Source organism: Methanosarcina sp. UBA411 (assembly GCF_002495725.1).
GTDB lineage: Archaea > Halobacteriota > Methanosarcinia > Methanosarcinales > Methanosarcinaceae > Methanosarcina.
This window is the reverse complement of sequence record NZ_DAGK01000031.1, coordinates 217,214-274,884: the sequence shown is the minus strand read 5'-3', so window position 1 is coordinate 274,884 and position 57,671 is coordinate 217,214. Positions and strand designations below refer to the sequence as shown.

The following is a 57,671-nucleotide window of genomic DNA, read 5'->3' as shown; positions in this document are numbered from 1 at the left end:
GCATGGCCCAGCGCGGAGGCTCGGTTGTAAATCATATCCGAGTTGGGAAAGATTATGGATCAATGATCCCGAAAAAAGGTGCAGATCTTCTACTAGCTCTTGAGCCGATGGAAGCAATCCGGTATCTGGATTTTCTGAAGGATGGCGGAATTATTATAGTAAATACGCATCCTATAATTCCTGTAACTGTTACTGCAGGCCTTACGAAATACCCAGAAGTCTCAGATATTATTGACGTCCTTTCTGAAAAGTACATAGTCAAAGCCTTCAATGCCAATGAGCTGGCTTTTGAAGCCGGGAATAGGCTTGCAATGAATGTTGTGATGGTTGGGGCAGTCTCGGGCTATCTACCGATCTCAAAAGAAACTTTGCTTGACAGTGTTAAAGCTCTTGTGCCACAGAAAACAATTGAAATAAATCTCAGGGCTTTTGAAGCAGGAAGGCAAAAAGTAGAGGAAAGCTAAGCCTTTCCTCTTACTCCTTTGTAGTGATAAATGCACTTCCTAAAAAATTTATATCCTTTTGATAGGTGCGCTAATTGCAAAGTCATCTTTTTGTAAATCTCTTTAACTTTCTTGATACATGCAAGCAAAATTCTAATGGATTCGTGAATCCGTTTCAGAGCTAAAATTTCCCACATATAATATAAAACGAACCTGCGATACAGATCTGCATTTTCGAAAATCCTGCTAATTAATCTGAAAGATGGAAAATATAATTTAGTAATCTTAATAAATATGTCCTAGAAGAAAACTTTTTTATACTATTGTGGTATTGTACTTTTCTAATATAACATTATTTTAATTGATTTGCAATATCTGCAAGCAGGTATCTTCATCATTTAGAAAAAGTGTTTTATCGGTAGAGGGTGTTACTATGTTACTAAGCAGTATGTCATCTAGCATGATTTCTTCAAGCGCTGCCGCTTCAAGTGCAATTTCAATGATAACAACTCCTGGACTTCCTCAGTATGGGGCTGCAGTAGTTGTTGGACTTATAGCTCTCCTTTCTCTCAAAGAGGTTCTTTCAGCATCTGAGAAATGGAACAAGTATCTTAATAACTCTTTTAATCTGGCAATTTTTCCTTTGCTTTTGAGCTTTGCGGCAATTGTCTATTTCAAGGTTAATGCTATCATCTGATTGCAACTTTACAGAGTATGATATTTACTTTTCCTTTTTGTAGAAATCGGCAGTTTTAATGCTTTTATTCTTTTCTGAGAGGTTTCCTCTCAAAAAACTTGTTTGACTTCTAATTCTAATAATTCTTCGATTGGTATTACAATTGTTCTCATTCTCAGACTTATCTTTGATTTACAGGGTCGGCAACTCTTCAGATTTGTTTGCATCTTAGATGTCTAAGTTTAAAAAAATTGACTTTGTAGAAATAATAAACTATCATGCCCTGACTCCAGAAAGTTTTGATAATACCAGAAATCAAGGCTGTAAAAGTACCTCTAATCAACTTAAGATTGATTTTTGAATATCTCAAAACCCTATCCAGCCATTCAGGTAGTAATGGGGCAGAATCCCGAAAAGGAAGACATTGATAAAGCCGTGAAGGATAGCAACAAAGGGCAGACTTCTTGTTTTGTAGAAAGCAAAGCCTATAAAAATTCCTATGAAACCTGTATATAAAACTTCGTAAAAGGTTCCGTATCCTGAATGCATGAACCCGAAAAGAATACCTGTAATTATCAATCCTTCTCTTATACCGAGCACATCTTCAAGTCTGGTCTGAAGAATTGACCTGAAAATAAGTTCTTCGGTTAAGCCTACAAAAAAGACCATTATAAAGGCGAGTTTTAGCAGGTTTCCGATGGAAAGGTCAGGGATCAGGTAGCCTGAATGGATGGTCATGTATTCTCCAAGCCCAAGCAGAAGGCCCAGCGGAATCGAAAGAATTGTATAAGCTAGGAGATTTTTTGAAGTAATCCCTATATGCTCAAAGGAGTTTCGCTGATGCATTACTATGATTGCCAGGGGTATTAAAAGAGGACCGTAGGCGAAAACGAAGGTATAAAGTGTGGTTTCAAAAAACACAGGCATAGACAGATTTACCAATCTCAGGATTGGGAGAAGCATTAGTGCCTCATAAATCCTGTATACTTTGATGTCCTTTATAACTGTATTTGAAAGAGAGAACGCAATCAAAATTCCAATATGCATCCCTATAGCAAGTTCTATTCTGCCTTCAAAGATAAGAAGTTCGGCTAGGACTATGCACACAACAGGTATTGCAGTTAAGAGCCTGATCCTTGTGATCTCATATTTTTCCTGGTTTGTTTCTTCAAGCCCTAATTTTTTCCAGATTTTATGCGGATAGAGATCTTTCGGAGGATTTTCTATCAATTCTTTCTCTTTTGAAGCCATATGTCGATACATTAAAATAATCAGAACTGCTGCCCCGATTCCTCCAAATGTGTAAAAAAGATCGACATATTGTTCTATATTCTGGAGAGCCCCTGAATTTTCATCAGATAAGACAAATTTAGAAAACCCTGGTTCTCCCGTATTGTTGGCAGGTATCAGTTTCAGAACAGGCTTCGCCTGTGAAGATGAGAAATTATTTGAATCATTACAATATGCAGGAGAAACTGTTAGTAAAGCTAAACTAAGCACTGAAATAATTATTAGAAGATTCAGTTTTTTTTGTTTTTTATGAATAATTTTTTTTTTCATAGAAATTTCTCCTTTCAGGGCTAATTTACACCTATTTGTGCAGACCTGCCTGGTATTCCACAAGTTCTTATTGTAAATAATATATAAAGTTTTATTTATAGTTCACTACTTCTTTATTCCTACAAGCCTTTTATGATATTGCTTGATCACAATCTTTTAAAATAAATTTTTTAAAATAAGTTGATTGCCCCCTTTCCAGGGGAAAGCTTGACCACAAACCTTTTGAGAAAAGGTTTGATCGAAAACTTCAATCAGCGGTGTGATTAACAGGCGTAACGCTTGTGTCACAACCTTTTAAAAATGCTTGACTTAGAAGGTAACATTGACTTAGAAGGTAACATTACAATATTTCAAAATTAGATAATTAGTTGGCGAATTTTATCTTTCTCATCTCTACACAATTTTCTATGTAAAATTTAAGCATTGAGTATCATTTATCCTTGTGGGGAATGAAAAAAGATACAGAGTTAATTATATTTTACAGAATTTTCGGTACATTATATTTTCCTTCTTTTTATTCTTCATAAGTTGCGGCAAATCTACTCAAACTTTAGGTATGTAGAAAGAATTCTTCCAGATATAATTATATATTAATGAGTATGCGCTAGAACCGTTTTAAGTTCTCCAAATATCTCTTTTGAGATTCTACTTTTATATTCTTATAAAAAGTATTTTTTTTAGACTTTTATATTTATAAATATATTTAAAAATCTTTTATTTAATTATCTCAAATATATAATAATATCATAATAAGTCTACCAATTGTATTAAATCATTATTTATTATTACTCTATTTAATTATTCATCAACTTCTTTATTTTATATAAATACTCGACTACCAAAAGTTAATATAGTATAATCTATACACAGTTATATTGTCTTTCAGCTGATTTCAAAACCTAAATTAGTATTTCTGAATTTTTAAATTCCAAGTGACTAATCAAGTTTCTTATCACGATAATGGTTCATGTAACTTTTATTGATATGAATCTAAGTATTGGTTTTGGGATGAGCTAAGTTAAATCAGATGCCTTTTAAGGCTTAATTCAAGTTTCACTCTAAATATTTCACTATGTTTAGGGGTCATCCAAATTGAACAACGAAATACCTGTGGGTAAGAGTACCCAGCACACAGCACAGAAGCAAAATCCATGTGTTCAGGGGACCTCTCCGCAAAATATCACGGTGATCCTTCCTGCCTTTAATGAAGAAGTATCCATCGGAAGTGTAGTCCTACTTACCAGATATTATGCCGATAGCGTAATCGTGGTCGATGATGGAAGCTCAGACCGGACAGCCGAGATTGCCAGGAAAGCAGGAGCCGAGGTAATTGTTCACGAAGTAAATAAAGGAAAAGGAGCTGCCCTCAAAACCGGTTTTGCAGCCGCTGACAACCTGGGTGCAGATATAATAGTTACCATGGACTCCGACGGCCAGCACAACCCTGCCGAGATCCCGAAACTTGTCGATCCCATTATTAAAGGCGAAGCAGATATGGTCAACGGTAGCCGATATTTAAATGGCCTAGATAAAAATACTCCTGCCTACCGCCGAGTCGGACAGACCATTTTGGACAGGGTTACAAATCTAAACTCTGGGCTTGAGATTACAGATTCCCAGAGTGGCTTCCGAGCTTTTGCTGCCTCAACAAAAGATATTTTCCGCTTCACAGCCCAGGGCATGGCAATAGAGAGTGAAATGCTCGCAGATGCTGGTAAATCCGGCCTCCGCATAGCTGAAGTCGAAATTGGCGTTCGATATGACGTTGACTGTTCAACTGTAAACCCGATAAAACACGGTTTTGGGGTTCTTCTAATGATTTTAAAAGATATTGAATTCAACAAGCCTCTTTACTACTTGACAGTTCCTGGAGTGATTCTTGGAATGAGCGGTTTTATTATGGGCGCTTTTTTCGTGCAGGGTTTCACTATGGGAAAAAGTTTGTATTTTGGGCCTACTATGCTCATGATTCTGTTTATTATCGTAGGGAGTTTCATGGCTTTGACAGGTCTCTTGTTGCATTCTATATCCGCAATTTTGAAGGAAACAAGGGCCGCTTAATTACTTTGTGCAGGTAACTGGCTGTTTATAAATTCGGCTTTTCAAACAGCAGAGAGATCGGGTGATTATATGACTTTCATGTGATTTCCTGAAGGAACTTTGTGATGAATTTCTATATCATAAATGTTTTCTTAAAGTTACTATAGGAGGATATGATTCCTAATCATTTCATCTTAAAGATCTCTGAAATAGTACAAAAAACAAAATCGAACTGATTTCTTAAATTTAATCTAAAATATATTATAAATCTCAGTCCTTGAGGTTACAGTATGAGGATTCTAATTATCTCACAGCATTTCCCTCCTGAAAAATCAGGCAACGCCTCGCGTATTTTCGACATGTCCAACCATCTCCAAAAACTGGGTTTAAGTGTTACTGTTCTTGCTCCACACCCCAGCTTCCCCTCTGGTTCATTTAAACGAAAATGGAGTATTTCAGAATCTCGGAAAGTAAACGGGGTAAATGTAATAAACTTACTTGCATGGCAACCCAATTGTCAGGACCCGGGGTTTATGGGGAGAATTGCCTATTACCTTACTTTCCCTCTTCATACTGTTTTATGGATATTTTTCAATCTCCGTAAATTTGATGTAATTATTACTTCTGCCCCACCGATTTTTACTGGATTTGGAGGAATTCCAGCCAAATTATTGTTCAAAAAGAAGTGGGTTATGGATGTAAGAGATCTCTGGATCAATGCTTCTATCAGTCTCGGCTTTTTGAAGAAGGGAAGCTTGTTTGAAAAAATGAGTAGAGCTTATGAGCAGATTTGCTATTCCAATGCTGATTTGATTTGTGTTACTACTGAAGAGCTTGGTCAGGATATCATGCGAACATACAAAAACATAGATGGAAGAATAATGAGAATTACACCTAATGGCGTAGATACGGACTTCTTTTATCCTATGAATCTCCCTAAGAAAAATCAGATAATTTATGCAGGTAATATTGGGCATGCTCAGGACCTTGAGGATGTAATTCTAGCAATGAAAAAAATAAATGAAGAATTCGACCTGAAGTTATTGATAGTTGGAAATGGTGATATTAAAGGATATTTGGAAAAGGTAACTGTAGAAAATGGACTCACAGATTATGTGGAGTTTCCAGGCCTGCTTCCAAGAGAGGATATCCCCAAGATAATTTCTGAATCTCTTATAGGAGTAGCTCCTCTGAAAAAGTTAAAGACGCTTGAATATGCAGTTCCAACAAAGGCTTATGAATATATGGCTTGTGGAATCCCGTTTGTAGGTTGTGGAGAAGGAGAAATTCGAAAACTTGCTGAGGTTTCAGGCGGAGGAGTAATTGCTGAAAATGATCCTAATGCAATTTCAGATGCTATACTATACTTACTAAAAAATCCAGAGAAACGTGTAGAAATGGGCAGGAAAGGACGAACTTTTGTAAATGAGCACTACAGCAGGCAGCATATCGCAGCAAATCTTAAATCAGACATAGAAAGCATCGAAGTTGAAAAAGCAATCCTTACCTTGAATGATGGTATCAGCTATGCAGGCTCTCAATGAACGGATTTATTCTTTGGCCTCAAAGATTATTCAATATGGAATCACTCCTATTGTAAAGGTTGAGGGAAACCTGGCTTACACAGTCGACCCTGTCTTCGAAATTTCCAGAAATAGAGTGAGTGCCGAATGTGTAAAAACCCTTGTCCGGATAAACGGGTTCAAAGGGAACAATTATGCAGATCTTATTCAAAAACTCCTGAACTGGGTGCTTGAAAATCAGAACTCTGACGGCTCATGGAATGAGGTACATGTCAAATACAACCATCCATCTGCTCTTATCACCTCTATTGTGGGAGAAGCACTTGTCGATGGTTACTTACTTCTAAAGGACGAACGCTTTAAAAAGGCTGCTTTGCAGGCAAAAGATTTCGTGCTAGCTAATCAGTTCTCACCTGGCTATTTCAAAAAATCTTCCATTTATGTGGCTGATCACCTGAACGTTGACGCTACTTGCGGGGCTTTTCTTGCAAAGTACGGAAAGGCGTTTTCGGACCAGCAGTGTCTTGATGCTGCCAGAATCACAGCAGAACATGTCTGCAAATATCAATTTTCAGATGGAGCTTTTCCTTACACCAACGAAATCAAAGGTAACTATCAATACTGCCTGAATATTCCCTGTATACACTATCAAGGTGTAACTCTTTATTACCTGCTTAAAATTATAGACTCTCTTCAAAGTGACTGGATTGATCCCGAGTTCAAAAAAGGAGTTGAATGGCTTGCAGCTGCCCAGCTCCCAGATGGAAAATTTGACTGGTCAAAAAGTGGCCTTATGTTTGCTTATTACTTGAGTGGAGCTTATGCTTTTGCAATCCCCTGTTTTATGTACGGGACAAAATGGAATTCTAATTATTCAGAAAATGCAGAAAAAGCTTTGGGGGTCCTCGAAGCAAATGTTAAACGTATTGTAAACCGCTGGGAAAGTGACTCGATTCTGAGCTTCCCTAGTTCAGTTTTCGCGGCTCTTAATACTGCAAATATAGGAAGTTATCCTGTAAGCCACAGGCTGTTCAGGTTTGGTTATGGAATGTACAGGCAATTTGCCAGACGCAGATTTTCAAACTCTGTTAATCCAAAACTTTTCAACATCCTTGCAAATGTAATGAACATAAACACATCCACAGTTGAACCTGATAATAATTTTCCTGACCTATTCATGACTTCGGAAGTGCTGGACTGCTTGAGTTATACTACATCCCAATGTTTAGAAACAAAAGTTAACTTTACAAAATTATGATTACTAGGAGATTCATCAATGAAGCAGGTTGTCCTGAATCTTAAAGATGGTGGTTTAACGGTTGAAGATGTTCCAATTCCTACATTAAAGGGAAGTGGCGTGCTTGTCCGAAACCACTATTCGGTTATTAGTGCTGGTACCGAGTCTGGTCTCGTGGATCTTGCCGACAAATCCTTAATAGGAAAAGCAAGGGCCAGACCAGATCTTGCAATGAAGGTTATAAATAAAGCAAAGCAGGACGGCCCGTTTTCAGCATTCCAGCAGGCAATGGGGAGGCTTGAAAAAAGAGAGCCTTTGGGTTATAGCAGTGCAGGAACTGTCATTTCCGTAAGTGAAGACATAACATCCATAAAGGTTGGAGATAGGGTTGCATGTGCAGGTGCAGGCTATGCTAATCATGCAGATGTTGCGTTTGTCCCTAAGAATCTCTGTGTAAAAGTTCCTGATAATGTTGATCTTAAAAACGCCTGCTTCACAACAGTGGGCTCGATTGCAATGCAAGGAGTCCGAAATGCTGACCTAAGAGTTGGGGAAAATGTTGTTGTTGTCGGTCTGGGCCTAATTGGCCTGATTACTGTCCAGATTCTCAAAGCCTCAGGTTGCCGAGTCTTCGGCATTGACCTTGACGCTGCTAAGGTCAAGCTTGCAAAAGAACTCGGTGTAGACATTGCCCTTCCCCGCAACACTCCCAATATAGAGGAAAGCGTCAGGCAGTTCTCCCGGGGAATTGGTGCAGATGTAACTATTATTGCAGCTGCAACGAGGTCAAACGATCCAGTTGACTTTGCCGGGAAAATAACTCGCGAGCGTGGGAAAGTCGTAATTGTAGGCCTTGTAGGCATGGATATTCCACGTGAAGAATATTATAACAAGGAAATCGAACTGCGGGTCTCTCGCTCCTATGGTCCTGGCCGTTATGATCGTACCTATGAAGAGTTCGGTAGGGACTACCCTGCCTCTTACGTCCGCTGGACTGAGAATCGCAACATGCAAGCTTTTCTAGATCTTCTCTCAATGAGGAAAATCTCCATGGAGCCTATTATTTCTCATGAGTTTCCAATAGAGCAGGCTCCGGATGCTTATGATATCATAGAACAAAGAAAACCCTATCTAGGCATAGTCTTAAGATACGATACTAATAGAGAAATTGAAGATAAAATCGTGCTCAAAGTCCCTGAGTCAAACCCTTTCCCAAGCGGAACTCCAGTCATTGGAGTTATAGGTGCAGGGATCTTTGCAACGAGCACTCTACTCCCCAACCTTTCTAAAATTAAGGATATAAAATTAAAAGGTCTGTCAGCAGCAACCGGCATCAGCTGTGAATCAGTTGCCTCAAAATATGGTTTTGAATACTGTACCTCCGATTACCATAAAATTATGGAAGATCCAGAAATTAACTGCGTGAGCATAGTAACCCGAAACAGTCTCCACGCCCTTCTAGTAATCGAAGCCCTCAAGCATGGCAAAAACGTCCTTGTTGAAAAACCCTTGGCTCTCAATGAAGAAGAACTGAAAAATGTCAAAGCCGCCTGGAAAGAATATGGTGGTCTTGTGATGGTCGGCTTCAACCGCCGCTATTCCGAACTCGGCACAAAACTCAGGGATTTCTTCAAAAAACGCTCCCAGCCCATGGTAGCTATCTACCGCGTAAACGCCGAGTCCATTCCCAAAGACCACTGGATCTACGATAAATCAGAAGGCGGCAGCCGGATTATTACTGAGTGCTGTCATTTCATTGATTTCCTACAGTACATCATAGGCTCATCTCCCATAGAAGTCTACGCCCGGAAAATCGAGCCTGAAATAAAAAGTCCTGAAGATAACGAAAATGTGTCAATCACTATCTCTTTTAAAGACGGCTCAATCGGGACTATAATATACACTACCCACGGAGATAGCTCTCTGTCCAAAGAGCGTGCTGAGTTTTTTGCTGACGGGATGGCTGGAGTCATTACAGATTTCAAGCAGCTTGAACTGGTCAAGGGCGGGAAGAAAGAGAAGATTGCAAAGAGGATGGTAACTGAGAAAGGGCATAAGAATGAGTTTGAAAAGTTCTTTGAGTTGGTGAAGAACGGGTCTCCAGAATATGATTTTGAAGCAAACGTTTTGACTACAATATCCACTTTTAAAGCGCGTGAATCCATTACAAGTAGATCGTCTGTAAAATTAAATTCCTATTGAAAAATGGTCTTATAGCTTATTATTATCATAATATGATTATTTGAGAATGGTGTTGAAAATGGAAGGGTTCTCTAATCAAAATATGGATTATATTACTCAGGTATCTAAAGATTCTGTACTTGTTCATAACTTTAATTATAAGCCGAAGGTATCCTTTTGTATTCCTACCAAAAATGAAGGAAAATATATTAAAAAATGTTTAGATTCCATTTTAGCTCAAAATTATAGCGATATAGAGATTGTTGTTGTAGATGGATATTCTACTGATGATACCGTGAAAATTGCAAAAGAATATGGCTGTAAAGTTTATTATGATCCAGTTTCTTTAGCGAATTCTAGACAAATTAGTATTGAAAAAAGTTCGGGAGAAATTTTAGCTATATGGGATGCAGATATTATCATCCCTCATGAAAACTGGTTAAAAAATGCAGTTAAATGTTTTAAGTTGTCTGAACAAGTTAGTACAGTGTGGCCACGAATTATAGCACCTTCATCCGGCCCTTGGACTCAAAAATGCAATCGTGCTCATTCGAACTTTGTATTTAAATATAGAATAAAGAGGGTTAGTGGTGTTTTCGGAGGAGGAAATGCGCTATTCAGGAGACAACATGTTTCTTCTGTCGGTAGCTTTGATACATCATACAATTTTGGCGAAGATATGATATTAGCAAAAAGATTAAAAGACGCTGGTTATGTTGTTATCGAGTACGAAGAACCTTTAATTCACGACACTATGGATTCTCTGAAGGCAATATATAAAAGATCTCTTTGGGGTGCTCAAGCCTTCAAATTGAACGGAATGGAATTTTATCAACAAAGTAAATTTGACATCTTCAAAGAACATTACTTTCTTGGACTAAAAGGTATGTTTTGTGGAATTTTTAAAGGAGACTTTTACTGGATTACATATCCGGCTATATTATTCGTAAAGTCATTGGCCTACTCAAAAAATATATTGCTTGCAAGAAGATAATTGAATTTTTCATTTTAGTCAAGTGTTAATTATTCATCAAACTTCTAATTTGTGTGTATTGAGTGGTTTGGGATTATTATGAGAATCTTATATGTTGTATCGGGGTTTGCTCCAGCATGGGGGTTAGGTGGTGTTGCACGTTCTTCATACGAAATAAGCAAAGAGATGGTAGCAAGAGGACATGATGTTACTGTTTACACAACTGACATTTTTGATTTCAAAAGAAGGATTGAGTGTCGTTTTAGGAATTTAAATGGTATAAATGTTTATTATTTTAAAACGTTATCTAATTACTTTGCAAGAAGAAAACTTAATTTCTCGCCTGAATTTGTTTATTTTTTAAATAAGAATGTCTCTAAATTTGATATAGTTCATATTCATGAGTATAGGACAATAAACTCAACTTTTGCTTCTTTTTTTTCAAAGAAATATAATGTTCCTTATGTGTTGCAGCCTAGAGGTTCTGTTCCTACAATAAGTAAAAGTATTCAAAAAAAAATATATGATTTATTTTTTGGGGATTTTGTTGTTGAAAATTGTTCGAAAATAATTGCGACTTCAAAAATAGAGTCTGATCAGTACTTTAATGTTTTTCCACGTTTAGAAAAAGAAAAAATAATCCACCTTCCTAATGGTATCAATTTTGCTGATTATTCGAGTTTACCCTTAAAAGGAACATTTAGATCTAAGTATTCCATAAGTGAGAATGAGAAGACTGTTTTATATCTTGGAAGAATCCACGAAAGAAAAGGAATTGACACCTTAGTAAAGGCACTGAACCAATTGGTCAATAAATCTCTAAATATCAAGCTCGTTATCGCTGGCCCAAATGACGGGTACCTTGAAAAACTAAATCTGTTAATTGATGAATTGAATTTTAGGAAACATGTGCTGTTACTAGGTCCTCTTTATGAAAAAGAAAAGTTCGAAGCTTACGTTGATGCAGATGTTTTTGTGTTGTCTTCAAAAGACAAGTACGAGTCTTTTGGAAATGTGGTATTGGAAGCTCTATCATGTGGCACTCCAGTTATTGTTACAGACAATTGTGGGGTGTCTGAATGGGTAAACTCGCAAATGTGTCATGTTATAAGTTCTGAAAATGATTCTCTGCAGAAAACAATATATGAAATTTTATTTGAATCTGGGTTGAATAAAAGCATAGATAAATCTGAATGTGAACTAGTTCTAAAAAAATTGAGTTGGGAAAATGTTTGCGAAATGCTAGAAATAATTTATAGCGATATCGTTTAATTCTGGGGATTAATGATGGTAGAAGTTTTAGATACAGATCTGAAATCTAAAGAATCTTTTATTCTAGTTACACCCGTTAAGAATGAAGAAGACAATTTACCAAATTTAATTGAATCTATTGTTTCTCAGCAATTGAGACCTGATGCATGGATTATCGTTGACGATCATAGTGAAGACAAATCTTCTGAAATAATAAAAGATGCAAAGGATAAATATCCATGGATATTCTCGCTCAGGTTAAATAACAACTCTGAATATAATTTAGAAGAGCATTACTCTATTGTTTGTAGGTTTGGCTTCGATTATGCTAAAAAAATTGAGCCTAATTTTAAGTATATTGGATTATCTGATGCAGATATGATCTATCCAAACAATTATTTTTTTCAGTTAATTTCTTACTTGAATAGTAACCTTGAACATGGGCTTGTTTGTGGAGATCTTTTAATACTAAACAGTGAGGATAGATGTCACAGAGTCTCTAATTCAAATATTTTTTCTTCTTCAATATCAGGAACTGGACGCGTTTGGAGAAGAAAAGCTTTCGAAGAAAGTGGAGGATATTTGATCACAAAGTCTCCAGACTCAGTCTCGAACGTTAAGTTATTATTGAAAGGTTGGAAACTTAAGAGACTTAGTGATGTAGTGTATTATCAGACACGTGAAACTGGTAACAAATTCAACATCTTTAAAGGATATTTCAACCGAGGAAAGCGTGCCTATTATCTTAACTCTAATATATTATCGGTTATTGGCACTGTACTAATAATATTGTTTGTCTCAAAAGAAAAATATGCTATAAAAAAAATTATAGGATATCTCTTTGGGTATTTTCACTCTTTTATCCACAGAGAGCAAAAGATTGATGATAAAGAAGTTAAGAAATATATTGGAAGTTACAGAAGAGTCCTGAATAACTATTTGAAGTATTTTGCTAATAGGCTTTGATATTTCGACTCTGTAGAAAACCTGTCTACATCAGATGAAAGAGGCTGAAAAAAGATAAGTATATTCAGATCTTGCGGCTCAGTTTAAATTTATGAAAATTCACTATTTCAGAGGATTTCTACAGAGCCGATATTTCTAACCTTTATCTGCATAACAATTATAGATGGTATGATAATGTTTAAACCAACAAAACACATCTTTTTAATATTATTATCTACTTGTTTCATACTAACAGCTGTGCTAAACCTTTTAGTTTTCAAAATGCATCTGCTCACTTATCAGTTTTCAATTTATGAAAATATACCGAATTTTATTTGGATTTTTGTCATTGTTAATTTATTATTTGGTGTCTTCTTAACGCTTGCTTGTTTTTTGTGGGAGGAAATTTTTAATTTTTGGAAGGCAGTGATTCTATTAATTGTACTTAATAATTTAATAGTAATCCTTCTACCCTATTTATGCGGTTACTACTCTCCAAGTTCTGGAGATCATCTCAGTCATATCGGCTATACAATACGTATTTTACAAGACGGATTTATCGCTCCCAGAGATGTTTATCCAGCTACACATATTCTAATGGGTTGCATTTCTTTAATCGCACATAATTCAATATACACTATTTCTTATTTTATCGGTTCAATTTTTTATATCTTCTTTTTAATTTTTACTTATTTATTTAGTAGATCTATTCTTCAACAAAAAGTAGCAGTATTAAGCCTATTATCAGGCACTGTTCTTTCCTGTTATTATTTCACGTATCTTTTTCCTATGGGATTTGCTTTACTCTTATTACCATTAATTTTTCTTTTATACTTTAAGCATCAAGAAAAAAAACATTATCCTGCGACTATTCTGCTACTAATGTGGATATTTTCAATAGTGCCTTTTCATCCTTTTGCATCATTCATTTACATTGGTATATTTATGCTTCTAGAGTTTGGATCCCTTTTTTTTGCTGCCAACTTGAAGAACAGAGACTTGATCAAAAATTTATATCTTTATAAGAATTTTTCGCTATCTATCTCGATTATCTTATTCATAGTAAATATGATATGGATATGGAGATTCTACTGGGTATGGGATTCCTCAGTGGAGTGTTTAGTTAGTTGGGCGAACTCTGAATTATTGGTACAATCAATGGCGAGCAGAGCATCAGAGAGCTTTGAAAAAATTAACTTCAGTTTAAGTGATATTATTACTTTGTTTATTAAAATATATGGTCAAATTTTCATTTATTTCTTGCTGTCTATCGCCGTATCTATGAAAATTTTAAAGGATAAATATTCCTATGGAAAACACTTGTTCTCTTATTCACTTACTTTTTTTATAATTAGTCTTCTGTGGATTACGGATTATATTAGACCGCTAACTTCACTAAGTAGTGGGAGGCTTATTGCGTGTGTAGTTCCTATGTTTCCTCTTCTTGTAGGGACTGCTTTGTATCGATTACTTAGTTCTAAACCCATTAGTTATACTTGTGCTAAAATAATTTCGCTAAAGTCTTTAAATGTTAACTATTTAAATTACATCTTAGTTTTTCTAATATTAAGCTTTTGTTTCATAGGTGAGGTTCTTTCATATTATCCTTCTTCCTACATATATAAATCAAACGAAGCAATTTCTTATTCTAATGCTAATGGGCTAGAGTGGGTACTCGAAAATGGAATCAGTGATAATGAAATCATTGGAGCAGGTGTTCCAACCATTTCTCGTATAGGTGATTCTATCTACGGTACACATAGAATTTATCCAAATTGGAATGGTACAATTAATGACCACTTTGGGTATAGTAGTGATATAGATATGTTGAGTAATTTATTGAATGGCTGTTATTTAATAACAGATCGTCAATACTTGTTATATTTGTATAACGTTTTATTTCCTGAGATTGGTAGGTTTAACAATAGTGATTTTATAAGATTAAATAACGATAATTCAACATCCTTAATTTATACTAATCAAAAAATTGTAATTTGGTATATCCCTAAAAAATTTTCGTCTTAAAATAATATATCATTAATAATAATTCGATGAGTTTTATGCCTAGCTTCTATATAACCCATACACCTTACCATATCCTTATATCCTGTGGATTGGCATGTTATAGCCGTGATAATATAAATTATTTAGTTATTATTCGTGACTTCCCAAATGCTGATATTTACTATGAATCTATTTTGAAGTGGAAAAATAATCCTTTTACAGATATAATTTTAATTCCGGGAATGTATAATCTCAAAAATAATAACGTAATAAGTGTGACAAGAATTTGTTATAAAAACATAAATATAATTAAATCATTTTTTGATAAGTACATATCTGCTGACTCATGTGTCTTTTTATTTAATGATCGAAGACCTGAAGGCCAAGCGATAGCGCACATAATCTCAAAAAAGAACGGATTGGTCATCTATATTGAGGATGGTCTCGAAGTATATAACGACCATAAAGCGAAAAAAACAAATACAATTTCTAAATTTTTTTTTAAAATAATATACGGTGGATGGTACAATCCAGTTCAAATTTTGGGAACTTCTAAATTTATACGTGAAATGATGGTCTTTAGACCGGAATTTATTCGACCTGAGTTGAAAAATAACGATATAATAAGAATTCCTGATGATGTTTTTAATAATATAGATGAAAACTTTACTTCTTTAATATCTAAAGGTTATGTCAATAATCTAGATGATTTAATTTTCGATTGTTTTTTGATTATTGACCATTCTGACTCTTTCAAATATCAAAGTTTAGAGAATGTTAAAGAACTATATTCGCAGTTGATTTATTTTCTCCATAAAACTTTTAAGAATATAGGAGCGAAATATCATCCTAGAGAGCAAAAGAATGATTTTTTGAATTTAGGATCAAATGAAAAAATAAATCTCTTGCCCAATTCTCTCTCTATGGAAATTTTGCTTATACTTTTTGCCAAAAAACCACCTAAATTAATTATAGGTAGTTTTTCGACAGCTATTTTAACTTGTAGTATGTTACTTGATAAAAACACTCACCTAATTTCTATTATGAAAATTCTCTGTCAAAAGGATAGTTGTACAATTAATATCTTCGAAAGAGTCGGCATAATTGTGCCTTCTTCTATGAACGAATTCAAATATGAAGTAAACTCTATCTCGAATTATTGAAGAGTTATCTCCAAACTGATTTTATTCTCAAATCAGTGAGAGTTTAAGATTACTTTATAATCAAAAATTTATTGGTAACCTTATTACTAGATTCAAAGAAGCATTTTTAATTTTTGATGCTATTCTAATGTAAGTGTTTGGAGTTATAACATATATCAACATATATCAGTGTTAAATTATTTTTAGTTTGATTATACACTAGAAAATATATCTATGTTTGGTCAGGTAAAATGAAAGAAAATAAAGCTATTTTGTTGAGAATCTTATTAGTAGGTGCCACGAACTTCTTACTAAGTTTTAGTGGAATTATCTTGTTACCAATTCTAACAAGAAACCTCTCTATTGAAGAGTATGGGTACTGGGTTCAAATTGGAGTTACAGTAACAATGGTAACAATATTAGCAACCCTAGGATTACCTTTTACACTAGTTCGTTTTTTAGCTCCTTTAAATAAACTAGAGGAAATTAGCGAAATATTTTATTCACTTTTCTTTTTAGAAATATTTATGAGTATTGCTGTTGCTTCAACATTTTTTGCCCTTTCTGATAAAATATCCATGGTATTGTTTTCTGGGAACAGTTTTCTAGCAAAAACAATGTCCTTTATCATATTCTTTGAATGTCTAAATTCTTTTCTTATTGGATATCTTAGAGCGAGGGAACAAATTAAAAGGTACTCTATGCTAAACGTCATAAGAACAATATTACAAATAATTTTTATATATTTCTTATTATCTTATGGAAAAGGAATTGTAGGCGCAGAATTAGGGTTATTAGCTAGCTCATTATTAATGTTTTTCATTATGGGTTATATGATAGTTTCCGAGATTGGATTTAAAGTTCCTAAGTTTGAAAATCTGATGGATTTTCTTAAATTTAGTATTCCTACAGTTCCGAGTAATTTATCTAATTGGATAGTCAATGCAAGTGATCGTTATGTTATTGGTTATTACTTAGGTCCTAATTCTGTGGGTTATTATTCCCCCGGCTATGCTCTCGGAAACATACTTAATTCTTTTTCTACACCTTTAAATTTTATATTACCTGCCACATTGTCCAAACATTACGATAATAATAACATAGAAGAAGTTAAAAGTATCTTAAGTTACTCTCTTAAATACTATTTAATCATTACAATTCCTTCTTTTTTTGGTTTGTCATTCTTGTCTAAATCCTTACTTAATCTCTTAACTACTCCTGATATCGCGACTGAAGGATATTTAATTACACCCTTTATCGCTTTGAGTTCTTTATTTTTAGGAGTTTACACAATATATCAAAAAATAGCAATCTTAGAGAAAAAAACAATGCTAACAGCTAGAATTTGGTTTATCGCAGCAACTCTAAATTTTTTGTTAAATATTTTATTGGTTCCACACTTTGGACTAATAAGTGCTGCCTTTACCACACTAATAGCGTTTGTTTCAAGCGTGGTTTTAATGGTATGGAAATCTTCTAAAGTATTAAGGCCTCAGTTTGGATCAAGCTTAATTATTAAGACTCTTTTCTCTTCAGCTGGAATGTCATTAGTTATTTTGCTAACAAACCCAAAAAGTCAATCCGAAATCTTCCTCACAATTTTTTATTGCTCTGCTGTTTATTTTTGTATGTTGTACTTACTAAAAACGTTTGAAAAAGAGGAAATTGAGTTTGTAAAATCTTTATGCAAATTTAGACCGTCTCCAGTTACGTGGATGGTCTTTTTGACTAAACGAAAATAATCTCAGCTCAAACCTTGATCGTTTGAGTTTTGTTTAAGGTAAAGGAAACTGGGAACACGAGTCGCATTGCAAGTATAGAGCATAAACTCTTTTTGCTTCTATCAATGGATTAAACTGTAGATAATTCCAACTTATGGGAGTAATTTTTCCATGTTATATGTTACTATCACGCTCTACACAGAGAGTGCTTTTTAACTAAGAAGATAAAAGCCAGAAGCAGACATATATAAGAAACTGTTAAGAGAATATAAGAAATTGTTACGAAATTGTCAAAAGATAATTAAGTTGTTTCCGAAAGATACTCTTTTTTACGTACCTTTCATATGTACTTTATTCTCTTTTTTAAGCGTTGCCAAATAGGTTAACATAGGTTGTCTTCTATTCAAGTAGATCCAAAAATATATGCGTGTTAAGAGAGAAACATTAATTTAGGGCCGTGAGTAGTCTTTTAGTATCTTTTTAATTTCACAACTTTGAACTTATTTAGTCTGACATCTCACTTATTCGACAAACTTCTTCAACTATAACTCTAATTTGACAGATTCTGCTAATTAATACAGTATTTTTGTATACAAAACACATTGCATTGACACATTACATTTTGGTAAAATTAATAATGCCAAAAAATCATAAGATGTGAGACAAAACCTTGAATTGTATAAAGAAAACAGGAACATCAGGCCCATTTTGACATTAGATGATATATGCTTCTGTCAAATTTGGGCTATAATCTAAATCTTATAAAGCTTTCTTTTATTTCATTCTTAATCTCATAAATATAATGGATGAATAGTCTTTTTATTCCGTTTTATTATTTTTATCCGCTTTTTTGGCAGTGTCGCGAATTTGCTGTAAATTCTAAGTTAATTTTTTGGATACTGTATGTGAAACTGACTTACTGACCGCGGATTTTTGACTTAAAAGTCTCTTAAAATTAGTAATTTTACAGAAAAATTGACACACTGTCGCTTTTTGAAGAAAATATCTTATTTCTTCAATATTCTATGTAATCTATTCATAGATTAGAAAGATAGGTCAAGGATATATGAATATAAAACTACTTACCTCCTTGAACAAGAAAGCATTCTTTTAACATGTAGGTCAGACAATCAAACTAGGATATGGTTTATATAAACTATTGGTCTACTTACTTCTCTTAAATGACAGGTAGATTCCCCGATTTCTGCGGAGCTTTATACTGCATAGGCAAATTACGTTGTATTATTTTGTATCTATACACTCAATTATATTTACTATTTTTTTTGCCTCTTCTTCTCTTTTTTCAACTACTTTTTTTATATTTTCTCTAATTTCTTTCTCGTTTACAAGAATACTTTTTGCTCTTTCTATAATTGCATTACATTCTTCTTCACTTGGAATAGCTGAAAACTCTTCTATCTCTTTATATTCTAATACTTTTTGCAAACTTTTTGTTTTATGTGAGTTAGACCCTAAAAAAATGCATGGTGTTCCTCCTAAAGAAGCAAATATTGAAGGATGATATCTACCAGAGATAAATAACTTTGATTTTGCCAATATTAATCCACCTGATAGAATCGGAACATTTACTGGTATCAATGGAGTTGTAGTAGCTTCTGAGACATTTTTTAAAAAAGAGTCTCCGCTACATGTCTGTACTAAGTATATGTTTAATCCTAGTTCTTTAACTCTTTTAACCAAGTTTATATATTGTGGAATTGCTTCTTGGGGTTTCCATGCCGCTGAAGAACTACCTCCTATACATATATATGGTAGATTAAAATTTAAATTGTTGAATAAAAAATCGTCTTCTGGATGAGGAATTATAAAATCACCATTTGAAGGTAAAGAAACATCATAAAAGTATTTTCTCCATGTGAACAAACTATCTGGAATATATTCACAATTTATCTCTTTACTCATTTCTTTTACCATTTCTAAAGAAACAGGATCCCTAACTAATACACGTTTACATTTTGATAGGGTAATTTTTGAATAATTATAAGTTTCGAGGTTTCTTCCTGTTGAAGGACAATCTGATATAACTCCATTAACATAATATACATTTTTTCTTAAATAAGTAGATAACTCTATCATAAATAGCAAAAACAGATATTGCCTTCTTGGGGGAGTAGTAAATATCGCATCTCCCTCTCCGTTTATGATTACAATATCAGAATTTTTTATTTTATAATAAATCTCGAGAAATTTATCATTATTATGCAAATTCTTTAGAAACGTTTGCAGACTTTTAGAAGGATCATGTTGTATAAAATCGTAGTATGAAGATTCTTTTAGTCTTTTAAAAACATAGTTCTTTCTTGCAGCATAAAATAAAAAACTGATAAATCTACTATTTTTCGATAATAAATTATTTTTTGATAAAGGACCTCGGACATCATCTCCATATATTATATTTTTCATTTCATAGTTCGTACTTAATGTCTGATATAGGCTAATACTTGTTCCTCTGCATCCCCAATTAACCCTATTTCTATTATCTGACACGTACAATACTTTTTTTCCCATATTTAGTCTCCATTAAGCTATTCAAAGTGATCTTTATTGTTCAGTCTATCTCAACATAATATATTTTATTGATAGGGTCCTCAAAAAATGATTCATTTTTCAAGGGTTAATAAGCCTTATCTCGTAAATTGTATGTGGTGCTAGTGCTCCCCCAGTAAAAGTACAGATGATAAAGAATTTATTTTCCATTAAAGAAATTAAATATCCTTAAATTCCATTTTAAGGTTTTCTTAGCCCTATTTTCAACATTTAATTTTGTAAAACGGAAAACGGAGTCAGTTGCCATAATTTCAAAAAAATGTAACTTGTCAAAAAATAAAGCTCTAATCCCATCCATCTATTATTTTTAAAGTTTAATCGGGTGTATTTTCCTCTAAATTGGATTTTAAGAATGTACTTTTATTAGGGGAACTCTGGTTATATATCTATTACCTAAAATAAGCATTCTGAATCCTCAGTTTACACACTGATTTTGGAGAACCCTATTTATTGAATAAAGATTTTTATCTTTTTGAAGCATATAACGTTCTTTGTGAACGCTTATATGTTTTCTTGATCTTAGCTCGCTTATTTCCTAAAAGAATTAGTAAATTTTAATCACAGCTTTGTGCATTTTTGAAAAAGACTAACAAATTCTCTTATTACACCATTTCCTCCTTCTTTCTCCAAGATATAGTCAGAAACAATTTTTACTTCATCAACAGCGTCTTTTGGACAAAAGGAAATTCCTACTTTTTCTAGTACAGATATATCGTTTATATCGTCACCAATATAAGCTACTTCTGAATAGTTCAACTGATATTTTTCCCTTAATTTTTCAAAAGCACTTAGTTTATCAATTACTCCTTGATGAACATCATCTATTTTCAGTTTTTTAGCCCTAGCTTCTATAATCTTCGTATTTTCTTTTGTAATTATTGCAGTTTTAACACCATATTCTCTTAATAACTGGATCCCCATACCATCTCTTGTATTAAATTTCTTTAATTCGTCACCGTTCTCTGAGTAATACATGCCACAATCAGTCATTACACCATCAATGTCAGTAACGAGTAATTTTATGTTCTTTAGTTTACTTTCCACGTTTTCTTCTCTTTTTTTTCTAAACTGGAGGAACTCCTCAATAATTTCCCAGTCAATAGGTTCATCAATCTCATAATATGTCTCTCCTGGCATTTCGTAATAAATTATATTTCCTGAGATCCTACATTCTGTTTCTTGTAACAATTTTTTTGAAGTAATATAAAAAGCACCGTTTTCGACCAGATAACCCTCAAAATCTTGTCTTCTGGGCCTATTTAATGGATCATAATTTAATGGTTTTACAAAGTATTCTGAAGATTTCTTCCATATGAAACGTTTTTGTTCGACTACTGATAGCAGAGAATCAGCTTTATTTCTCTCAAATGCCTTTATTGCTTCTTCTAGATCTTTCGATGTTAAAAGAGGAGATGTTGCTTGGATCAAAATTATATTTTCAAAGTCGTGGAAGTTCGCAAATTCAAGCATAACAGATTCTGTACTTGCTGTGTCAGTAGCAGTTTCAGGGCTTCGACCTATAATCTCAAATTTTTCATTTTCAAAATAACTTGCTGTATCTCTAATTCTCTTTGAATCCGTAGACAAGTATACTTTGTCAATCTTACTACAATTTACTGCAGCCTCGATTGTCCAATAAATTAATGGTTTACCGGCAATTTTTTTTATATTTTTTAAAGGTATGCTTTTGCTCCCTCCCCTTGCCGGAATAAGTGCTACATACTTTTTCAATTCAAAACCTCTTTAGTTTATTTCGTTGAACTTCTTCTATCTCAAGGATCTCTTTTTGTTTATATGTCAATGCTTTTGATACATTCTTTAAATCTCTTGCTAGTCTTCTCATACCGTCAGGCTCAAGACTCGCAGCATGATCTGTTCCTTTCCATGTTCTATCAAGTGTAAAGTGTCTTTCGAAGTACTCTGCACCATAAGCAAGAGCAGCTATATCTGCAGCAATCCCAAGGTGATGACCTGAAAAACCAATGCCTTTTACCCTTCTCTCGAATTTTTTTCTTATTCTTAATATCTCATTAAGACAAATGTCCTCAAATGGAACAGGATAACCAGAAGTGCAGCTGTATATCACAAGATCTTTTGCGCGATCTCTATCTTCAAAAAAGTTTACAATTTTCTCTTCCTCTTCATTTGTTGTCATTCCAAGAGACAAATGGATTTCTCCATCATACTCTTTGCAAAGGTGATTAAGCATATCAAATTTAAGATTGCATGCTGAAGGAATTTTTATCATCTCAGGATTTATTAACGCAATTTCCTTCGCAGATGTCATATCCCAAACAGATGTAGAATATATAACGTCCCAATCATCACACCATTTTTTTAATTGCTTGTGCTGATCAAGATTAAACTCTAGAAACTCTCTATGTTCCCCATAAGTTTTTCCATAAGAATTGTGAGGTACTGGATGTGGGGCATTGTATTCTTCAGGGGTCAGTAGTTCTTTAGGATTTCTTTTTTGGAATTTAACAATATCTACTTTGCAGAATTGGGCAGCGACTTTTATCATTTCGTGAGCAATTTCCATTTCACCTTTATGATTACAACCAATTTCAGCGATTACTTTTATATTCTTCATTTTTTCCCTACCTATTGGCATTAAAACTTGACTTTCTAATCACAGTACAAACTAAATAATTTAACATGTTCGTAAAAGTAAATCTTTCGTACTAGTTTTTCCAATAGTACTTATTGTAAATCCAGCCATTTCCCAAAGTTTCAAATTTATTACATTTCGAGTGTCTATAATTTTAAGATTTTTCAGTCTTTTACAAAATTCCTTTGGATCCATTTCCCTAAACTCGGAATGATCCGTCAACACCACAATACAATCACTCCCCTCCACAGCCTCTTCTAGTCCCAAAACCGGATAGCTCCACTCTTTCACAAATGGGTCATAAATCTTAACCTTGAACCCCTCTTTTTCTGCAAGCTTGATGAATTTTTTCGCCGGTGTAGCTCTTGTATCTGCAATGTCTCCCTTATAGGCAACCCCAAAAGCAGTAATTGTCGGATTTTCGACATGTGCAAGCATTTCTTTGACCATCTTCAACACATATTGGGGCATGGAATCATTGATTTGCCTAGACATCATGATCAAGCTGCTGTTGTTTGCATTTTCGGTCAAGAACCACGGGTCAATTGCTATGCAGTGGCCGCCTACGCCGGGGCCGGGTTTTAAAATGTTTACTCGGGGATGTTTGTTTGCGATTTCGATGGCTTTCCAGACGTCTATTCCGTAGTCGTCGGCGATCTGGGCGAATTCGTTGGCAAGGGCGATGTTGACGTCACGGAAGGTGTTTTCCATTAGCTTGATCATTTCGGCGGTTGTACTGGTTGTGAGGTGGAGGTTGCCTTTTACGAAGGAGGAGTAGAGGTCGGCTGTAAGCTGGGTGGACTCTTCATTTACGCCGCCGATCACGCGGTCGTTATAGACCATTTCGTGAAGGGTATTGCCTGGGATGGCTCGTTCCGGGCAGTGGGAGACGTAGAAGTCCTCACACATTTTGAGGGTGGACTTTTCAAGGATTTGTTTTATATTTTTTTCACAGGTATTGGGCGGGATCGTGGATTCTATGATTACGAGGTTGCCTTTTTTCAGGTGGGGGACGATCATCTCGCAGGCCGAGACCACGTATTTTAGGTCTGCCATCCGCAATTCTGTGTCAAAAGGAGTTGGAACAGCTACGAGGAAAACATCGGCTTCTTCTACGAGGGATTCTGCCCGGAAGGCTTTTTTTGCAATGGCTCCGTCAAGAAGTTCCTGAAAGCCTTTTTCTTCAAAGGGCATTTTGCCTGCTTTGAGGGTGTCAACAACACGCTTGTTTACATCAATGCCCACGACTTCATGGCCGTTGTTTGCAAAAAGAAGAGCAGTTGGAAGGCCGATGTATCCCTGGCCCAGTACGCAAATTTTTGACATGCCTTGTTCCACCTTTTAAAAATAATATTTCTACTTTTAAAATTTTGATTTTTATTTGAGGAATTTAAGGATCATAAGTTACTGGATTTCGTTTTGCCGTGTTCAATTGATCTATTCATGATCTATTCAATTACTGTAATTTTCCAATGGTCAGCTCTGCTGACTCCCCATTTCCGTATGGGTTTTCCCACTCGGGTTTTGATTCCATCATTTGCCTGGCACAGAGAATTATCTGCTCGCCGGTTCCTGCAATCAGGTTCGCGCCCACATCCACCGTTTCCGGCCTTTCGGTATTGTCCCGGAGCGTCACGCAGGGAACTTCCAAAATACAGCTTTCTTCCTGCACGCCACCACTGTCGGTTAGGATCATTCTTGCCCCGCTTTCGAGCTGTAAAAACTCTAGGTAGCCTAGAGGTTCGATCAGTCTTGTTCCTTCAGGGACTTCAAAACCGAATTCCTTGATCATTTTCACGGCCCTGGGGTGAGCCGGGAAAATTATGGGAAGGCCGAATTCTTTGTATATCTGCAAAAAGCCAGAAAGGATTCTTCCGAGGCGTTCTTTATTATCCACGTTTTCGGCCCGGTGGACTGTGGCTGCAAAATATTCTTTTTCCTTTAAACCCAGTTCTTTAAGGATGTCAGCCCTATTTTTAGAAATCTCAAGGTTCTGATAGGCTGCATCAACGACCGTATTTCCTGTAACAAAGATCTTTTCATCGGGAATTCCTTCATTTAGCAAGTGCTTTCTTGAAGTCTCGGTAGGAGCAAAGAGGTAGTCCGAAATATGATCGGCAATGATCCTGTTTGTTTCTTCGGGCATTAAACAATCAAAAGATCTTAAACCTGCTTCAACGTGCCCGATTTTGATCTGAAGTTTGGAAGCTGCAAGGGCCCCGGCAAGGACAGTATTTGTATCTCCCTGGACAAGTACAATATCCGGTCTGTCTTTAATCAGGATCTCCTCGATGGCTGCAAGCATTTTTCCGGTTTGCTCTCCATGCTTGCCAGAGCCTACATCAAGATTATATTTTGCCTGCGGGAGTTTTAACTGCTCAAAAAAGATTTTATCCATTTCGTAACTATAATGCTGGCCTGTGTGGAGAATATAATAGTTAATGCCCTGTTTTTCACATTGCCTTATAATAGGGCTCATTTTTATAATCTCAGGCCTCGTGCCGAGAATGATTGCAATCTTCATAATCTTGCCTCTCTTCGATGGAGAATCCCGCTATCTCCCTTAATTTTTATTGAACTACACTTCACAATTATTTAAATCAATTGGTTGCTTTTATTATTCATATCTTCATATTTTATAATCACATATCTCTATTATAACTCTAAATTTATATAATATTTAGAACAATTTATAACTATATTTCTAATATGGTTTTTTATATATATATTCATGTTTATATAAAGAATAAAGTTTCTATATTATATTAAAGATTACGATTTTACGTCAAATATTTCTCTTTTTTATTTATTGCTTCTCCTTGAGTTAAGGTAAGTGATTCCAAGCCTGGGAAATATAAAAAGAGTTTTTCTATATGTAAAAATATTATGTATTATATATAAAACTATAATTTTAAATTCCCTTATAGCTTTTTAAAAATTTAAGTTTTTATAATTTGGGGTAAAGATTTTCTAATATTTATATTTGCAGAGATACTTTATCCAATATTTTCTATTTAATTATATAAATCCATATTTTAATTACTATTGAGGTGAAAAATAATATAACATGTAAATTAATAATATTAATAATCAATTACTGATCTAACTTTATGTTATTTACAGTAAATTTATATAATAGTTTTTCATATTTGACTTTAAAAAATTAATATTATAAGGATTATGAAGTAGTTCTAGTGTCATTAAAATTAAAAATTTTTGACATGTATGCAGTCCATTTTACATATAATATGAGGTATTCAGGGCCTTCAAATTGAGCGACAAAATACTTTGTGGGTAAGAATACCTATCTGCATAGCCTAGGAACAAAACCATGCTTTAAGAGTACAGTTCCGTAGAATCTCACATTAATCTTCCTGCCTTTAATGAAGAGGTGCCCATTGAAAAATATAATCCCACGTGCCAGATTTTATGCCGACAATGCAAATTTGTGGTGATGATAGTCTAGTTGTTCGAGCTTTCCAGCTATAATCCCATATTAATTCAACTGGCCATCGAAATTGTTGTCGATATAATAAGTGATAGCTCGAAAGAAGCACCCCTCAACCCCATCTCCTGAGTGGTTCGTATGAGAATCCACGAATAAACCCCCCAAATTCACTTTTTGATCTGGTGATTTTATGAAATTAGTAGTAATGATCCCTGCTTACAATGAAGAAAAAACAATTGCCTCTGTTATACAAGAAATTCCCCGCGACTGTTGTGAAGAGGTTAAAGTTCTTGTTATAAACGATGGTTCTATCGACAAGACAGTACAGGAAGCTGAAAAGGCAGGCGCAGATAAAATTATCAGCTTCAAAAAGAACAAAGGGCTTGCTCCTGCTTTCAGGACAGGCCTTCAGACAGCTCTTGAAATGGGTGCAGATATAATCGTAAACACCGATGGAGATGGGCAATACAACGGAAATGAGATCCGTAAACTCATAGAGCCTATCCTTGTAGGTAGAGCTGATTTTGTCCTGGGTTCTCGTACAAATGGTCGTATCGAATATATGCCAATCGAGAAGAAAATTGGCAATAGAATCGCAACCTTCATCACCAGAATTGTTTCAGGGTTTCCTGTCTCTGATGCTCAATCTGGTTTCAGAGCCTTTACCAGGGACTGTGCTTTACGCCTGAATGTCATGGCTGATTACACCTATGTCCAGGAAACCCTTATCCAAGCCTCTCACTACGGGCTTGTGATCGAAGAAGTCCCCATCGAATTCAGAAGAAGGGATGGACATTCCCGTCTCATCTCAAGTATCTGGAAATATGCCAAGAGGGCAGGAGGGACAATTGCGAGGGGTTACCGGGATTTCCATCCCCTCTCAACCTTTTTTGGTCTAGGTCTCTTCTTTGTTTTAGCAGGTCTTATTTTTGGGAGTAAGGTACTGCTTGCATATTTAGAAACAGGAGTAGTGGCAGGAAATTTGCCTTCAGCTGTGCTAACCGTATTGCTAATACTCATTGGAGTCTCCACAATGACTCTTGGAATTATAGCTGATATCCTGAAAACCCAGAGGAAGGTTCAGGACGAGATCTTGTATAGGTTGAAAAAAATAGAATATGAAAAATAAAATTTAATTTATTTACTAAAGTTGTTGGTTTTTATGGTTGATAAAATAAATGTTGGTATTATTGGAATGGGAAAAATGGGTATTTTGCATACGGGAATACTCAATAGTTTGAATGGTGCCAATGTAAAAGGGGTTGCAGAAAAACAGGATCTTATCTTAAAACCAATAAGGCAACTATTACCGTCCATTGGCACATATAATGATTATTTGGATATGATCAAAAAGGAAGATCTTGATCTGATATATATTACAACACCAACGTCATTCCACACAAACATTGCATTAGATTGTTTAGATCATAGTATACCCTTTTTCGTTGAGAAGCCTCTGGGTATTTCAGTTGATGATTGCAGGCCTTTGATAGAATCTGTCCGGAAAAAACCTGTAATAAATATGATTGGTTATTCAAAGCGCTTTGTGGACACCTTCAAAAAAGCAAAGGAAATTATAGACAGTGGTGTTCTTGGAGAGTTGATTTATTTTAATTCTAGTATGTACGTTTCTCAGTTATTCTCAAAAGGAAAAGGCTGGAGATACAAGAAAGAAGCAAGTGGTGGAGGCGTCTTGAGCACTCTTGCTGCGCATCTTGTAGACCTTCTTGTCTGGTTTTTTGGCGATGTATCTCTTGTTGAGGGTCACACAAAATCCTATTACTCAAAGGATGTGGAGGATTTTGTTCACGCTTATCTTCTCTTTGAAGGAGGATTGGGTGGATATCTGGACACATCATGGAGCGTCAGAAATTACAGGCTTCCTGAAATAAAAATAGAGGTTCACGGTGAAAAAGGAATGCTTGTAGTTACTGATGATTACGTAAAAATATATACCGATGAAGAAGCCAGATGGAAGAACTATTATAAGCAGGACCTTTACGCAGGGGTTGACTTTGACCTTGGTGGTCCTGAGTATACCAGAGAAGATAAACATATGATAGAATCAGTAAGCCAGAAGAAAGCTACAGGGCTCGATATATTTGAAGGGTTCAAAGTTCAGAAAGTTGTGGATGGGATCTATAAATCAGCATTGACTAATTCTGCAGTAGAGAGTGATGAATTATGAATATCGACCCTATTATTCTTGGTCACAATCAGTTCATAGGCGTGGATCATTTTTCTCAGGACCGTGCGAGGGACAGAGTGCAGCTTTTCAGTGATAATGAAAAAATCCTCAATGTTGTAAGGGATTTCTATGAACTTGGCGGAACCGGAATGATGCTCTCGACACATCCCAAAACGAGGTCGATACTGGAGACCATTGGCTCGGACCCGGTTTTGTCAAAGAATATGAATATGTATCCTCTAATCCCTTATGCCCAGGGCTATGTAAGAAAGGCTAATGAAATGGGTATTGTAGGAATGCTTAAAGACATCCTTGAACCCGCCAGCACCTCTACAAAACTTAAAATTCTGTTTAAAGGCGGAATGAATGTTTTTAATCAGGACTTCTTTAACATGCTTTCCACATTCATTGACGTCGAAATGCTTCCTTTTAATGGATTTAACGTAAAAGCGGTTTTCTTACACAACATTCTGACAGACCTTGCTCTTTCCATGGATTCACAAAAGGTCTTTGAATTCTTTATTGACCATATTAAAGAAAACTATAATGCAGTCCCTGCCTTTGGGACAATGAACTTCGCAAGGCTTGTGGAAAGCTTTGACGAGTGGGGTATAGAAAGACCTCTGGTCATGACTTCCTTTAATAAAGCCGGCTTCCAGATGAATCCTTCCAGAGAGGAATGTGAAAGATGCCTGCGTGACTACGATGTGGATGTACTGGCCATGAGCACACTGGCAGCAGGATACCTAAAGCCAAAAGAGGCTTATGAGTATCTATTTTCGTTACCTAACATTAAGTCGGCAGTTGTAGGAGTATCTTCAAAGGAACACGCAGAGGAAACCTTTGGTATCATTAAAGGGTATCTTGGGGAGCGGAAAGTGTGAAAATTTTAATTGATATTGCACATCCTGCTCATGTATATCAGTTCAAGAACACCATACAGATTTTAAGGGCTAAAGGCCACGAAATACTGATTACTTCAAGAAATAAAGAGATAACACTGGACTTATTAGATAAATTCGGTATGGATTACGTGGAGGTAGGGATATATAATTATGCACCTCTTCGCAAGGGGATTGAAATGCTTAAAATAGATTATAAATTGTATCATTTGGCAAGAAGATTCAATCCCGATCTTCTTATCGGTGGAGTTGGGAATGTATATGTGGCACATGTTTCTGCACTAATAAAAAAACCGTCAATATTATTCAACGACACAGAGCACGGAACTCTTCAGAATTTACTTTCTTTTCCCTTCGCCAAGGCAATATGCGTGCCTTCCTGCTACAAAAAGAGTCTTGGGAAAAAAGAAGTCCGTTATAATGGTTATCATGAACTTGCATATTTGCATCCAAATTACTTCAAACCCAACCCTGCAGTGCTCCATGAAATCGGGTTGAGTGGAGACGATCCTTTCATTGTCTTAAGATTTGTCTCTTGGGGTGCAAGTCACGACATTGGTCACAAAGGCTTAACGCTGGAAGACAAAAGAAATGCTGTAAAAGCTCTTGAAAAATATGGTCGAGTTCTTATAACTTCTGAAACTCCTCTTCCATCAGACTTTGAAAAGTATCGAATCAAAGTTTCACCTGAAAAAGTTCACGATCTATTATATTATGCAACTCTTCTTTACGGTGAAAGTGCGACAATGGCTTCAGAATGTGCTGTTCTGGGGACGCATGCTATCTTCTGTGATTATGCAGGTAGAGGGTATACCGATGAAGAGGAAGAAAAATATGGTCTTGTTTATAACTTTAAAAATGAAACGACAATGGGTAAGGAGTCCTTAGAAAAAGCGCTTGAATTGTTGGAAAATCCAAATTTAAAAAAAGATGGGATGAGAAAGAGAAAAGTTTTGTTGAAGGATAAAATTGACGTAACAAAGTTTATTGTAGATTTCGTGGAAACGTATTATTCTTAATTTTTTCTTTGGTGGTTCAATATGTTTAACAAACTTTTATTCATAGGTGCTCATCAGCTAGGAGACATACATTTTTATCCAACATACAAGAAAGCCCTTAAATCACAATGGATGCCTTATGAAGAATTGAAAAGGGATCAAGAGTCACAGCTTCGTAAATTAATCACTTTTTCTTATCGTAATGTGCCTTATTATCATAGGCTTTTTAAAAACCTAAATCTTCAACCAGATGATATCAAAAAAATAGAGGATTTAGAGAAATTGCCAGTTTTGACTAAAGATATTATTTTAAAAAACTATGATGATTTTAAACCTGTAAATCTAAACCGTATAAGATATATCGGCCATTCAACAGGTGGATCTACAGGAACTCCTCTTAAATATAGAGTTTCCACAAAAGACAGGTTTGTTGGAGGTGCGATGATTTATCGTGGGTGGAATTATGGGGGTTATGAATTAGGGGATAAAATGATCTTTTTAGCCGGGTCAGCTCTTGAAGTAGGTACTAAACCCTATCTTGTGACTAAATCTCATGAAATTGCGAGGAATCTTAAAAAACTTTCTTCTTTTGACATGAGTGAAGTTGAAATGAAAAATTACTTTAATATCGTTAATTCTTTTAAACCTCTATTTTTTAGGGGATATGCCTCAGCTTTTAACCTTTTTGCAAAATATGTGGATGAAAACAATTTGGATATTCGAAAACCTAATGCGATTTTTTCGACTTCAGAAAAACTTTATCCACCTATGAGGGAAAATATTGAGGATGTTTTTGATTGTCCAGTCTATGATAATTATGGGCTTTTCGATGGAGGTGTCAGTGCTCACGAATGTCCTGAGCATTGTGGTCTCCATATTGATACGGAAAGAAGCATTATGGAAATAGTCGATGACGAAGGTTCGCAACTTGAGAATGGTGTAGGAAACATCTTGGCAACCTCTCTTAATAATTATGCAATGCCTTTCATCCGGTATAGTACGGGAGACATGGGAGATCTTATGGATGATTCTTGTGCTTGTGGGCGAGGTTCTAGACTTTTAAAGGAAGTCCTTGGGCGAAGTGTCGATATCTTGTTCACTCCTGAAGGTAAACAAGTTCACGGTTGGTTTTTTCTCTATATATTCTGGGAATATTGTCAAGGTATAAAAGAGTATCAAGTTGTTCAAAAATCAATTAATGATATTGTCATAAAGTTAGTTGTAGATACTGATTTTAATGAAGATCAATTAAATAACATTCAGGAAATTATTCATAATAAAAGTGAAAATTGGAATGTTGAATTTAAGTTTGTTGATAAAATTGAAAAAACACTGTCCGGAAAATCTAAATTTATTGTAAATGAGATCAATAAATGAACTTTGGGTAATAAGGGTATAGACATTCAAGGTATATAAGGCTCGAAAACACTGAATGGAAACCTTTGGAGTAATTAATGAGTAAAGAAACTTTAGTAAATGTTTGAACTGTTGATAATCTTAATTTATAATATATAATTAATAATATATGGAAAGAAATAAAAGAGGTTACGAGTGATATATTTGTATCACTCATTATAGCTGATTTTATAATACACCTAATTTAATAATAATTTTTTCCATCTAATATCTTTGCGAAGTTGTCTTAAAATATTTGGATTTCCGTGATTTGAATCTAAGCATGGTGGTATTTTGGTAAGAATACAACAAATAACAGATACACGTCGTAAAGGAATTCTATTTTACATAAGCCATTTAGCTGATCATCTTACAAAAATAGACAACGCGTCTAATACTGTAGATATAAGTAATTGGACAGAAATTAACTTTGCAAAAAAACATGATCTCTCTAATTTTCACTTTTCAAATTCAACAAGAAGAATTTTATTAACGTTGCCTTTATTTTGCTCACGAGTAAAAATAATAACTGTCCATGATGTTATTCCAAGAACCAAAAATGTCCCTCTTCCCCTAACTAAATTAGTATATCGTTATTTAAATCTATTTTCAGATGCTTTTATTGTTCATTCTGAACATGCAAAAGCATTGTTACTCCTAACTGCACCTTTTGTTCCTGATGGATCAATATACGTTATCCCACATGGCTGTTCAATTTTAGAAGAATATGACATAAATATATTGAGATCTAAGTATGGATTTTCAAAAGATGAAATTATATTCACTATGATTGGTGCTTTAAAAAAAGCTAAGGGGCAAGTAGACGTTATTAAGACATTTTCCAAGCTAAGTTTAGAAAATAGTAAATTAGTGATAATTGGGAAAGCTGTTGATAATATTTCAAAAGCTGAACTTCAAAATTTAAATGATGAAAATATTGTTTATTTAGGATTTCTAGAAGACGAAGTAATGATGGATTATATCAAACTTTCCAACGCTTTGATCAGCTATAGGTTAGAATCAGTAGGTGATAGTAGTGGTCCCGTAGCAATTGCAGTAGGGGCGGGAAAACCAATTATATGCTCAAGTGTGGGAGCTTTACCAGAAATTGTTAATGATGCTGGAATGGTCGCTAAAGACTTGAATGAGTTAAAAGAGTGTATTGTTACTTTCTGTAATAATGAGCAAGTTAGAGCAGAACTTACGTCAAATGCAGAAATTAATAGGGAAAAGTACTCTTGGGAAAACATTTCAATGAAACAATTACAATTATACTCTCAATTGTTGTAACTAGTATCTTTTGATGTCGTTTTCATCAAAATATTTTCCTTTAGTCAGACTGGTCTGTTAAATTTAAATAATTTATATTTTCATAACTCCCAAAATAATATTAGTAAATAACTATACTACTTTAAAATCGAAGGTTTCGTTCATGCATGTTTTACATATACTGCCGTATGTTCCAAAACCAGTTAGTGGTTCTTCCGTAAGGGACTATAATCTAATTAAGTATTTTTCCGAGCTCGGTGTTACGTCACAAGTCGTTTGTAGCTTAGATTGCGATCTATCGACAGAAGAGATTTCATCTTTGGAAAAAGAATTAGGATCCAAAATATACGCTACAAAATCTCCAAATCTCACTAATTTCAAGAGAGCTAGTGTTTTATTATCACATCAAATGTATCCGCGTATTTACAGATATCATACCTCTAAAAATGTTAAGTTTATCTCATCAGTTTTACAAAAAGGAAATTTTGATATTGTCAATGTAAGCAATTTAGTCGTAGCTGGTCCTGCTCTTCAAGCTATTTCAGATGTTTCCTTTGAAGGATGTAAAGTTCTGTCGATGCATGATGTTGATTATTTGAGCTTTATAAACAGGATTAAACTCTTCAATAATCCTCTTGAACGAATAGCGCGAAAGTTGATAAGTGGAAATCTAAAAACCTATGAAATAAATACAATCTCCAAATTTGAACATTTACTTGTTACTTCAAAAATTGACAAAAACATATATCTCTCGCTTGGAGTTCTCTCAGATAATAAAATAACTGTAATTCCAAACGGAGTCGACTGTGGTTCTTTCAATCTAAATGACAACTTTGATACTTTTTTGGAACATCCAAATATCTTGTTTATGGGAAGTTTAAGTTACCAACCGAATATAGATGCAGTTCAGGTCTATATCGAAGAAATGCACTCTATTGTTAAAAATGAAATCCCTAATGTTAAATTTTACATTATAGGTGGTCATTGTCCTGAGTGGATTAAAGATTATTCTAAAAAAGATCCTTCTATATGTGTACTAGGGTTTGTAGATGACGTAAAACCATATATTTACAGTGCAGATGTGTGCATTGCTCCAATTAATGCAGGCTCTGGAACTCGTTTGAAGATTCTTGAATATATGGCAATGAGCAAACCAGTAGTATCAACTACTATCGGATCTGAAGGATTGGATGTCATTAATTCTCAAAATATTTTGATAACAGACGATTGGAATGAGTTTGCTTTTAATATTGTTAATTTAATTACTAATTATAATATTGCTAGAAAAATAGGCAACTCTGGTAGAGAATTAGTCGAAGAAAAATATGATTGGAAAAAAATCGCAAAAAAACAAGTATCTATATATGAGAAATTACTAAGAGAAACTCATGAAAAATATTAAATTCAAACATTTAGTTTGCTGTGGTTTTTTACGATCTTGTTTTCTGGATAATTAAAAATAAAAATTTTAAGAAATAATGTTAATCAGAGTTATAGTAAATCGTAAATTGAGAGTTTACTTCTTGTGAAACCTCGTGGAGAGAAGCATAAAACAAATATTAAGAAATTATGAAGAAATATTAGACTAATAGGAGAGTCAAATGAGATATAATAATTTATTACAAATAACGGATTTAAAGAGTAGAGATATCTTAGTGATAATATTTTCCCTCCAACTCTCCATATGGGGACTAATTATTTTAGATGCTCTCGGATTTTCTGTTCCAGGTATCAGGCAATTTGTCGGGTTAATCTACCTTCTATTTGTACCTGGGATTCTTATTCTTCAAATTCTTAACTTTGATAAATTGAACTTTATACAGATACTGTTGTACACTGTAGGAACTAGTGTCAGCACTCTAATGTTTATCGGATTTTTTATGAATCTTTTTTATCCAGCCGTTGGAATTTCGTATCCAATCTCAATCACTCCTTTAATAGCTACCATTAGTGCAATTGTTATCATATTATGTATTTTTTATTACTTCCATAACAAAAACATAAATCCTATTAATCCAAAAATAATTCATAGGTCAGATAAACTCTTGGTCCCAAGCTTATTTTTATTTATAATCCCTATCTTAAGTATTTTAGGCACTTATTATGTAAATTATATGGAGAATAACACATTACTGATGCTGATGATCTCACTTGTTGCAGTAACCATTTTATTAATCGGTTTTGATAAATTTATTCCTAAACAACTTTATCCATTGGCGATATGGTTAATTTCGATATCTTTAATTTTACACTATACATTAATTACAAATTATACAACTGTCCACGATGGTGAGTTTGGATCAGCTAAATTAGTTCTTGAAAATCATATCTGGAAGTGGAATGAATATGGAAATTATAACTCCATATTAAGTGTCACACTCTTACCCTCAATATTTTCTATTATTTGTAATATCGATTTAACATGGATTTATAAAATAGTATTTCCTATCTTCCTTTCTTTAATTCCTCTAGGAGTATATTGTATCTCTAGGATGTACCTAGATGAAAAAATGTCCTTTTTATCTGCATGTTTTTTTTTAATAAGTTCAGAATTTTTCATCACGTTGTCAGTCCTCATAAAGCAAACCATGGCTACATTTTTTTTGATACTACTATGTATGGCTTTATTAGATAAAAAAAGTAATAAATTTTCAATATCCCTTTTGTCAATAATATTTTCAATGTCTCTGATTGTTTCTCACTATGGTACAGCTTATCTTGTTCTGGGTTCATTTATTTTCCTTTTATTTATTTTGTTTCTTACAAAAGTTATTTCATATATATTTACAAGAGAAATTATTTCATCTCGACATTATAGCATAAAAATAACAACTTTTATAAAAAATCGTTTTAAAGATGAAGCAAGTAACATATCTTTTAACTTAATTTTACTATTATCTGTGTTTTCACTTTCATGGTACCTTTATATCTCGAACTCTTCTTTTTTACATTCAATTATATCTGTATTTCATAATATCTGGAAAACTTTACTCTCCGACTTTTTTAGCCCTGAATATTCTAGAGGGGCTTATATGTTAACTAAAAACTCCATAGGCTTGAGAGCAGTCAATAAGTATTTAAGACTAGGAGTTGTCATCCTTATTATAATTGGATTTTTTAAAGAAACACTTAACAGTAAAAAACCTAAGTTTGGCATCACTTATTTTTCCATTTCCATTTATTATCTTTTACTTCTCATTGCATCTGTAGCGATTCCTTATTTTTCAGTTATGTCTCCAGGAAGATTATATATCTTAGGATTATGTTTTTTGTCGCCATTATTTGTTATAGGTGGCTTACAACGTAATTTTGAAAACAAAAGTATTAAAATCTTATATGCGTTCGTTACAATACTGATGCTATTTAATACGCAATTTCTATATGTTTTGGCACAAGACTCTCCTACTTCTCTCTCTATTGGCCAAGAATATATCAAAAAATATGGAGATGAAGATGACAAAGCAACTTTTTATTCTAATATGATAACGGAATATGATATTTTGTCCTTAGAATGGTTGTCAAAATATGGATATAAAGATAAAGGATTATTTTTTACTGCTGGGTACACTCAGGTAGGGTCTGTTTATCATAACATGGGTTTTTTTCCAAAAAATAAAATGTATGGGGAGTACATTGATTGCTATAAAGAACTACGCAACTCTGATAAGTATAAGTATATCATGTTAATTTATGCAAACGTTGTAGAAGATATTGGATTTTCCACAGAAATGAACACCACTACTTTTAGTTATTTTAATTTCAGTGAATTTAAGCCAGTTTTAGAAAAAAGGAATAAAATTTATGACAATAGTGGATCTGAAATTTTATGGAACTAATTGATTCAAATCTTGTATTAAAGGTGAACTCGGTTTCAAATTCAGTGATAAAGTATTTTGTAGCAGAATTACTGTCTTAGTATTTTTTTCTCCTTCCTACATCTTCAAGTACAGTTTCTGTAAATTCGGAGGTAAAAATGTGTAAGAGGCTGTCTTAAAATTCAAACTATTCATACAATTGGATAATGGACAACGTTAACTTTAAAATTCATACCTTAATTTTTTTCAGCAATTCAGGTATGCATTGACCTTAGATATATGTAATCTCATAGGGACTTAAGCACTCGATGTATGAAATCAAATACATTAGGCATATAGTTAAAATTTACACTTTAGACATTTAACGATTTAATTCTACCGTTTTTTCAGTTTAAATGCATAAGCTCTATCCTATTGTAGAATCAAATTTAATTTTAAGATACGCTCTAAACTATACCTCAAATATTTTTATATTATTTATCTCATCTAATAATTATAAACTTAATTTTTACCTTTTTCAGGAAAATTATTGGTTTTCGAAAAAAATACTGCGGAATGTGGGGGTGAAGTCTTCCTAAATTGATAATTTTTTTCAATCCATCGAAAATGACGAAGTGCCAAAAATTTATTCTGCATTCATATGTAAGAATGTAAAATACAAGTCATAACACTCTACTCCCAAAATATTTCTTCAATATTATTCGGCTTCTTTGCACAATATCTGTCAATATATACTTATAGTCTCCTCTCCTTATGTCTAATACTCTTAAAGAATAATACATATATATTACAAATCCAAGGAGCTCTGTTATCAAAGTTGCAAATGCTGCGCCTAAAAGACTGTATCTTGGAATTAGAATCAGGTTGAGAGTAATGTTTATTAATGCTCCTAAACCTGTCCCAATAGTGACTATTCTTTGCTTATTTGTTGCATATAATAATGTGCTTGAAATATTACTTATACATATTACAAAAAATGCCCAGACAAGTATTTTTAACGATAAAGCAGAATTCGAATACTTATCTCCGTAAAATAAGTGAATGAATTGTTCTGAATAAACTGTAACAATACACGATATTATAAACCCTGAGATAAGAAGTATCAGAAATGATTGGATAAATATGTTTTTCAACTCATTTTTGGAAGTTATATAATATTTAGACATTGTAGGATAGCACGCATTGGCAATTGAAGTAGCTACTACTGCAGTTAAGCCATCAATAATATTGTAAGCAGCGTTGTACCAACCAACAACTGCGTCACCTTGCATTAGAGAAAGCATGACAGTATCAATTTTAAAGTAAATTATACCGAAAAGGAAAGTCAAACCGAAAGGAAGTGCCTCTTTTATTGAATCTTTCAGAAATTTGCGATCTATTTTAAATTGTGGAATCGTAAACTTTTTAATTATAATTATGTAAGCTATAATAAACGAAAGACTGCTAGACAATAAAAATGAAAATGCAATTTCGATTAGGCCACGTTTGAAATAAATTACACAAATCACAAGAAAAACTAAACTAATTTTTTCAATTACACGTACAAAGGTTTCATATTCCATTTTTTCATATGCTCTAAAAACTGATATTAGAAATTGGCCAAATGAACTGACAACCACATATATTCCAAATATATATACTGCTACTTTTGTATCTGATGGATAGTTCATCAAATTGATGATTATGTAAAGAAGTATCAACGCAATAAATGAAAAAAGAACTTTGGCTATTGAAAAATTTCCTATATACTTTCCTGCAAAATCCTTGTTTCTTGCAATCTCCCTTATTGTTAGGTTGTTGATTCCTAAATCTGAAATAACTGAAAAAAAAGACGTAAAGGCAATAGCAAAAGAATATTTCCCAAACCCTGCTTCTTGAAGATACCTCGCAATATAAATTGTTAACATAAATGCAAGAAATTTTGTGATAACTTCTGCTGAAGTTAAAAATACTGTGTTTTTAACTGCATTTTTTGTTGAACTCAAGTTATTCACCTATTTTTAAGACCTTAAATCATTCAACTTTTTCTGGCAGGCAAAACAGTTATAGATCTTGTTTATATCTTAAAAGTGGTTAGGTTATGACATGGACTCAGATTCCATAGGCTTGCACTTGGCGTATTTATGTACATCTTTTTTAAAACCCAAAACTCAAAAACTAAAAAGTTTTCAAGAGGCCTCTTGATGGAATTTTTACTTTTACTATCGTTCTCTTGGGAAAATATTGATATTGATCAAAAAATATACCCCATTTATTTTCGTACTATAATTATAAATTTTATTATAATGTATTATGCTGTAGATAACCGATTTTTTGCTTAAGTGTTTAAACTTTTATAATAAATATTTTATAGAAAGTTCTTTTGTAAAAATCAAAATTCTTACTTTGTATAACCTTATTTACAGTCTTTACTTTGATAAATCTTGTTTATTCTCTTTTTAATATACAGAAATTAATATTTTGGCTAATAAAAGGATATTTTTAGCCTGATATTTCATCCTCTTTGCAAATCTTCAAAGCTTACCTCCTCCCAGCAGTGCTTCATCTTAGCTTTCGAGAGGTTCAAAATCCATAACTTCATTTCGATTAATTGGGGTGACCATATCGTTTTCCATCATCATCTTTACAAGTTCTTCAAAGCTTACTTTCGGTTCCCATCCAAGCTTTTCTCTGGCTTTTGAAGAATCTGAAATTAACAGATCCACTTCGGCGGGACGGTAATATTTAGGATCCACTTCCACAAGCACTTTGCCTGTTGCCTTATCTTTTCCAACTTCGTTTACGCCTTCTCCTTCCCATTCAATTTCAATGCCTGCTTCCTTAAACGCAAGTTCCGTAAACTCTCTTACTGAGTGTGTTTCTCCGGTGCCTATAACATAATCTTCGGGTTTTTTTTGCTGGAGAATTCTCCACATAGCTTCTACATAGTCACCAGCAAAGCCCCAGTCGCGTTTTGCGTTCATGTTGCCTAGGTATAACTTATCCTGAAGACCTTTTACTATGTTTGAAATTGCAATTGTAATTTTTCGGGTTACGAAGGTTTCGCCTCTTCTTGGGGACTCGTGGTTAAAGAGGATGCCATTGCAGGCAAAAATATCATAGGCTTCACGGTAGTTTACTGTGATCCAGTAGGCATAGAGTTTGGCAACTCCATAGGGGCTTCTTGGGTAAAAAGGAGTAGTCTCTTTCTGGGGAATTTCCTGAACTTTTCCATAAAGTTCGCTTGTTGAAGCCTGGTAGAATCTTGTTTTCTTTTCAAGACCCAATATCCTGATTGCTTCGAGGAGTCGGAGGGTCCCTAGTGCATCGGAGTTTGCAGTGTATTCAGGAGTCTCAAAGGAAACCTGGACATGGCTTTGGGCTGCGAGATTATATATCTCGTCTGGCTTGATATCCCAAATCAGTTTGATGATATTTGGAGAATCCGTTAGGTCTCCATAGTGAAGATGGAAATCAGTTGCTTTCTGATTATTGTCTTTGAGCAGGTGATCTATACGAGCAGTGTTGCTTAGGGAGTTTCTGCGTTGCATTCCATGTACAATGTATCCTTTTTCCAGGAGCAGTTCTGCAAGATATGCTCCATCCTGTCCGGTAATTCCTGTAATTAATGCTACTTTTGGCATTTTTTCACCATGCTCCTTTTGCGATAAAAACCATACTGTTAAACTAAATTCATGTCGTTTTTGGTCATCATCCTTACAAGTTCTTCAAAGGAAATGCTAGGTTTCCATCCTAGTATATCTCTGGCTTTTGAGGGGTCACCGACAAGTAAGTTTGCTTCGACAGGTCTGTAAAATGCGGGATCGATCTCCACTAAAGTTCTTCCGTTTGAGGCATCCTTACCGACTTCATTGAGTCCTTTTCCTTCCCACTTTATTTCTATATTCACTTCTCTGAAAGCAAATTCAACAAGCTCTCTCACTGAGTGAGCTTCTCCAGTTGCAATAATATAATCATCTGGTTTATCCTGTTGGAGCATGAGCCACATGGCTTTAACGTAGTCTCCTGCAAATCCCCAATCGCGTTTGGCATTGAGATTTCCAAGGTATAGTTTATCCTGCAATCCTTTTTTTATTCGGACTGTGGCCTTTGTGATTTTTCTAGTTACAAAATTTTCTGGGCGTATCGGAGACTCGTGATTGAATAAAATTCCGTTGCAGGCGAAAATGTTATAGGCTTCTCTATAATTTACACAAATCCAGTGAGCATAGAGCTTGGAAACTGCATAGGGACTTTTTGGATAAAAGGGAGTACTTTCTCTTTGTGGAACTTCTTGGGAATTACCAAATAATTCCCCTGTTGAAGCCTGGAAAAATCGCGTTTTTCTTTCAAGCCCAAGAGTCTGTATTATTTCCAGAATTTTTAACGGGACTAGGGCATTGGTAAGTGTAGTATATTCAGGCTTTTCAAAGGAAACTTTTACATTGCTTTGAGCAGCGAGGTTGTATATCTCGTCAGGCTTTACCTCTTGAATGATTTTAAATAATTCCGCATAATCTGTTAAATCACTATAGTGTACATAAATTTCTTTTTCGTTCTTAATGTCTGCCTGAGGGGATCCTCTTCTAATCCCATGTACAATGTAGCCCTTCTTTATTAAGAGCTCAGAAAGATATTTTCCATCTTGGCCGTTTATGCCTGTAATCAGTGCAATCTTTGCCAGTTTACTCATCTCTACCATCAACTCTCTATTACAGGACTAATTTCTAGACTTGTGATCAAGTTTCTCTTCGCTTTTTCTCCTACTATACATGATCCAGGTGGCTTTCCAAATTGACAAAATGTTTTTAATCCTCAGATAAGCAAAGTAATCTGATTCTTTTGTGTCATTGAAAAAAATCCCTCTCTTCAGTATACATCTCAAACCACATAATCTTAAACTCTTCCATAAGTTCTCAGATTTGTATTTCAATAATCTTTAGTGAGTTTTCCCCGGAATTTCTAGACTCAGGCAGGTTGTCGATAACAATTTCAAGTTTAATTTTCCTATTAAGTTTCTGCTGCGAGATTTGTAAATAACTATTTTTAATTTTTATAAAAACACCTTCTGATTATTTAAATTCTTTGGTTTCTATCTTTATGCCACCATTGCGTTAATTTTTTATTGAATTCTCTAGTTTGGAACTTTTCTATAAGGTATTTGGAGCTCTTGCTGTATCTATACTGATTTTATAAAAAAGTATCATCGATACATTCTGATTGGGGAACCCTCCGATTTGCCGAATAAATATTTTCTTGTAACTATATTACTTACCCAAAGTCAATTGAATGATATTAATTTTGATCTGTCAGGTAACTGTGATTATTAATCATCAAAAAAGAAATACACAATCAACAACACCAATAATTAGCGAAAATTAGCTCCGATCAGTTTGTCCATCAAATATTGATCATAAAGGCCATTGATATTGTTTTTCTCAATTGAAAAATACACTCCTTCAGGTGTAAAAGATTATCTATGAGAAGGAAGAAATCCATTTGGAGAGATTTGTGTCATGTTCTAACTTTGTTAATTCCATTTTTTTACTTGGTGAACAGGACGACTGAAAAAAGGCTATTTCTTTTTACCTTTCACACTATTAATTTTAGGTTCCATTGCAGATAAGTTGTAGTAATGGTACCTTTAAATTCTAGATACTTCGGCTTCCCTAGGTTTATTCCCAGGGGTATAAGTATACAACTGCAGGCTTCTGTAATAGATTCTACGATTTTCATAGATTTTAATAACTCTTCCTTAAATTGATTTGGTGTTTGTAGTTGGATTGGTTTATGGCTATACTCATAGGTACCCAGTTCGTGGCCAGCCTCATGAATACGCAAAATTAACTCCGGGTGGCGTTAAGCTGCATACCCTAATACGAAAAATGCAGCTTTTGTATTCCCCAAAATGGACAATAGCCTTTCAGTACTGGCTATCCTCCATCTTACTCCTCAATTCTCACGTTTTTCCAGCAAATCTTCAAAGAATTTTTCTCTACTAAAATCCTAAAATATTTATGTCAAATTATCCACTTTTCATCTTTATTTGTCCAGTTTTTTGGATGCTTAATTTTCAAAGATGCTTTATACCGTTGTCAGGTTAATTGGATTTCTTGAACTGCTATGCTCAATTCCCTGCTATCTTCGTTTTTTAACTCTGGAATATCACATGGTCTGTCAGCACTCTCTGGAACATGCAGACTAATGAGATTTTCGCCTTTCTTTAAGTTTATTGGAATAGATATACTGGAAGAATCTATACTGATTATTTGTCTATCTTCAAGGGTTTCACCATTGTAGATCTCCAGTGTTCTTGGACGGTAGAAACTGGATGCCTCAATATTTAATGTAGCATTTTTAGCATTATCTGAATGAATTAGTATTGTAGCGTTATTTGATATCCATCTGGTAGGTTCTCCATTCATTTCTTCCAGCGAATTCCATCCATCTTTTAAAACCATAAACGACTTTAAAGGTTCTTTTTTGACATGATATACAATTAGAGAATCTTTTTCGTACGTTTTCCTTTCTGTGCTGAGTGCTTTCTGTATCAGCTTTTCGGCCAAGTTAATTTCACTGTCGTTCATATAATCTGTATGCAAAACAATATACGATATGTTATAATAGTTTAAAATCGACGTTCCGATTTGATCCACATCCTGGTCTAGGATATCAGCAGTAAATGGTTGCAGGTAGGTTAATTCTCTTACCACAGGTGTATTTAATTCAAAATCTCTTGCAGTAGATGGGTATCTGGCAGCCCAGTTACCTACGACAGGCTTTCCATGTATTGTCTGGTAGTAAATGATAGTTACACCTGCTTCATAATCCTGAGTTCCAGGTATTTCAAGTAGTGCGTAATTGTCTTTATCTTGTGAGATCTCTTTGTAAAACGATGGTTCGTTGACTTCTGACATCGGTATCGGAATTGCCAGATACTCAAAAATTATTAAACTGCTTATAACAACTGCAGTCACCTTTTTCTTACTTTTGTTAGTCTTTAGTAATTCTGAAACTCCATAACCCGTCAAAACTGCGAATGAGAGAGACGCGATTACAAAAAATCTTCCAGTTGTTCTGCAATTATCCAGAAATGGAATCAAATAATACAAAACCAAATGTGGAAGAGGGACACTAGTATTGAATTCTGTAAATGACGTATTACCATTTATATGTAGAAGTGGGCCAAGACTGATTAATGAAAAAAACAATGCAGATATCGACCAGAATTTTACATTTTTGTTTCCCTTCAGTCTGTGAGCTGCAAATAAAGAGAGTAAGATTACCGTGTATCCAATAAAAGTTGTATTTTCACTGGTATTTCCTGAAAAATTGCTGTAAATGTCTGTCGTGAAACTACCAAACACTGGATGTAAAACCGATGGAAGAAAAAAGCTCAGTAAATCAGCTGAGTACATTACAGCTTCAAACGGGTCTAATCTCAAAAAATTTTCACTAGATGTTGCTGTTAAAATGTTTTCAAGTGTGAGTGGTATTAAACCTATGAAAGAGATAACTCCAAATAAAGTGTACTTGTAAAAGATTCGCCTCAATATCTCTTTATAATCCTTTTTTTCTTTTCTTAAGCAAATATACGTTTCATATACAAATAATAACATCACAAAAATTCCCATGAATACCATGTATTGAAGGTCACTCATGGCTACGAGAATAAAGAATATCCCTGCAAAAAAACTGTTTCTAGTTCCTCCTTCTTTAAACATTTTCATTAAATATAGGGCACAGAAAGGTATCCACTCAATACTAGTTGCCCCAAAATGACCAAAAGAATGTACAAAATGATACGGTGAAAATGCAAATACAAGTCCGGCTATTAATGAAGAAGTTCTGTCCTTAGTTAAATATTTCACAAGTAAGTATGTACCGTATGCACCAAAAATGAACGAGGATAACCATAGTATATTGTATACTATATGAATGTCTATCAGACTGGATAATACCCATGTAAGTATCTGATTAAACGCTGACTGGAAAGGGGACGCTGGTATCCCATCTGGATAGAATATCAAGTAGTCATGTGTTAATCTTGTAAGATCATGGTTGAATATGGCTACTGGCATGTACCAGAGTATTCTTATCCAGTGAAATGCATCTCCCCCTCCCGGGATATGTGTGGTTATTTTAAAGACCACAGGATAGGTGAGTATAGAGGTTATTAAAGTGTATAGTATTAAGACTCCAGCATGTTCTTTCAAATTTTTTTTCTGAAAATTAAATATTTGGCTATTAATTAAACCTTTTTTTAGCCACTTCTGCGTACCAGATGTCATTGTACCTCGCAAGGGTAAAAATTTATTATTTCTAATTGTCTTTCTGATCAGCCTCTAACTAGCTACTTCAGAAATTAATATTATTATATAGTTTATAGATCTTGCTTATAAATCTTTTTTACAACACTTTCTTTTATAATCTTTTTTATAGTACTCATTTTTATATTTCTGAGTTTTGTAAAGATTTTAATTATGCTGTTAAATGAGTTATGTTGTTAGATGAGTTATGCTGTTAAATGAATTAATATTTTGAATCCTGCTGAAAGTCTTAAGTAATTTTATTCTTATCTTTTTAAGTGAATCTATAGTTTTTTCTATCTGTTATTTTTTATTTTCTGCACAATACCATTGTCCATGGAAATGGTTTTTTTAACTCCACCACATCAAACTGTGTTTCTATTAATTTTACAAACTCTCCTGAGCTCCAATTCTGTACATGTTCAATATCATTCCCAAAACGCGTGAGGTTTTTACCTCTTAAGAAGTTCATTATGCGGAAGTAAGGCTCGTTGGGTACACTGAGTATGCAGTAATCTTTAGATATTCTTTTGATTTCCTTAAGAGCTCTATCAGGATTTTCAAGGTGCTCCAGGACTTCTGTTGCAATTACAAGGTCAAAACTGTTTTTTTTGAATGATAGGTCATATATGCTTCCTGTGCAAAAATTGCATCCGGGATTTTTTTGTTTTGCGATACTCAGTGCCTTCTTTGAGATATCCACACCTGTAATATCTGGCCGGTTTAAATTATTAACAATAAATCCTTCTCCACAGCCTATGTCGATGATGCGTTTTAAATCTTCTAATGGAGCTATAGTTTCACTCAAATCTTTCATAAATTTGGATATGACTATCCCCATTAGTGGATTTTTTGAAGTATACTTTTTATAATTTCCACTGTCTGAATTTCGATTCATCTCAATCCCATATATAACTATTTTTGAAATCCTGATATTGATCTTTAGTAAGCGAGTTACTTTTTAACTCGTTCATTTTTCTGTCAACTCGCTGTATTGTTCGAAGAATTTTTAATCTTTAAAACCTGATTTTTTAATATTTTTTCCTCAAAGTAAGTAGAAATCCAAGTAGTGCAGGTGATAGGGATGTTAAAAAATAAAGAATTATAGGACATGAGAATCCATAGGCTGAGTTCTCATTTAACATCTTAAAGATAATAACACTTGCAAACTCCCTTATTCCAAATCCTGATATGGATATTGGAACGTTCCCTAAAACTACAATTATCGGCAGGGAAAAAGTAAGAATATTACTTAAATCTGGACTTAGTGATTTTATTACTATCCAGTATACAATTAGGTTTAAGATATAATATCCAAAAGTTAATGAAAAAACAAAAAACACTGCTTTTTTGTTTCCTGTAATTTCCCTAATTGTTTTCATATAATTTTCTGTGTATTCCTTCCTTTTGGATAAGCTCTTAAATACAAAGTTTACTATCCTCTCGTTCATTATGAAAGTTATTCCTGCAGTAAAGAGCAGAACGACTAATATCATTAAATAAATCAGATTTCTGTCTTTAAAAAAGAGAGCAATTGATATAATACTCAATATTATCAGGCAGATAATGTCTATTACCCTGTCTATTATTACAGTGGGGATACTCCTTGATTTTTCAGTATCCAGATAGAATGATCTTGAAACCTCTCCTGCCCTTCCAGGAGTAAGCGCCCCATAGAACGTACCTATCAAGATTATCTCAAGTGACCGTTTTAAGGGGATTTGGACATTTATACAATCAAGCAGTTCCTGCCATTTTCTTGCTTTTATCAAGTACATCAGCGAAATAAAGGGCAGTGAAAGGGAAAGTAATGCCAGATCCATTTGAGTAAAGGTTTCATAAATTGCCTTCAGGTCAAGTTTGCTTATCAGGTAAAGCATTAAACCTGAAGTAACTGCAATTTTACCTGCCGTTTTCCAGTTCATAACTATCGTACTTTATAATATAATCATCGTTATTTCTCGAGTTTGTTATCAGTTCTCCTATCAGACCAAGGGAAATAAACTGAGCTCCAATGACTATGAGTAAGATTCCGAGCATGAGAAGAGGCCGATCTCCTATTTTTATTCCTGTTACCCATAAAGTCATTAAGTATAAGGATATGATCACTCCAGATAATCCGAGAAGAATTCCTATGCCTCCAAAAACATGCAGAGGCCTTTTTTTGTACATCATCAGAAATGTGACTGTTATGAGGTCCAGAAACCCTTTCAATAGCCTTTCGGCCCCATACTTTGATTCTCCATGTATTCTCGGGTGATGTTCGACTTCAATCTCTCCTACGGTATAACCTTTCCAGTAAGCAAGAGCCGGGATGTAACGATGAAGCTCTCCATACAAATTTATATTTTTTACAACATACTTATTGTATGCTTTATACCCGCAGTTGAAGTCGTTAATTTTGACCCCTGTTATGAGTCGAGTTAACCAGTTAAAGAATCTGGAAGGCACAGTTTTTGAAATAGGGTCATGCCTTTTGCTTTTCCAGCCGGAAACCATATCGTATTTTTTTAGTTCTTCTAGAAATCTGGGAATCTCTTTAGGATCGTCCTGTAGATCCCCATCAAGGGTGATGACAATATCTCCTTTTGCTTTTTTAAATCCGCAGGAAAGAGCTGCGGCCTTTCCATAATTTCTCTGAAATCTTACAACTTTAACTTTAGAATCTTTAATACTTTTTATTTTTTCAAAGGTATTATCTGTAGATCCATCGTCAACAAAAATTAGTTCATATGTTTTTTCAATTATTGAAAGAGTATTATATAATTTCTCGTATAACTCTAGTATATTTTCCTCTTCATTATGGACTGGGACTATAATTGATAGATGGGGTTTATTAGACATACATAATCCTCTGGAATAGAATGCACTCCTGCAAGAATGTTGGAGTTTCTACTGCATAAATTACTTCTGTTTCATGAATTTCTAGGAGTTTTAACTGATTTTTCGAGTTGTATATATTTAAGATGTATATACATGTCCATTACTCATAAAAAATATAATTGTGTTGATTACTGCTTATGAGTTACTTAATTGGGAGCGCTGTCCAGTAATCCTAATTATATAATTCCAGAATAGTGCATCAGCAGAGCAATCCAAACTATCTGTTCTCAGGATATCAAAATATAATTACAAAATTTACCTATTCTCCCCTATCCCTACTAAATAACATAGATAGGAATTTAATTATTTTTCTGACTCTCGCTGTTTTTCATAGGTTGAAAATAATTACTCCAGTAAAATATGTTTACTTAAGTAGATAAATATCGTCTTAAACATGATTTTCAAACAAAGACTTTTCAAATCTTAATCTATTTAGAACTTAAACATAATATCAGCTATTCAAATAAAGACATTACCAGCTATTTAAATAAAGACATAACAGAAATATCCTAAAATAGAAACTTTCTACGTTTATTTGAATAATTTGTTTGTGTTTGAACAATTTGTTTGTGTTAGAACTCACTTGCGTTAGAGGTGCTTGAATCAGAACCACTGATGTCCTATTTAAACAAGAAACCTCCGACCTTTTTATGCAGAGAAACTCAGTGTTAATTTCTTCTTACACAGGCTTCAAACACCAATTGAATATTTTTAACTATTTCTTCCCAGTCATGGTTTTCAGCTTTCTGCAATGCGGCTTCTGAAGTTTTTGTGTTCCCTGAGGGCTTCCCAATCGTTTTTACCACGGCTTTTGCAATCTCCCCTTCATCAAGCTCTACAATAAACCCGTCAACTCCATCTTCAACAAGTCCCTGTGCGGCATTATACTTTGCCTTTACCGTAACCACAGGTACCCCGCAGGCAAAAGCCTCAATAACTACCATCCCGAATCCCTCCCGGCTTGAAGGAAGAACAAGCACTTTTGAAGCCTTGATTTTCCCGATTAATGCTCCATATTCCTGAAAACCTGCAAAATCGATATTTTCGTAAACCTTGGTTTTCTTTGCGAGTTCTACCAGTGCTGCTTTTTCAGGTCCGTCCCCTACAATGCAGCACCTGATGTCTGGAAAATCGGCTTTAAGAAGAGCTACAGCTTTAATCAGTAGGTCAACATTTTTTTCCTTTATAAGCCTGCCTGCAAAAATTATATCATAAATTTTACTTTCAAGACCCACAGGGGATTTTCCTACTTCGGTTTCAATCTCGGAAATCTTTTTAAGGTCTATCCCGTTAGGGATAACCGTAATTCTTTTTCCAGGCACCCCGAGTCCCTCAAGCCTATCCTTTGTCCAGCTCGAAACCGCAATATTATTCTCTGATAACCTCGAGACCGCTTTCTCGACCAATTGTCCAAAAATTCCTGCCCCTCCTAAATATTCATACCAGTAATCATCCCATACCTCGTGCCAGGTAAATACTAAAGGTATTTTTTCCAGAATTGAGATTGCTTTTACTGTAAAACAGGAAAAATAGGGAAAGACACTCACGTCTATTAGGTCAAAGTTTTCTTTCCTTAGCCTCGGAAACAATTTCGCAGCGAAGATTATTGCCTCGGAGATCGAACGCCTGCCGTTTACATACAGGTCTCGAGCTTTGCAGACACCGTGAAGGGTCATGCCTTCATAATCGAAGGTATCTTTCCCCTCCCACCATTTGACTCCGAAAATGTGTACTTCATGTCCTTGGTCTGAGAGCCGTTTTCCCAGCTCATGGATGCGCATTTCTGCGCCGCCTTTGACCCATGGATATACAGCATCGTACACGAAGGCGATTTTCATTGCATCACTTACCAGTCGGTGTCCACTTCAAGGAGCATTACGCTCAGGAGAATTGCCGAAAAAATCAGCTGAAGCCCGATAAAGGCAAGAATCATTGAAATAACTGCATTTCTCACTTCCGAGAGAGAGCCGTATCCTGAGCTGATCCAGGTATATACTACTTTTAGCCCGAGCAGAAGGCCTGCAGCGAGTATGATTGAACCTGCAAGTAGTTCTTTTTCAAGAGAATGGTAATCCAGCAATTTTGCAGTGTGTCCCTTATTATTGGGATACATGCCGCGGACAAGACCATATGTTTTCAGATAGGCGCCAGTAGATAGGGTCTGTCCTCCGAGGATTAGAAGCATACAGCCTAAAATAAAGGAATGCAATCTGTTTTCTGTGGCATCTCCGTTAAGCAGGAGAGAACCTGTTATCAGGGCTCCAAGGACAAAAACCACAGCTCCAGGCAGAAAAAGAAACGGCAGAGGACGGTATAGCATCATAAACCTCATATGCCGCCAGCCGTCCTGAAATGAACGCAGTTTGGAGGGCGCTTTACGTGAGTAATAAGTTATGGGGACTTCTCTAATTCTCAGCCCAGCTTTTGCAGCTTCGATTACCATCTCTGATGCAAGTTCCATGCCGTGAGTTTTAAGGTCCATTTTTCCCAGGGCTTCTTTTGTAAAAGCTCGCATCCCGCAATGAGCATCCGAAATTTTCGTCTTGAAAAGGAAATTCAACACTGCTGTCAGGAAAGGATTGCCTATATACTGATGCAGCCAGGGCATAGCTCCTTTTTTAATGTTGCCTTTAAGCCTGGTGCCCATTATAAAATCCGCTTCTCCTGCCATAAGCGGATCCAGGAATTTATCAAGCTCAAGCAGGTCATAGGTGTTATCGGCATCGGCAATAGCAATATAATCTCCTTTTGCTTCGGCCAGTCCTTTGAGGTAAGCGTTTCCGTAACCTTTTATCGGACCTATTACCCTTGCACCCATAGACGCTGCAATCTCTGCAGTCCTGTCTGACGAATTGTCAACAACTATTATCTCCCCTTCTATACTATATTTTTTGAATATAGACTGAGATTTCTCTATACAAATTCGGATGGTTTCTTCTTCATTCATGGAAGGCATTACGATAGAAAGAGAGGGCATGTCCAGCCTATACAGCATTTAGCCTAATAACTATTTTGATACATCTCATCTCTCAGAAATATGTAGCTCTGAAATTTATTTATTAAATAATTCTCAGAAGGATAAGAAGGTAAAACAGGGATGCAGGATCAGGAATACAAGATCAAGAAAGGAAACAGAATCGGAAATCAAGAGTAAAAGACCAAGAAACCAAGAACAGAAGACAAGAAAGAGAAAATTAACTTTTGCTAACAAGCTATATAAGGCATCAGATAACTATTTTAAGAAGGGACTGGATTTTTTCGGGAATTACCAATCCACTTTATATGTGGTTGAGAGCGCTTTACTTGCGTTTCAATTGGTTTTAATGGAGGTCTTAAACAAATGGTTAAGGTAAACGTGATATTCCATAGTATTCATGGTCACATTTACAAAATGGCAGAAGCTATAGCTGAGGGAGCAAGAGAAGTCGAAGGAGCTGAAGTAGAGATTTATCAGGTGCCTGAAACTCTGCCTTACGAAGTTTTGGAAAAAATGGGGGCAATCGAGACAAAGAATCTTTTTGCTCATATTCCTGTGGTAACCCGGAGCATGTATGAAGATGTGTTTGCAGGAGCTGATGCCCTTATTTTTGGGACACCTACACGTTATGGAAATATGACTGCCCAGATGCGTACAGTTTTTGACGGCCTTGGAGGGCTATGGAGTAGAGATGCTCTTGTTGGAAAGATAGGGAGTGTCTTTACTTCCAGTGGAACACAGCATGGAGGCCAGGAATCTACAATCCTCACGACGCATGTTACCCTACTTCATCTCGGAATGATCATTGTTGGACTTCCATATTCCGAAACTCGGCAGAGGAGGATGGATGAGATTACAGGCGGCAGTCCTTACGGAGCTTCAACAATTGCAGGAACGGATGAAAGCCGCCAGCCGTCAGAAAATGAGCTTGCAATGGCTCGGTATCAGGGTAGATATGTAACCCAGATTGCAAAAAAACTTTCTGGGCGATAAATAGTTATTAAAGATAGTTGACGCAAGTAATCAAACTATAAATATAATATTTCTTTTATATTTTCCTTGAATAGGATGAATGTACTTGATAGTTGATCTACAACTCTGCATACGACTAAAAATAAAAAAATTGGAAAACGTTTCCCTTTGTAAGGGAGTTCTCCGCATTTTTAAGTTTTGACCTTACAAACGCTCAACAAGACTCAAGAAGGCCTACACCTCTGGATTCAAGTTTATCCTGAGCTTTTGTCAGACATGCCAGGGTACAGTAAATTGCCTTTTCCTCAGCCTTTTTAAGGACAAAGAATTCTTTCCCACAAACAGGGCATTTTTTTTTCACGTAAGACATTGTAAACACGTGCTCTCTGTATTTAAGAAATTTTTTAATATTTTTTACAAGGCATTACTAAAATAGCACAATAAAATATAAACTTTCTTATCAAGCTTGTATATATTTTTATTAAGAAATTAATATAAATTTCATTTGGTAAGTACCTGTATTGGATAAAAAACGTATACTAAGAAATAGATGTTGGCTTAGAGGGATCTTAAAAATTAATAGTCTTTATATCTAAATCGTTTGTACCAAATCGATTCGAATACTTCCTTATTCCTGTGATGATTAGACAAGATCTTAGATATAAGTTACTGAAACACACAATAAGAAAAGTAAATTTCAAATCTGGCAAAATAAGGAGAATGTTCTTTTTGTCAGATTTGATCCAAATATTCACTACTGAGCTACAATTAACTGAGTTTTACCTTCTTATATAGAGAAACACTCCAAGAAGTCCTAGTATCCCGTAAATCATTTCAAACCCAGGCGCTTTTGTGCTTTCGTTGTCAGAAGTATCTGGGCTTTGAGTCTGCTCAGGTATCTGTTCAGCATTTGTTTCTGTACTTCCGTTATTTTGTTCGAGGTCCTGAGTGTCAGGTTCGGACTGTGTTTCATCTACAGCTTCTTCGGCTGCGGGTTTACCTGTTATTGAAAAGGTGGAGTATCCTGGGGTTTCGGCCGTGAAATAAAGATATTCATCATCTTCACTCGTTAGGCTTGTTGGGAGTGGATCCCATTCCATATCATTGTACATATTGAGGGTGATAGAAGGCTGGTCAATATTTTTATCCTGTATCCAGGATTTTTCAACCTTGAAAGAGACAACTGCATTTTCGATATTATCTGGAGTTGCAAATCCGCTGTTTCCTACCCAGATATTTATAGATTTGTAGACCTCGTCAGAAGGCAACTCTGACACCAGATCGGATTTTTCTTTCAGCATCTCGGCTATAGCTGTTGTCTTTCCAACGGTCTTTTTTGAATCAAAGATAATGCCTACGACAGGAGTAGCGCTGTCTGAGAAATTGAACGTAACAGAATTTCCACTTGAGACAAACGTCTGTGATATCTGTTTAGTCTCAACATTACTTTGAGGTTCAGGAGACCCACCGACACTACCACCGCTACTGTGACTGCTTCCTCCACTACTGCTGTGGCTACTGCCGCTGGAAACACTTTCCTCCATTACATTTATTGTATCAACTGTTGAGTCATTTCCACCTTCGTTGCTCACTGTCAGTGTTACTGTATAGTCTCCTGCTAAGGAATAATTATGTATTGGATTCTGCTCGGTTGAAGTATTTCCGTCTCCAAAGTCCCAGTTCCATCCCTCAGCATCTTGCGATAGGTCAGTAAATTGGACAGAATATGGTGCACCAATCATAGTATCAACGTTGAACTCTGATTCTGGGGCACTTATTTCCGGATTCGGTTCACCCTGCGCAACTATTTCTTGAGTTTTTGTGCTCCAGCCACTTTTGTTTTTAACTATCAGAAGAGTAGTATAGTCTCCTGCTATAGAGTAATTATGCGTCGGGTTTCTCTCTTTTGATGTATTTCCATCCCCAAAGTTCCAGTACCAGGAAGTTGCGCCTGTACTGTTGTCAGTAAATGCTACTTCTAATGGTGCACTTCCGAAGGTGGGAGATGCAGAGAACTCTGCAACTGGCAGGCTTAAATTATTATTATTGGCAGTTACATAAGCTACCTTAGTAAGTATGTCACTTCCTTCAGGTCCCCATACAGACAATGTAACATTATAGACACCAGGCTTTTTAAAATTATGATGAGTTGTTAGAGGTGCAGAGCTGTAAGTAGTAGCGTCTGTTTCTACATTTTTAAATACCCAATACCAGTTAGTGACATTCCCGGTAACATTACCAGTAAATCTAGTATAGAGTATAACACTTCCATTTGTAACGTTAGAAGAAAAATCATTAATTGTTACGTTGCCTGCCGCTAAAGCTGTAGGCATTAGAAGTATAAATAGTACTAATAAAACCATAGGTAAAAGACATTTTTTCATATGTAATTCTCCTTGGACTAGCGTACTTGATGTGCAAAATAAAGCAAGAGCAAGTTTATCCTGAACATCAGGATTTAGGCAGCTTGAATTTTCATGCCGCTGATTCTAGCTCGGTTGCTTAAGTCCTATTTTGTTTTTCTTGTCTGCTGGCTATTTGCCATTTGACAGTCCCAAAATTGACTGACTTATATATAAATTTATTTTTTAGAGTCCTCAAAAAAGTATCAATTTTTTAGGAGCTATTTATCCTCATTTTATAGATTAAATGGATTGATAGGAGTTTCATGGTTAAATAACAAGTAATAACTATTTTATCTTACGTTTAAAGGTTTTATTTTCCTCTAATTTTGAATTTAATATTTTTTATTCCTTTTTTTATGCACAAAACATTTTATATGGCGAAAAACAAACCTTGAAGCCTTAATTATAAAGATTTAGTTTATAAATATTAAAGATTCAATTCATCTCAAATATCATTTTAAAACCTACTAGAAATTAGTTTCTTAGAAACCAAATCTTAAAGGTGTAATTTTGGGAGAAGGTCTTTGGATATGTACTTATTAATTAAATAAGGAGTATAAACCCTGAATTCAAACTTCTGATTCAGGGGGCACGATAACTCCGTAAAAATCCAAATAAGTTCTTCCTCAAAGATACAATACTTTTTGATTAAGTAAATATTCAACCCGCCCAAGGTAATGATGGTTCTGTTGAGATTAATGTTGTTATTTTCCAGCCAGCGAAAAGTTCAGGTGAGGTACCTTTTTGGTACTGTCTTTAAACGTTAATCAATAGTTAACTTTCTTTCTACAGGCTCTTTTAAGTAAGGAATTTTTAAGGCTAAAATCCAGTTCTTGCTAAAATCCAGTTCTTATAAGATTTTTTAAATTTGGTTTTTAAATAATTCTTTATACTAAACTATTTTAGGTAATACTTTCATTTCTCGTGATGGGTAAGAAGGAGAATTCAACCTGATGGAATCAATATATTTTGAGAGATGGGTTGGATTTTACGTACCTGAGTTATTGTTAAATTACGGGGTAGTGGAAATTCAAAGGAAAGCAGGAGGTATCCGAAGTTAGGCCGCTAATTTTCGGAAATGGAAGAATCCTGGTTTGTGAAGATGAAAAAGGAATTATAAGGGATATTTATTTTCCATATGTAGGGCTTGAAAATCATGGTAACTCGATAAAGGTTGGCATATGCGATCTTGATTCCCTTTATTGCAGCTGGCTTGAAAACTGGAAAATCCGACAAAGATATAAATCCGAGTTTAAGGCAGACTTCTGTAGGCGTCTTCTTGAAACCTATGGAGAGCTTAGGGAAACTCTACAAGGGAAAGACGGTACTCATGAGGGCAACCAGGAAATTCCGGAGGTCTGCAGGGGAGTTGTCTCGAATATAGGAGATACGGTGTTCGAAAATTCCGAAATAGGGCTCAGAATTACGGTCTGGGAAGCTGTCCATCCTTCGGTAAATATTTTTTATAGGATTTTTGAGGTCATGAATATCTCAAATAAATCCAAACATCTGCGCCTTTTCTCAAACCAGAACTACAGGATTCTTGAGACCAAAATTGGGGAGACTGCTGTAATTGATAAACATACGCTCATCCATTACAAGCGCGACCGTTATTTCCTGCACGCAAGTGACCCTGTATTTGACCAGTATGCAGTTGGGACTGCAGAATGGAAAGAGTTTGAGGGTACCTGGAGAGATATGGAAAATGACGCTTCACTTAGCGGTAACCCTGTTGCCCACGGCTCGGTAGATTCCACCCTTGGCTGGACTCTTCCAGAACTAAAGCCGGGAGAATCGACAAGGGTACACTACTGGATTGTTCTTGGGAAAAAGTACTGCAGCGTTCTTCAGATACATAAACAGGTAAAGGAAGCCGGAAGAAAAGCCCTCTTCCATCTTAACTTCAATTTCTGGAATTCATTTATTGAGAGAGTATCCATCCTCCCGGAATTTTCCCGGATGCCTCAGCTTCCTCAGAATGTCTTAAAGTGCTTTTACAGGAGCCTCCTTGCAGTTGTCTCCCACATGGATATTACAGGCTCGATAATTGCCTCCTGCGATTCGGATATAAAGCAATTCGGAGCAGACCTTTACACCTATTGCTGGCCAAGGGATGCAGCCTGGGTTTGCCTTGCACTCGATAGGGCTCGGTATCATCACCTGAGTACTGAGACATTTGAATTTTTCTCAAAAACCATCACCCCCAGAGGTAACTTCCTTCACAAGTACACGCCTGCTGGAGATTTCGGGAGCACATGGCATCCTATCCCTATGATTCAGATAGATGAGACAGGGCTTCCTCTTTATTCACTCTATAACAACTGGGAGATTGCAAAGAGCGTCTGGACAACAGGCAGATATTACAGAAGGCTTGTAATCCCCACAGCTAACTATCTTGTAAAATCAATTGACTTGGAAACAGGCCTTCCAATTTCGAGTTTTGACCTCTGGGAAGAACGAAAAGGCGTGCATACTTACAGCGCTTGTACGGTCTATGCCGGCCTCAATGGGGCCTATGAACTCTCCCGCTCCCTTGGCGATTATGACAACGCAAACGCTTGGAAGGAAGCTGCAGACCTTATCAAGGCATCGATTCTTGAGAAACTTTACGATGACCAACTAACGCGTTTCCGCCGCTCACTTAACGATCCTACTCTTGATTCTTCGGTTTTTGCAGTCTGGTACTTTGGGATTCTCCCACCCGATGATCCCAGAGTCGTCCGGACAATGGAAGCTATTGAACGCGAACTTAAGCGCCCTTCAGGTGGGATTGCCAGGTATCTTCACGACACTTATTTTGGCTATATGAACAGCTGGATTATCTGTACTCTCTGGCTCTCACAATGGCATTCCGCAGTCGGTAACCTTGATCGCGCCCTCGAACTCTTAGACTGGTGCGCAGCTCACGCCCATCCAACAGGCCTTCTGTCCGAACAGATTGATGACAAAGGAAAAACTCTTTCGGTCCTCCCCCTTGCATGGTCCCACTCAGCATACGTCCTCGCAGTTCTCGAATACCTGCAAGCCCTTGAGAAAAAAGAAGGCAGCTCATGCCCTTATCCGGAAAAATAAACGTCATTTAAATGACCACGAAAATACGGAAGATTCTACAATTTCTGTCCCATAAATCAGTCTTCTTGGCTCAACTCGGTATCTTCATTATAATTCAGCCCTCTTGAGCAAAGCGAAAAGGGCCTCGTGCTCCCGAAGCGAAATTCGGGCAGCGAAAAGGGCCCCGTCCTCCCGAGACGGGACT

General features: G+C 35.2%; 39 protein-coding genes and 1 pseudogene (1 of these 40 cut by a window edge). 22 read left to right on the top strand and 18 right to left on the bottom strand.

The annotated features are described in order from the left end of the window. Both BP861_RS12330 and BP861_RS12325 read left to right on the top strand, forming a co-directional pair. Window positions 1–464, top strand: partial view of an indolepyruvate oxidoreductase subunit beta gene (locus BP861_RS12330; protein ID WP_292375943.1) — the 3' portion only. 136 nt of this gene lie to the left of the window's left edge; only the last 464 of its 600 coding nucleotides appear in the window; the start codon falls outside the window, past its left edge; it ends in the stop codon at window positions 462–464. A gap of 412 nt (window positions 465–876) precedes the next feature. Next, entirely contained in the window at window positions 877–1,140 is a 264-nt protein-coding gene (locus BP861_RS12325; protein ID WP_292375941.1) for a hypothetical protein, read from the top strand. A 345-nt stretch (window positions 1,141–1,485) separates the two neighbouring features. Here the strand turns inward: BP861_RS12325 and BP861_RS12320 are convergent, their stop codons facing one another. Continuing rightward, a complete protein-coding gene (locus BP861_RS12320) occupies window positions 1,486–2,679 on the bottom strand; it encodes a CPBP family intramembrane glutamic endopeptidase (RefSeq protein WP_292375939.1) in 1,194 nt (397 codons plus the stop codon). Between the two features lie 1,092 nt (window positions 2,680–3,771). Between BP861_RS12320 and BP861_RS12315 the strand changes: the two genes are divergently transcribed. The 10 genes from BP861_RS12315 (at window position 3,772) to BP861_RS12270 (ending at window position 17,717) form a co-directional block, all read left to right on the top strand. Further along, complete coding sequence (locus BP861_RS12315; protein ID WP_292375937.1) at window positions 3,772–4,740, top strand: glycosyltransferase family 2 protein; 969 nt, start codon at window positions 3,772–3,774, stop codon at window positions 4,738–4,740. Between the two features lie 269 nt (window positions 4,741–5,009). Continuing rightward, on the top strand, window positions 5,010–6,263 hold the full coding sequence (locus BP861_RS12310; RefSeq protein WP_292375935.1) for a glycosyltransferase family 4 protein: 1,254 nt from the start codon (window positions 5,010–5,012) through the stop codon (window positions 6,261–6,263). Further along, entirely contained in the window at window positions 6,232–7,500 is a 1,269-nt protein-coding gene (locus BP861_RS12305) for a prenyltransferase/squalene oxidase repeat-containing protein (RefSeq protein ID WP_292375934.1), read from the top strand. The genes BP861_RS12310 and BP861_RS12305 overlap by 32 nt, the downstream gene beginning before the upstream one ends. Before the next feature lie 18 nt (window positions 7,501–7,518). Beyond that, on the top strand, window positions 7,519–9,681 hold the full coding sequence (locus BP861_RS12300) for a bi-domain-containing oxidoreductase (protein WP_292375931.1): 2,163 nt from the start codon (window positions 7,519–7,521) through the stop codon (window positions 9,679–9,681). Between the two features lie 58 nt (window positions 9,682–9,739). Next, complete coding sequence (locus tag BP861_RS12295; protein WP_292376072.1) at window positions 9,740–10,654, top strand: glycosyltransferase; 915 nt, start codon at window positions 9,740–9,742, stop codon at window positions 10,652–10,654. Window positions 10,655–10,732: 78 nt separating this feature from the next. Continuing rightward, window positions 10,733–11,905, top strand: a complete 1,173-nt coding sequence (locus BP861_RS12290) for a glycosyltransferase (RefSeq protein WP_292375930.1) — start codon at window positions 10,733–10,735, stop codon at window positions 11,903–11,905. A gap of 12 nt (window positions 11,906–11,917) precedes the next feature. Continuing rightward, window positions 11,918–12,850: a glycosyltransferase family 2 protein gene (locus BP861_RS12285; protein WP_292375928.1), complete on the top strand. Its 933-nt coding sequence runs from the start codon at window positions 11,918–11,920 to the stop codon at window positions 12,848–12,850. A 174-nt stretch (window positions 12,851–13,024) separates the two neighbouring features. Further along, complete coding sequence (locus BP861_RS12280) at window positions 13,025–14,854, top strand: hypothetical protein (protein ID WP_292375926.1); 1,830 nt, start codon at window positions 13,025–13,027, stop codon at window positions 14,852–14,854. 89 nt (window positions 14,855–14,943) lie between these two features. Further along, window positions 14,944–15,996, top strand: a complete 1,053-nt coding sequence (locus BP861_RS12275; RefSeq protein ID WP_292375924.1) for a polysialyltransferase family glycosyltransferase — start codon at window positions 14,944–14,946, stop codon at window positions 15,994–15,996. 230 nt (window positions 15,997–16,226) lie between these two features. Beyond that, window positions 16,227–17,717 (top strand): flippase, encoded by a 1,491-nt coding sequence (locus tag BP861_RS12270; protein ID WP_292375923.1) that lies wholly within the window; start codon window positions 16,227–16,229, stop codon window positions 17,715–17,717. Window positions 17,718–18,938: 1,221 nt separating this feature from the next. Here BP861_RS12270 and BP861_RS12265 read toward each other — a convergent pair. The 5 genes from BP861_RS12265 to wecB form a co-directional block, all read right to left on the bottom strand. After that, the gene (locus BP861_RS12265; protein WP_292375921.1) at window positions 18,939–20,225 is read right to left on the bottom strand and encodes a polysaccharide pyruvyl transferase family protein; all 1,287 of its coding nucleotides are present in this window, start codon (window positions 20,223–20,225) and stop codon (window positions 18,939–18,941) included. Window positions 20,226–20,822: 597 nt separating this feature from the next. Continuing rightward, entirely contained in the window at window positions 20,823–21,995 is a 1,173-nt protein-coding gene (locus BP861_RS12260; protein ID WP_292375919.1) for an acylneuraminate cytidylyltransferase, read from the bottom strand. 1 nt (window position 21,996) lies between these two features. Continuing rightward, window positions 21,997–22,857, bottom strand: coding sequence for an N-acetylneuraminate synthase family protein (locus BP861_RS12255; protein WP_292375917.1), 861 nt, complete (start codon window positions 22,855–22,857; stop codon window positions 21,997–21,999). A gap of 60 nt (window positions 22,858–22,917) precedes the next feature. Continuing rightward, on the bottom strand, window positions 22,918–24,201 hold the full coding sequence (locus tag BP861_RS12250) for a nucleotide sugar dehydrogenase (protein WP_292375915.1): 1,284 nt from the start codon (window positions 24,199–24,201) through the stop codon (window positions 22,918–22,920). 130 nt (window positions 24,202–24,331) lie between these two features. Next, window positions 24,332–25,399, bottom strand: coding sequence for a non-hydrolyzing UDP-N-acetylglucosamine 2-epimerase (gene wecB, locus BP861_RS12245; RefSeq protein WP_292375913.1), 1,068 nt, complete (start codon window positions 25,397–25,399; stop codon window positions 24,332–24,334). A 1,114-nt stretch (window positions 25,400–26,513) separates the two neighbouring features. On the opposite strand from wecB, the gene BP861_RS12240 reads away from it, so the two are divergent. The 8 genes from BP861_RS12240 (at window position 26,514) to BP861_RS12205 (ending at window position 36,911) form a co-directional block, all read left to right on the top strand. Further along, entirely contained in the window at window positions 26,514–27,452 is a 939-nt protein-coding gene (locus BP861_RS12240; RefSeq protein ID WP_292375911.1) for a glycosyltransferase family 2 protein, read from the top strand. A gap of 33 nt (window positions 27,453–27,485) precedes the next feature. Beyond that, complete coding sequence (locus BP861_RS12235) at window positions 27,486–28,511, top strand: Gfo/Idh/MocA family protein (protein ID WP_292375909.1); 1,026 nt, start codon at window positions 27,486–27,488, stop codon at window positions 28,509–28,511. Next, window positions 28,508–29,395, top strand: a complete 888-nt coding sequence (locus tag BP861_RS12230) for a hypothetical protein (RefSeq protein WP_292375907.1) — start codon at window positions 28,508–28,510, stop codon at window positions 29,393–29,395. The genes BP861_RS12235 and BP861_RS12230 overlap by 4 nt, the downstream gene beginning before the upstream one ends. Beyond that, on the top strand, window positions 29,392–30,432 hold the full coding sequence (locus tag BP861_RS12225) for a DUF354 domain-containing protein (RefSeq protein WP_292375906.1): 1,041 nt from the start codon (window positions 29,392–29,394) through the stop codon (window positions 30,430–30,432). The genes BP861_RS12230 and BP861_RS12225 overlap by 4 nt, the downstream gene beginning before the upstream one ends. A 21-nt stretch (window positions 30,433–30,453) precedes the next feature. Beyond that, window positions 30,454–31,788 carry a phenylacetate--CoA ligase family protein gene (locus BP861_RS12220; protein WP_292375904.1) on the top strand — a complete coding sequence of 445 codons (1,335 nt, stop codon included), beginning with the start codon at window positions 30,454–30,456 and terminating at the stop codon, window positions 31,786–31,788. A 312-nt stretch (window positions 31,789–32,100) separates the two neighbouring features. Further along, window positions 32,101–33,096, top strand: coding sequence for a glycosyltransferase family 4 protein (locus tag BP861_RS12215; RefSeq protein WP_292375902.1), 996 nt, complete (start codon window positions 32,101–32,103; stop codon window positions 33,094–33,096). A 142-nt stretch (window positions 33,097–33,238) separates the two neighbouring features. Next, window positions 33,239–34,477 (top strand): glycosyltransferase family 4 protein, encoded by a 1,239-nt coding sequence (locus tag BP861_RS12210; RefSeq protein WP_292375900.1) that lies wholly within the window; start codon window positions 33,239–33,241, stop codon window positions 34,475–34,477. Window positions 34,478–34,676: 199 nt separating this feature from the next. Continuing rightward, entirely contained in the window at window positions 34,677–36,911 is a 2,235-nt protein-coding gene (locus BP861_RS12205; protein WP_292375898.1) for a DUF2206 domain-containing protein, read from the top strand. A gap of 641 nt (window positions 36,912–37,552) precedes the next feature. On the opposite strand, the gene BP861_RS12200 is transcribed toward BP861_RS12205, so the two are convergent. The 10 genes and pseudogenes from BP861_RS12200 to BP861_RS12160 form a co-directional block, all read right to left on the bottom strand. Beyond that, window positions 37,553–38,875, bottom strand: a complete 1,323-nt coding sequence (locus BP861_RS12200; RefSeq protein ID WP_292375896.1) for a flippase — start codon at window positions 38,873–38,875, stop codon at window positions 37,553–37,555. Between the two features lie 561 nt (window positions 38,876–39,436). After that, the gene (gene gmd, locus BP861_RS12195) at window positions 39,437–40,513 is read right to left on the bottom strand and encodes a GDP-mannose 4,6-dehydratase (RefSeq protein WP_292375894.1); all 1,077 of its coding nucleotides are present in this window, start codon (window positions 40,511–40,513) and stop codon (window positions 39,437–39,439) included. Window positions 40,514–40,551: 38 nt separating this feature from the next. Then, window positions 40,552–41,553, bottom strand: a complete 1,002-nt coding sequence (gene gmd, locus BP861_RS12190) for a GDP-mannose 4,6-dehydratase (protein ID WP_292376070.1) — start codon at window positions 41,551–41,553, stop codon at window positions 40,552–40,554. Window positions 41,554–42,461: 908 nt separating this feature from the next. Then, a pseudogene (locus BP861_RS16140) lies at window positions 42,462–42,716 on the bottom strand (hypothetical protein); the annotation flags it as partial. A 248-nt stretch (window positions 42,717–42,964) separates the two neighbouring features. Continuing rightward, the gene (locus tag BP861_RS12185; protein ID WP_292375892.1) at window positions 42,965–45,160 is read right to left on the bottom strand and encodes a hypothetical protein; all 2,196 of its coding nucleotides are present in this window, start codon (window positions 45,158–45,160) and stop codon (window positions 42,965–42,967) included. A 328-nt stretch (window positions 45,161–45,488) separates the two neighbouring features. Beyond that, window positions 45,489–46,076, bottom strand: coding sequence for a class I SAM-dependent methyltransferase (locus BP861_RS12180; protein ID WP_292375890.1), 588 nt, complete (start codon window positions 46,074–46,076; stop codon window positions 45,489–45,491). Window positions 46,077–46,209: 133 nt separating this feature from the next. Beyond that, entirely contained in the window at window positions 46,210–47,103 is an 894-nt protein-coding gene (locus tag BP861_RS12175) for a lysylphosphatidylglycerol synthase transmembrane domain-containing protein (protein WP_292375888.1), read from the bottom strand. After that, complete coding sequence (locus BP861_RS12170; protein ID WP_292375886.1) at window positions 47,081–48,022, bottom strand: glycosyltransferase family 2 protein; 942 nt, start codon at window positions 48,020–48,022, stop codon at window positions 47,081–47,083. The genes BP861_RS12175 and BP861_RS12170 overlap by 23 nt, the downstream gene beginning before the upstream one ends. 707 nt (window positions 48,023–48,729) lie before the next feature. Beyond that, on the bottom strand, window positions 48,730–49,899 hold the full coding sequence (locus tag BP861_RS12165) for a glycosyltransferase family 4 protein (protein WP_292375884.1): 1,170 nt from the start codon (window positions 49,897–49,899) through the stop codon (window positions 48,730–48,732). 8 nt (window positions 49,900–49,907) lie between these two features. After that, complete coding sequence (locus BP861_RS12160; protein ID WP_292375883.1) at window positions 49,908–51,038, bottom strand: glycosyltransferase family 2 protein; 1,131 nt, start codon at window positions 51,036–51,038, stop codon at window positions 49,908–49,910. Between the two features lie 363 nt (window positions 51,039–51,401). On the opposite strand from BP861_RS12160, the gene wrbA reads away from it, so the two are divergent. Next, window positions 51,402–52,031 carry an NAD(P)H:quinone oxidoreductase type IV gene (gene wrbA / locus BP861_RS12155; RefSeq protein WP_292375881.1) on the top strand — a complete coding sequence of 210 codons (630 nt, stop codon included), beginning with the start codon at window positions 51,402–51,404 and terminating at the stop codon, window positions 52,029–52,031. Window positions 52,032–52,224: 193 nt separating this feature from the next. Here the strand turns inward: wrbA and BP861_RS12150 are convergent, their stop codons facing one another. Continuing rightward, window positions 52,225–52,380, bottom strand: a complete 156-nt coding sequence (locus BP861_RS12150) for a hypothetical protein (protein WP_292375879.1) — start codon at window positions 52,378–52,380, stop codon at window positions 52,225–52,227. Window positions 52,381–52,789: 409 nt separating this feature from the next. Next, window positions 52,790–54,394 (bottom strand): PGF-pre-PGF domain-containing protein, encoded by a 1,605-nt coding sequence (locus BP861_RS12145; RefSeq protein ID WP_292375877.1) that lies wholly within the window; start codon window positions 54,392–54,394, stop codon window positions 52,790–52,792. A 1,413-nt stretch (window positions 54,395–55,807) separates the two neighbouring features. Here BP861_RS12145 and BP861_RS12140 point away from each other — a divergent pair. Beyond that, window positions 55,808–57,487, top strand: coding sequence for a glycoside hydrolase family 15 protein (locus BP861_RS12140; RefSeq protein ID WP_292375875.1), 1,680 nt, complete (start codon window positions 55,808–55,810; stop codon window positions 57,485–57,487). Window positions 57,488–57,671 lie beyond the last annotated feature (184 nt).

What these genes read in the sequence shown, in the direction of transcription:
- BP861_RS12325 (WP_292375941.1), top strand. Translation starts at nt 877, where the DNA reads ATGTTACTAAGCAGTATGTCATCTAGCATGATTTCTTCAAGCGCTGCC.
- BP861_RS12320 (WP_292375939.1), bottom strand. Translation starts at nt 2,679, where the DNA reads ATGAAAAAAAAAATTATTCATAAAAAACAAAAAAAACTGAATCTTCTA.
- BP861_RS12310 (WP_292375935.1), top strand. Translation starts at nt 5,010, where the DNA reads ATGAGGATTCTAATTATCTCACAGCATTTCCCTCCTGAAAAATCAGGC.
- BP861_RS12305 (WP_292375934.1), top strand. Translation starts at nt 6,232, where the DNA reads ATGATGGTATCAGCTATGCAGGCTCTCAATGAACGGATTTATTCTTTG.
- BP861_RS12300 (WP_292375931.1), top strand. Translation starts at nt 7,519, where the DNA reads ATGAAGCAGGTTGTCCTGAATCTTAAAGATGGTGGTTTAACGGTTGAA.
- BP861_RS12295 (WP_292376072.1), top strand. Translation starts at nt 9,740, where the DNA reads ATGGAAGGGTTCTCTAATCAAAATATGGATTATATTACTCAGGTATCT.
- BP861_RS12290 (WP_292375930.1), top strand. Translation starts at nt 10,733, where the DNA reads ATGAGAATCTTATATGTTGTATCGGGGTTTGCTCCAGCATGGGGGTTA.
- BP861_RS12285 (WP_292375928.1), top strand. Translation starts at nt 11,918, where the DNA reads ATGATGGTAGAAGTTTTAGATACAGATCTGAAATCTAAAGAATCTTTT.
- BP861_RS12280 (WP_292375926.1), top strand. Translation starts at nt 13,025, where the DNA reads ATGTTTAAACCAACAAAACACATCTTTTTAATATTATTATCTACTTGT.
- BP861_RS12270 (WP_292375923.1), top strand. Translation starts at nt 16,227, where the DNA reads ATGAAAGAAAATAAAGCTATTTTGTTGAGAATCTTATTAGTAGGTGCC.
- BP861_RS12265 (WP_292375921.1), bottom strand. Translation starts at nt 20,225, where the DNA reads ATGGGAAAAAAAGTATTGTACGTGTCAGATAATAGAAATAGGGTTAAT.
- BP861_RS12255 (WP_292375917.1), bottom strand. Translation starts at nt 22,857, where the DNA reads ATGAAGAATATAAAAGTAATCGCTGAAATTGGTTGTAATCATAAAGGT.
- BP861_RS12250 (WP_292375915.1), bottom strand. Translation starts at nt 24,201, where the DNA reads ATGTCAAAAATTTGCGTACTGGGCCAGGGATACATCGGCCTTCCAACT.
- wecB (WP_292375913.1), bottom strand. Translation starts at nt 25,399, where the DNA reads ATGAAGATTGCAATCATTCTCGGCACGAGGCCTGAGATTATAAAAATG.
- BP861_RS12240 (WP_292375911.1), top strand. Translation starts at nt 26,514, where the DNA reads ATGAAATTAGTAGTAATGATCCCTGCTTACAATGAAGAAAAAACAATT.
- BP861_RS12235 (WP_292375909.1), top strand. Translation starts at nt 27,486, where the DNA reads ATGGTTGATAAAATAAATGTTGGTATTATTGGAATGGGAAAAATGGGT.
- BP861_RS12230 (WP_292375907.1), top strand. Translation starts at nt 28,508, where the DNA reads ATGAATATCGACCCTATTATTCTTGGTCACAATCAGTTCATAGGCGTG.
- BP861_RS12220 (WP_292375904.1), top strand. Translation starts at nt 30,454, where the DNA reads ATGTTTAACAAACTTTTATTCATAGGTGCTCATCAGCTAGGAGACATA.
- BP861_RS12210 (WP_292375900.1), top strand. Translation starts at nt 33,239, where the DNA reads ATGCATGTTTTACATATACTGCCGTATGTTCCAAAACCAGTTAGTGGT.
- BP861_RS12205 (WP_292375898.1), top strand. Translation starts at nt 34,677, where the DNA reads ATGAGATATAATAATTTATTACAAATAACGGATTTAAAGAGTAGAGAT.
- gmd (WP_292375894.1), bottom strand. Translation starts at nt 40,513, where the DNA reads ATGCCAAAAGTAGCATTAATTACAGGAATTACCGGACAGGATGGAGCA.
- BP861_RS12185 (WP_292375892.1), bottom strand. Translation starts at nt 45,160, where the DNA reads ATGACATCTGGTACGCAGAAGTGGCTAAAAAAAGGTTTAATTAATAGC.
- BP861_RS12180 (WP_292375890.1), bottom strand. Translation starts at nt 46,076, where the DNA reads ATGAATCGAAATTCAGACAGTGGAAATTATAAAAAGTATACTTCAAAA.
- BP861_RS12175 (WP_292375888.1), bottom strand. Translation starts at nt 47,103, where the DNA reads ATGAACTGGAAAACGGCAGGTAAAATTGCAGTTACTTCAGGTTTAATG.
- BP861_RS12170 (WP_292375886.1), bottom strand. Translation starts at nt 48,022, where the DNA reads ATGTCTAATAAACCCCATCTATCAATTATAGTCCCAGTCCATAATGAA.
- BP861_RS12165 (WP_292375884.1), bottom strand. Translation starts at nt 49,899, where the DNA reads ATGAAAATCGCCTTCGTGTACGATGCTGTATATCCATGGGTCAAAGGC.
- BP861_RS12160 (WP_292375883.1), bottom strand. Translation starts at nt 51,038, where the DNA reads ATGCCCTCTCTTTCTATCGTAATGCCTTCCATGAATGAAGAAGAAACC.
- wrbA (WP_292375881.1), top strand. Translation starts at nt 51,402, where the DNA reads ATGGTTAAGGTAAACGTGATATTCCATAGTATTCATGGTCACATTTAC.
- BP861_RS12150 (WP_292375879.1), bottom strand. Translation starts at nt 52,380, where the DNA reads ATGTCTTACGTGAAAAAAAAATGCCCTGTTTGTGGGAAAGAATTCTTT.
- BP861_RS12145 (WP_292375877.1), bottom strand. Translation starts at nt 54,394, where the DNA reads ATGAAAAAATGTCTTTTACCTATGGTTTTATTAGTACTATTTATACTT.